Annotated in this window: 44 protein-coding genes and 3 pseudogenes (1 of these 47 only partly in view); 20 read left to right on the forward strand and 27 right to left on the reverse strand. The window is 72.9% G+C overall.

Annotation, left to right across the window (positions count from 1 at the left end):
• Both AB0K60_RS18355 and AB0K60_RS18360 read right to left on the reverse strand, forming a co-directional pair.
• Positions 1–840, reverse strand: the 5' portion of a protein-coding gene (locus AB0K60_RS18355; RefSeq protein ID WP_364055880.1) for an SDR family oxidoreductase. The gene continues 3 nt to the left of window position 1, outside the view; only the first 840 of its 843 coding nucleotides appear in the window; the start codon lies at positions 838–840; the stop codon falls past the left edge of the window.
• Positions 841–988: 148 nt separating this feature from the next.
• Positions 989–1,537, reverse strand: coding sequence for a MarR family transcriptional regulator (locus AB0K60_RS18360; protein ID WP_364055695.1), 549 nt, complete (start codon positions 1,535–1,537; stop codon positions 989–991).
• A 192-nt stretch (positions 1,538–1,729) separates the two neighbouring features.
• Here AB0K60_RS18360 and AB0K60_RS18365 point away from each other — a divergent pair, with 192 nt between their 5' ends.
• From AB0K60_RS18365 to AB0K60_RS18380, 4 genes and pseudogenes are all read left to right on the forward strand, one after another.
• Positions 1,730–4,960 carry an efflux RND transporter permease subunit gene (locus AB0K60_RS18365; protein ID WP_364055698.1) on the forward strand — a complete coding sequence of 1,077 codons (3,231 nt, stop codon included), beginning with the start codon at positions 1,730–1,732 and terminating at the stop codon, positions 4,958–4,960.
• A gap of 598 nt (positions 4,961–5,558) precedes the next feature.
• On the forward strand, positions 5,559–6,992 hold the full coding sequence (gene purB / locus AB0K60_RS18370; RefSeq protein ID WP_364055701.1) for an adenylosuccinate lyase: 1,434 nt from the start codon (positions 5,559–5,561) through the stop codon (positions 6,990–6,992).
• Positions 6,993–7,100: 108 nt separating this feature from the next.
• The gene (locus AB0K60_RS18375; RefSeq protein WP_364055704.1) at positions 7,101–8,126 is read left to right on the forward strand and encodes a DUF4037 domain-containing protein; all 1,026 of its coding nucleotides are present in this window, start codon (positions 7,101–7,103) and stop codon (positions 8,124–8,126) included.
• A 22-nt stretch (positions 8,127–8,148) separates the two neighbouring features.
• Positions 8,149–8,340: pseudogene (locus AB0K60_RS18380) on the forward strand (FAD-dependent monooxygenase); the annotation flags it as partial.
• A 217-nt stretch (positions 8,341–8,557) separates the two neighbouring features.
• On the opposite strand, the gene AB0K60_RS18385 reads toward AB0K60_RS18380, so the two are convergent.
• The 3 genes from AB0K60_RS18385 to map all read right to left on the reverse strand — a co-directional run bounded on the left by AB0K60_RS18385 (position 8,558) and on the right by map (position 11,352).
• The gene (locus AB0K60_RS18385; protein ID WP_364055707.1) at positions 8,558–9,328 is read right to left on the reverse strand and encodes a MerR family transcriptional regulator; all 771 of its coding nucleotides are present in this window, start codon (positions 9,326–9,328) and stop codon (positions 8,558–8,560) included.
• Positions 9,329–9,480: 152 nt separating this feature from the next.
• Positions 9,481–10,458, reverse strand: coding sequence for an aldo/keto reductase (locus tag AB0K60_RS18390; RefSeq protein WP_364055710.1), 978 nt, complete (start codon positions 10,456–10,458; stop codon positions 9,481–9,483).
• 126 nt (positions 10,459–10,584) lie between these two features.
• Positions 10,585–11,352: a type I methionyl aminopeptidase gene (map, locus tag AB0K60_RS18395; protein ID WP_364055713.1), complete on the reverse strand. Its 768-nt coding sequence runs from the start codon at positions 11,350–11,352 to the stop codon at positions 10,585–10,587.
• Between the two features lie 51 nt (positions 11,353–11,403).
• Here map and AB0K60_RS18400 point away from each other — a divergent pair, with 51 nt between their 5' ends.
• On the forward strand, positions 11,404–11,709 hold the full coding sequence (locus AB0K60_RS18400; protein WP_364055716.1) for a helix-turn-helix transcriptional regulator: 306 nt from the start codon (positions 11,404–11,406) through the stop codon (positions 11,707–11,709).
• A 442-nt stretch (positions 11,710–12,151) separates the two neighbouring features.
• Here the strand turns inward: AB0K60_RS18400 and AB0K60_RS18405 are convergent, their stop codons facing one another.
• From AB0K60_RS18405 to AB0K60_RS18415, 3 genes are all read right to left on the reverse strand, one after another.
• Positions 12,152–13,414, reverse strand: coding sequence for a tyrosine-type recombinase/integrase (locus tag AB0K60_RS18405; RefSeq protein ID WP_364055719.1), 1,263 nt, complete (start codon positions 13,412–13,414; stop codon positions 12,152–12,154).
• A 291-nt stretch (positions 13,415–13,705) separates the two neighbouring features.
• Positions 13,706–14,650 (reverse strand): DUF5753 domain-containing protein, encoded by a 945-nt coding sequence (locus tag AB0K60_RS18410; RefSeq protein WP_364055722.1) that lies wholly within the window; start codon positions 14,648–14,650, stop codon positions 13,706–13,708.
• 889 nt (positions 14,651–15,539) lie between these two features.
• On the reverse strand, positions 15,540–16,139 hold the full coding sequence (locus tag AB0K60_RS18415; protein ID WP_364055725.1) for a class I SAM-dependent methyltransferase: 600 nt from the start codon (positions 16,137–16,139) through the stop codon (positions 15,540–15,542).
• A 496-nt stretch (positions 16,140–16,635) separates the two neighbouring features.
• Between AB0K60_RS18415 and AB0K60_RS18420 the strand changes: the two are divergent.
• The 3 genes and pseudogenes from AB0K60_RS18420 to AB0K60_RS18430 all read left to right on the forward strand — a co-directional run.
• Positions 16,636–16,860 (forward strand): annotated as a pseudogene (locus AB0K60_RS18420) (HIT domain-containing protein); the annotation flags it as partial.
• A 191-nt stretch (positions 16,861–17,051) separates the two neighbouring features.
• Positions 17,052–17,180 carry a hypothetical protein gene (locus tag AB0K60_RS18425; RefSeq protein WP_364055728.1) on the forward strand — a complete coding sequence of 43 codons (129 nt, stop codon included), beginning with the start codon at positions 17,052–17,054 and terminating at the stop codon, positions 17,178–17,180.
• Between the two features lie 205 nt (positions 17,181–17,385).
• Entirely contained in the window at positions 17,386–18,378 is a 993-nt protein-coding gene (locus tag AB0K60_RS18430) for a tyrosine-type recombinase/integrase (protein WP_364055731.1), read from the forward strand.
• A gap of 470 nt (positions 18,379–18,848) precedes the next feature.
• Here AB0K60_RS18430 and AB0K60_RS18435 read toward each other — a convergent pair whose 3' ends face one another.
• The 3 genes from AB0K60_RS18435 to AB0K60_RS18445 all read right to left on the reverse strand — a co-directional run bounded on the left by AB0K60_RS18435 (position 18,849) and on the right by AB0K60_RS18445 (position 21,158).
• A complete protein-coding gene (locus tag AB0K60_RS18435; RefSeq protein WP_364055734.1) occupies positions 18,849–19,325 on the reverse strand; it encodes a DUF952 domain-containing protein in 477 nt (158 codons plus the stop codon).
• Positions 19,322–20,347, reverse strand: coding sequence for an aminotransferase class V-fold PLP-dependent enzyme (locus AB0K60_RS18440; protein WP_364055737.1), 1,026 nt, complete (start codon positions 20,345–20,347; stop codon positions 19,322–19,324). The genes AB0K60_RS18435 and AB0K60_RS18440 overlap by 4 nt, the downstream gene beginning before the upstream one ends.
• Before the next feature lie 214 nt (positions 20,348–20,561).
• A complete protein-coding gene (locus AB0K60_RS18445) occupies positions 20,562–21,158 on the reverse strand; it encodes a GNAT family protein (protein ID WP_364055740.1) in 597 nt (198 codons plus the stop codon).
• Positions 21,159–21,412: 254 nt separating this feature from the next.
• Here AB0K60_RS18445 and AB0K60_RS18450 point away from each other — a divergent pair, with 254 nt between their 5' ends.
• Entirely contained in the window at positions 21,413–22,426 is a 1,014-nt protein-coding gene (locus AB0K60_RS18450; RefSeq protein ID WP_364055743.1) for a radical SAM protein, read from the forward strand.
• Positions 22,427–22,479: 53 nt separating this feature from the next.
• Here AB0K60_RS18450 and AB0K60_RS18455 read toward each other — a convergent pair whose 3' ends face one another.
• The 3 genes from AB0K60_RS18455 to AB0K60_RS18465 all read right to left on the reverse strand — a co-directional run bounded on the left by AB0K60_RS18455 (position 22,480) and on the right by AB0K60_RS18465 (position 27,498).
• The gene (locus AB0K60_RS18455) at positions 22,480–23,316 is read right to left on the reverse strand and encodes a MerR family transcriptional regulator (RefSeq protein WP_364055746.1); all 837 of its coding nucleotides are present in this window, start codon (positions 23,314–23,316) and stop codon (positions 22,480–22,482) included.
• Positions 23,317–23,645: 329 nt separating this feature from the next.
• Positions 23,646–24,854, reverse strand: coding sequence for an Ig-like domain-containing protein (locus AB0K60_RS18460; RefSeq protein ID WP_364055749.1), 1,209 nt, complete (start codon positions 24,852–24,854; stop codon positions 23,646–23,648).
• Between the two features lie 382 nt (positions 24,855–25,236).
• Positions 25,237–27,498, reverse strand: coding sequence for an ATP-dependent RecD-like DNA helicase (locus AB0K60_RS18465; RefSeq protein WP_364055752.1), 2,262 nt, complete (start codon positions 27,496–27,498; stop codon positions 25,237–25,239).
• 808 nt (positions 27,499–28,306) lie between these two features.
• Here AB0K60_RS18465 and AB0K60_RS18470 point away from each other — a divergent pair.
• Complete coding sequence (locus AB0K60_RS18470; RefSeq protein WP_364055755.1) at positions 28,307–29,878, forward strand: hypothetical protein; 1,572 nt, start codon at positions 28,307–28,309, stop codon at positions 29,876–29,878.
• Between the two features lie 170 nt (positions 29,879–30,048).
• Here the strand turns inward: AB0K60_RS18470 and AB0K60_RS18475 are convergent, their stop codons facing one another.
• Entirely contained in the window at positions 30,049–30,456 is a 408-nt protein-coding gene (locus AB0K60_RS18475; RefSeq protein WP_364055758.1) for a VOC family protein, read from the reverse strand.
• A 91-nt stretch (positions 30,457–30,547) separates the two neighbouring features.
• Between AB0K60_RS18475 and AB0K60_RS18480 the strand changes: the two genes are divergently transcribed.
• A complete protein-coding gene (locus AB0K60_RS18480) occupies positions 30,548–31,480 on the forward strand; it encodes a YafY family protein (protein WP_364055761.1) in 933 nt (310 codons plus the stop codon).
• Positions 31,481–31,855: 375 nt separating this feature from the next.
• On the opposite strand, the gene AB0K60_RS18485 is transcribed toward AB0K60_RS18480, so the two are convergent.
• Together AB0K60_RS18485 and argG are read right to left on the reverse strand one after the other, a co-directional pair.
• Complete coding sequence (locus tag AB0K60_RS18485) at positions 31,856–31,984, reverse strand: hypothetical protein (RefSeq protein WP_364055764.1); 129 nt, start codon at positions 31,982–31,984, stop codon at positions 31,856–31,858.
• A gap of 175 nt (positions 31,985–32,159) precedes the next feature.
• Entirely contained in the window at positions 32,160–33,611 is a 1,452-nt protein-coding gene (gene argG / locus AB0K60_RS18490) for an argininosuccinate synthase (protein WP_364055767.1), read from the reverse strand.
• Positions 33,612–33,668: 57 nt separating this feature from the next.
• On the opposite strand from argG, the gene AB0K60_RS18495 reads away from it, so the two are divergent.
• Positions 33,669–33,836, forward strand: a complete 168-nt coding sequence (locus AB0K60_RS18495; RefSeq protein WP_364055770.1) for a hypothetical protein — start codon at positions 33,669–33,671, stop codon at positions 33,834–33,836.
• Positions 33,837–33,989: 153 nt separating this feature from the next.
• Positions 33,990–35,339: a serine hydrolase domain-containing protein gene (locus AB0K60_RS18500; protein WP_364055773.1), complete on the forward strand. Its 1,350-nt coding sequence runs from the start codon at positions 33,990–33,992 to the stop codon at positions 35,337–35,339.
• 73 nt (positions 35,340–35,412) lie between these two features.
• Here AB0K60_RS18500 and AB0K60_RS18505 read toward each other — a convergent pair whose 3' ends face one another.
• The 4 genes from AB0K60_RS18505 to AB0K60_RS18520 all read right to left on the reverse strand — a co-directional run bounded on the left by AB0K60_RS18505 (position 35,413) and on the right by AB0K60_RS18520 (position 40,128).
• A complete protein-coding gene (locus AB0K60_RS18505) occupies positions 35,413–36,618 on the reverse strand; it encodes a cysteine desulfurase-like protein (RefSeq protein WP_364055776.1) in 1,206 nt (401 codons plus the stop codon).
• 247 nt (positions 36,619–36,865) lie between these two features.
• The gene (locus AB0K60_RS18510; RefSeq protein ID WP_364055779.1) at positions 36,866–38,113 is read right to left on the reverse strand and encodes a serine hydrolase domain-containing protein; all 1,248 of its coding nucleotides are present in this window, start codon (positions 38,111–38,113) and stop codon (positions 36,866–36,868) included.
• Positions 38,114–38,334: 221 nt separating this feature from the next.
• Complete coding sequence (locus AB0K60_RS18515) at positions 38,335–39,051, reverse strand: FAD-dependent monooxygenase (protein WP_364055782.1); 717 nt, start codon at positions 39,049–39,051, stop codon at positions 38,335–38,337.
• 189 nt (positions 39,052–39,240) lie between these two features.
• Positions 39,241–40,128 (reverse strand): LysR family transcriptional regulator, encoded by an 888-nt coding sequence (locus AB0K60_RS18520; protein WP_364055785.1) that lies wholly within the window; start codon positions 40,126–40,128, stop codon positions 39,241–39,243.
• Between the two features lie 146 nt (positions 40,129–40,274).
• Between AB0K60_RS18520 and AB0K60_RS18525 the strand changes: the two genes are divergently transcribed.
• Positions 40,275–41,150, forward strand: a complete 876-nt coding sequence (locus AB0K60_RS18525) for a gamma-glutamyl-gamma-aminobutyrate hydrolase family protein (RefSeq protein ID WP_364055788.1) — start codon at positions 40,275–40,277, stop codon at positions 41,148–41,150.
• Between the two features lie 132 nt (positions 41,151–41,282).
• Here the strand turns inward: AB0K60_RS18525 and AB0K60_RS18530 are convergent, their stop codons facing one another.
• From AB0K60_RS18530 to AB0K60_RS18540, 3 genes are read right to left on the reverse strand one after another with little or no spacing between them, the layout of a single operon-like run.
• Positions 41,283–43,586 (reverse strand): xanthine dehydrogenase family protein molybdopterin-binding subunit, encoded by a 2,304-nt coding sequence (locus AB0K60_RS18530; protein ID WP_364055791.1) that lies wholly within the window; start codon positions 43,584–43,586, stop codon positions 41,283–41,285.
• Positions 43,583–44,572, reverse strand: a complete 990-nt coding sequence (locus AB0K60_RS18535; RefSeq protein WP_364055794.1) for a xanthine dehydrogenase family protein subunit M — start codon at positions 44,570–44,572, stop codon at positions 43,583–43,585. Before AB0K60_RS18535 ends, AB0K60_RS18530 begins: the two co-directional genes overlap by 4 nt.
• On the reverse strand, positions 44,569–45,081 hold the full coding sequence (locus AB0K60_RS18540; RefSeq protein ID WP_364055883.1) for a 2Fe-2S iron-sulfur cluster-binding protein: 513 nt from the start codon (positions 45,079–45,081) through the stop codon (positions 44,569–44,571). Before AB0K60_RS18540 ends, AB0K60_RS18535 begins: the two co-directional genes overlap by 4 nt.
• 166 nt (positions 45,082–45,247) lie before the next feature.
• Here AB0K60_RS18540 and AB0K60_RS18545 point away from each other — a divergent pair, with 166 nt between their 5' ends.
• Positions 45,248–46,048, forward strand: a complete 801-nt coding sequence (locus AB0K60_RS18545) for a TetR/AcrR family transcriptional regulator (protein ID WP_364055797.1) — start codon at positions 45,248–45,250, stop codon at positions 46,046–46,048.
• Between the two features lie 222 nt (positions 46,049–46,270).
• Here AB0K60_RS18545 and AB0K60_RS18550 read toward each other — a convergent pair whose 3' ends face one another.
• Positions 46,271–47,500 carry an FAD-dependent monooxygenase gene (locus AB0K60_RS18550; protein WP_364055800.1) on the reverse strand — a complete coding sequence of 410 codons (1,230 nt, stop codon included), beginning with the start codon at positions 47,498–47,500 and terminating at the stop codon, positions 46,271–46,273.
• A 268-nt stretch (positions 47,501–47,768) separates the two neighbouring features.
• Between AB0K60_RS18550 and AB0K60_RS18555 the strand changes: the two genes are divergently transcribed.
• From AB0K60_RS18555 to AB0K60_RS18575, 5 genes and pseudogenes are all read left to right on the forward strand, one after another.
• A complete protein-coding gene (locus AB0K60_RS18555) occupies positions 47,769–48,356 on the forward strand; it encodes an OsmC family protein (RefSeq protein ID WP_364055803.1) in 588 nt (195 codons plus the stop codon).
• A 22-nt stretch (positions 48,357–48,378) separates the two neighbouring features.
• A pseudogene (locus AB0K60_RS18560) lies at positions 48,379–48,912 on the forward strand (FAD-dependent oxidoreductase); the annotation flags it as partial.
• Between the two features lie 23 nt (positions 48,913–48,935).
• Positions 48,936–51,476, forward strand: coding sequence for an AAA family ATPase (locus AB0K60_RS18565; protein WP_364055806.1), 2,541 nt, complete (start codon positions 48,936–48,938; stop codon positions 51,474–51,476).
• 274 nt (positions 51,477–51,750) lie between these two features.
• Positions 51,751–52,284, forward strand: coding sequence for a hypothetical protein (locus AB0K60_RS18570; protein WP_364055809.1), 534 nt, complete (start codon positions 51,751–51,753; stop codon positions 52,282–52,284).
• 512 nt (positions 52,285–52,796) lie between these two features.
• On the forward strand, positions 52,797–53,291 hold the full coding sequence (locus AB0K60_RS18575) for a carbonic anhydrase (protein WP_364055812.1): 495 nt from the start codon (positions 52,797–52,799) through the stop codon (positions 53,289–53,291).
• Positions 53,292–53,746: 455 nt separating this feature from the next.
• Here the strand turns inward: AB0K60_RS18575 and AB0K60_RS18580 are convergent, their stop codons facing one another.
• Both AB0K60_RS18580 and AB0K60_RS18585 read right to left on the reverse strand, forming a co-directional pair.
• Positions 53,747–55,162: an Nramp family divalent metal transporter gene (locus AB0K60_RS18580; RefSeq protein WP_364055815.1), complete on the reverse strand. Its 1,416-nt coding sequence runs from the start codon at positions 55,160–55,162 to the stop codon at positions 53,747–53,749.
• 466 nt (positions 55,163–55,628) lie between these two features.
• Positions 55,629–56,711 (reverse strand): acyl-CoA dehydrogenase family protein, encoded by a 1,083-nt coding sequence (locus AB0K60_RS18585; protein ID WP_364055818.1) that lies wholly within the window; start codon positions 56,709–56,711, stop codon positions 55,629–55,631.
• Positions 56,712–56,803: the final 92 nt, after the last annotated feature.

A 56,803-nucleotide genomic window follows, 5' to 3' on the forward strand; every position in this document is an offset into this window, starting at 1 on the left:
GTGCACGGAGAAGCCGCCGTCCACGAAGATCATCTGGCCGGTCATGAACAGGCAGGCGTCGCCGGCGAGCAGCACGGCGGCCCCGGCGAAGTCGGCGGGCAGGCCGTTGCGGCCGATCATGGTCCGGGCGGCGAACTGCTCCACCCGCCCCGGAACCGCCAGGTGCGGCGCGGTGAGCGGGGTCACCACGAAACCGGGCATGATCGTGTTCACCATGACGCCGTGCCGGGACCAGGCCTCGGCCTGCGAGCGCGTCAGCCCGGTGATCGCGGCCTTGGACACGCCGTAGGCGCCGCTCTCGCCGAACGCGCTGATCGCCTGCTGGGAGCCGACGTTGATGATCCGCCCCCAGCCGCGCTCGGCCATGCGCGGCCCGAAGTGCTGGCCCAGCAGGTACGGCGCGGTGATGTTGACGGCCATGGTCAGGTCGTAGTCGGCGGCCGTGAGCTCGGCCATCGGCGGGCGGATGTTGACCCCGGCCGCGTTGACCAGGATGTCGATCTCCCCGTACGGCCGGGCCGCCTCGTCGCACACCCGCGCGACGGCCGCGCGGTCGGCCAGATCGGCGCTGATCGCCGCCGCCTCGACGCCGTGCCCGGCCAGGCGCGCGACGGCCTTGTCCAGCCGCTCGGCGTCCCGCGCGACCAGGACCAGCCGCGCGCCGGCGCGACCGATCGCCTCGGCCATGCCGTACCCGATGCCGGAGCTGCCGCCGGTGACCAGGGCGACCTTGCCGGACAGGCCGAACAGCCCGTTGAGATAGCCGGCGGGGCCGCCGCCGGCGCCGTCGGGACGCGGGCCGCCGCTCGCCGCGGGGTCCAAGGGACCGGGATGCTGCATCGAAGCCACGCCGCGACGTTAGCAGCACGGCCGGTCGGCGACCATGAACTCGCCCATCGGCGGGGGACGCCGACCCCGGCCGCGTTGACCACGCGGCGGCTCGGGCCCGACGCAACGTGGTCAGCGCAGCCCGGTTAGCGCAACGTGGTCAGCGCACCGGGTCGGGCGCGGGGTCGCTGTGTCGTGCGGTCTGATCGGATCGGGCGGGGGCGGGCGGTGGCGTCTGGCCGGCGTCGCGGACGCGGTCGGCCAGGTACTGGGCGGCGGCCTGCTGGATCTTGCGCATGACGGTCTCGAGGGCCCGCAGTGTGTCGAGGTCCAGGTAGTCCAGCAGGGCGCGGTGGTGGCCGAGTCCCGTGTCCAGGAGGTCGTCGGCGAGGCGGCGGCCGGTGTCGGTGAGGCTGACGCGGCGTACCCGCCGGTCGGCGGGGTCCTCGTGGCGTTCGACCAGGTGCTGGGCGACGAGCCGGTCGATGATCCCGGTGACGGTGGCGAGGCCGACGCCGAGGCGGCGGGAGAGGTCCTGGCCGGACTGGGCGTCGTGGAAGGCCAGGATCATGATGACCTTGAGCTGGCGCATGGTGAGGTTGGAGTCGAACATCGGCAGGGAGCGGGGGTCGGCGAACAGCCGTGCGAGGTCGCGCTGGACCTCGCCGATCCGGCCGACCAGCCTGCTGCGTTCGTCGCCGTCGTTCACGTCCGCCTTCCTGTCGGTGGGGCCAGGTTACCAGGTATTCACAGGAAGGCTAAATATTCGTGTTTGGCGAAGTGTTAGGCTGGGACGGAGATTTTGCCCGTTCCCTTATGTCACCGCAGAAGGAGACCCCGTGACCGAGCAGCGCGAGGTGCCGGAGACCGGCGTCGCCGCCCACCTGGCGGGGGCCCGCTCATGATCGCCCTGGCCCGGCTGAGCCTGGCCAACCGGACGCTCATCATCATGATCGCGTTCCTGGTCGGCGGCTTCGGCCTGTACGCGATCCCCTCGCTCAAGCAGCAGTTGCTGCCCTCGCTGTCGTTCCCGGCCGCGTTCGTGGTCGCCCAGTACCGGGGGGCCTCCCCGGAGATCGTCGAGGAGCAGGTCACTGAGCCCCTGGAGGACGGCGTCAAGGGCATCGCCGGCATCACCGAGGTCACCTCCACCTCCCGCGAGGGCTCCGCCCAGGTCCAGGTCTCCTTCGAGTACGGCACCGACATCGACGACGCGGTCGCCAAGCTCCAGCAGGCCGTCGGCCGCGTCGAGCCCCGCCTGCCCGACGGCGTCGACCCGCAGGTGCTCGCGGGCAGCACCGACGACCTGCCGGTGATGGTCCTGGCCGTCGGCGAGGCCGGCGACCCGCGCCGCATGCTCGACAAGATCGAACGCGTCATGGTGCCCGAGCTGCGCGGCATCGAGGGCGTGCGCGACGTCACCGTGACCGGCGCCCAAGAGGAGACCGTCGTCATCACCCCCGACCAGGGCGAGCTGTTCAAGCTCGGCATCCCGGTCACCGCCATCCCCGAACTGCTGCGCGCCAACGGCACCCCGGTGCCCGCCGGCAGCCTCTCCGACGACGGCCGCACCCTCACCGTCGAGGTCGGCACCCGCGTCGACACCATCGAGCAGCTCAAGAACCTCTACCTCAGCCGGCCCGCGCAGGCGGCCGCCGCCCAGCCCCAGGCCGGCCGGCAGGGCGCAGCCGGTCAAGCGGGACAGGCGGGGCAGGGCCGTACCCCCGCGGCGGCGGCCCCGGCCCGGCCCAAGCCGGTCAAGCTCGGCGACGTCGCCCTGATCGAGCGCAAGCCGGCCGAGGCCACCACGCTCACCCGCACCGACGGCGAAAGCACCCTCGGCGTGTCCATCACCATGGCCCCCGACGGCAACGCCGTCACCATCTCCCACGAGGTCAACGCCAAGCTCGGGGACCTGGTCAAGGCCCTGGGCGACGCCGCGCCCATCACCGTCGTGTTCGACCAGGCCCCCTACATCGAGCGGTCCATCGAGAGCCTGACCACCGAGGGCCTGCTCGGCCTCGCCTTCGCCGTCGTGGTCATCCTCGTCTTCCTGCTGTCGCTGCGCTCCACCCTGGTCACCGCGGTGTCGATCCCGCTGTCGGTGGTCGTCGCCCTGCTCGCCCTGTGGATCGGCGACTACTCGCTGAACCTGCTCACCCTGGGCGCTCTCACCATCGCCATCGGCCGCGTCGTCGACGACTCGATCGTGGTGCTGGAGAACATCAAACGCCACCTGTCGTACGGCGAGGCGAAACGCCATGCCGTGCTCACCGGTGTGCGCGAGGTCAGCGGCGCGGTCACCGCCTCCACGCTGACGACCGTGGCGGTGTTCGCCCCGATCGCGTTCGTCGGCGGCATGGTCGGCGAGCTGTTCGCCCCGTTCGCGATCACGGTGACGGTGGCGCTGCTGGCCTCCCTGGTGGTGGCGCTCACCGTCATCCCCGTGCTCGCCTACTGGTTCCTGTCGGCGCCCAAGGCCGAGAGCCCCGAGCGGGCCCGCGAGGTGCGCGAGGAGGCCGAGCGCAAGGAGCTGCGCAGCCCGCTGCAGCGCGCCTACCTGCCGGTGCTGCGCTTCGCCACCCGCCGCAGGCTGCCCACGCTGGCGATCGGGCTGGCGGTGTTCATCGGCACGATGGCGCTGCTGCCCGGCATCAAGACGAACTTCATCGACTCCGCCGGGCAGGACACCATCCAGCTCAGCCAGCGCATGCCCGCCGGCACCGACCTGGAGACCACCGACGCCGCCGCCAAGAAGATCGAGGCGATCCTCGCCGACACCGACGGCGTCGACTCCTACCAGGTGAGCGTCGGCTCCGGCGGCACGTTCTCCTTCGGCTCGGGCGGGAGCCCCGACCGGGCCACGTTCTCGGTCCGGGTGAAACAGGACGCCGACACCTCCGCCCTGGAGCAGACCCTGCGCGACCGCATCGCCGGACTGTCCGGCGTCGGCACCGTCACCGTCGGCGGCCAGGGCGGCGGGGGTTTCAACGCCAACCAGCTGCAGGTCATCGTGCAGGGGCCCGACCTGAAGTCGCTGCGCGCCGGCGCGGAGGCCGTGACCAAGGCGATGAGCGGCATCGACGGCGTGCGCGACGTGTCGTCCAACCTGGAGGACAGCGCCCCGCGCGTGCAGGTGCGGGTGGACCGCCGCGAGGCCGCCGAACGCGGCCTCACCGAGGTGCAGATCGGCGAGGCGATCGCCCAGCGCTTCCGCGGCGCCACCATCGGGCAGATCGACCTGGACGGCCGTCCCGGCGACATCATCATGCGTACCGGCGACGCCCCCGAGACCCTCGAGGCGATCCGCGACCTGGAGCTGCCCACCCCGACCGGCGGGGTGAAGGTGTCGGCCGTCGCCGACGTCGAACGCGTCGACGGCCCGCAGCAGATCTCCCGCACCGACGGCGAGCGCACCGCGAGCATCACCGGCGCCGCCGAGGCCGCCGACCTGGGCCGGGTCACCGCCGCGCTCAACGAGAGGCTGCAGGACCTCACCCTGCCGGCCGGCGTCCGGTACGAGATCGGCGGCGTCAGCGCCGATCAGGACGAGGCCTTCGCGCAGCTCGGCGTCGCCATGCTCGCCGCGATCGCGATCGTCTTCATGATCATGGTGGCGACGTTCCGCAGCTTCGTGCAGCCGCTCATCCTGCTGGTGTCGATCCCGTTCGCCGCCACCGGCGCGATCGGCCTGCTGCGGATCACCGACACCGCGCTCGGCGTCCCCGCCCTCATCGGCATGCTCATGCTGATCGGCATCGTGGTCACCAACGCCATCGTGCTCATCGACCTGATCAACCAGTACCGGGAGCAGGGCCTGGGCGTGGTCGAGGCGGTCATGGAGGGCGGACGGCGCCGCCTGCGGCCCATTCTGATGACGGCGGTGGCGACCATCTGCGCGCTGGTGCCGATGGCGCTCGGCCTGACGGGGGAGGGCGGCTTCATCTCCCAGCCGCTGGCGATCGTGGTCATCGGCGGGCTCGTGTCCTCCACCCTGCTCACCCTGGTGCTGGTTCCGACGTTGTATTCGCTGGTCGAGCGGGCCAAGGAGCGGATGCGCCGCCGCGGCGACGCGCCGCCCGCGCCGGACACGACGGTCAAGCAGGAGCAGGCGCTGGCCTCCGCCCCCTGACGGCGCGGCCACATATCGGGACATCGGGATATCGGGCACCCGGCGGGCACGCGCCGGGCCGCATGGGGGATCGCGCTCATGCGGGCGTGTCCCGCGCGGGCCGGGTCAGGGGGAGCGGTCCCCTGGCCCGGCCCGCCGTCACGTCCACAGCGTTTCCCTTGCGTTCCCCGTCGGCCGGTCGTCGCGTGCCGTACCGGACAGCCTGCTGCCATGCGGTGGCGCGGGGCGGGGTCGGCGGCGAGTCGCTCGACCGTCCGGGCGATGGCTTCGGCGTCGTGGCGGGCGGCGGCGCGACGTGAGCGCCCCAGGCCGCGTGCAGTCCTGACGCGTGCCGCCGCCGAGGCGTCCGAGGGATGTCGCGGGGATTTCGTTCGTCCCTGACCTGCAGCACCCGGCCCTTAACGGTCGGAGATGTCCGAAATAATCTACTTTGTAAAGACGGGTGGCTGGATGCCGACCAACCACCCAGATCACAACACCCAAAGCCTCACCCACCATCAACGATCCGCCGCCGCTCGGAGCCGCCCGTCCGGCGCGCCAGCGGGAACGAACGCCCCGATGCCCCCGCACGGTCGCGACCGCCATAGACTGACGCGACGTGAGCACCGCCAAGCCGCGCATTCCCAATGTCCTGGCCACCCGCTACGCCTCGCCGCCGCTGGCCCGCCTGTGGTCGGCCGAGCACAAGGTGGTGCTGGAGCGCCGCCTGTGGCTGGCCGTGCTCAAGGCCCAGGCCGACCTCGGCGTCCCCGTCTCCGAGGGCGCCTACGCCGACTACGACAGGGTGGCCGAGCAGGTGGACCTGGCCTCGATCGCCGAACGGGAACGCGTCACCCGCCACGACGTCAAGGCCCGCATCGAGGAGTTCAACGCCCTGGCCGGCCACCAGGACGTGCACAAGGGCATGACGTCCCGCGACCTGACCGAGAACGTCGAGCAGCTCCAGGTCAGGGACAGCCTGCTGCTGGTACGCGACCGCTGCGTGGCCATGCTCGCCCGCCTGGGCCGCCTGGCCGCCGAGCACGCCGGCCTGGTCATGGCGGGCCGCTCCCACAACGTCGCCGCCCAGGCCACCACGCTCGGCAAGCGCTTCGCCACCGCCGCCGAGGAGCTCCTGCTCGCCTACGCCCGGCTGGAGGAGCTCATCGAGCGCATGCCGCTGCGCGGCATCAAGGGCCCGGTCGGCACCGCGCAGGACATGCTCGACCTGCTCGGCGGCGACCGCGCCCGCCTGGCCGAGCTGGAGGACCGCGTCGCCGCCCACCTGGGCTTCGCCCGCCGCCTGACCAGCGTCGGCCAGGTGTATCCGCGGTCGCTCGACTACGAGGTGCTCACCACGCTGGTGCAGCTGGCCGCCGCGCCGTCCAGCCTGGCCAAGACGATTCGGCTGATGGCCGGGCACGAGCTGGTCACCGAGGGCTTCACCCCCGGCCAGGTCGGCTCCTCGGCCATGCCGCACAAGATGAACACCCGCTCGTGCGAGCGCGTCAACGGCCTGACGGTCGTGCTGCGCGGCTACGCGTCCATGGCCGCCGAGCTCGCCGGGGACCAGTGGAACGAGGGCGACGTCTCCTGCTCGGTGGTGCGCCGCGTGGCCCTGCCCGACGCGTTCTTCGCCTTCGACGGCCTGGCCGAGACCATGCTCACCGTCCTGGACGAGTTCGGCGTCTTCCCCGCCGTCGTCGCCGCCGAACTGGAGCGCTACCTGCCGTTCCTGGCCACCACCAAGATGCTCATGGCCGCGGTACGGCACGGCGCCGGCCGTGAGACCGCCCACGAGATCATCAAGGAGCACGCGGTCGCCGCCGCGCTGCACATGCGCGACTCCGGCGGCGCCAACCCCCTGCTGGACCGCCTGGCCGCCGACGACCGCTTCCCCCTGGACCGGCCCGCGCTCGACGCCCTGCTGAAGGACCGCGAGATCTTCACCGGCGCCGCCGCCGAGCAGATCGCCGCCGTAACCGGCCGGATCGCCGAGATCACCGCCCGCCATCCCGACGCCGCCGCGTACACGCCCCAGCCGATCCTCTGATCGCCGGGGGCGTCCTGCTCGCCCCGCCATCCCGCGCCGAGCAGGAGGCCGCCGGAAAATAGGCTGCGCAAAGCGGGCTTTGAGAGCACAGTGGACGAAATGATGCCAATGTTCGTCCCTGGTCTGGAGCTGTCGCGCGCCTACTACACCGAGGTCGTGCGCCCGCTCGCCGGCCGCGTCCCGCACAGCGCCGCCCTCATCGGGCCCGGCTCGGACGTCCTGGACTTCGACACCGTGCGGTCCACCGACCACGACTGGGGGCCGCGTGTGCTGTTGTTCGCCCGGCCCGCCGACGTCCCCGCGCTCCGCGATCGCGTCACCGCCGCCCTGCCCGACACCTTCGCCGGCTATCGCACCGTCTTCGGCTCCGACCGCGCCCCCGCACGGCCCGGCGTCGTCGTCACCGACGCCGCCAGCTGGTTCACCGGCCACCTCGGGTTCGACCCCGGCGGCCCCATCACCATCCTGGACTGGCTCGCCACCCCCTGGCAGCGCCTGGCCGAGGTCACCGGCGGGGCCGTCCACCACGACGGCCTGGGTGTGCTCGGGCCGGCCCGCGAACGGCTCCGCTGGTACCCGCCCGACCTGTGGCGCTACGTCCTGTCCTGCCAATGGCACCGCATCGCCCAGGCCGAGGGCTTCCCCGGCCGCTGCGGCGAGGTCGGCGACGAGACCGGCTCGGCCGTTGAGACCGCCAGACTCGCCCGCGACCTGATGCGCCTGTGCCTGCTCATGCGCAGACGCTACCCGCCGTACGCCAAATGGCTCGGCAGCGCCTTCGCCCGCCTGACCGGCACCGCCGAGCTCGGCGACGACCTCGCCCGCGCCATCGCCGCCCGCACCTGGCGCGACGGCGAGGAACACCTGTGCCGCGCCTACCGCCGGGCCGCCGCCTTGCACAACCGCCTCGCCCTCACCGCCCCCCTCGACGAGGCCGTCCGCACCTACTTCGACCGCCCCTTCCGCGTCATCGGGGCCGACCGCTTCGCCCGGGCACTGAGGGATCGCGTCACCGATCCCGCCGTCCGCGCGCTGCCCCCCTACGGCGCCGTCGACCAGTTCGCCGACGGCGCCGACCTGCTCACCCGGCCCGCCGCCTGCCGCGCCGCCGCGGCCGCCGTACTCGGGCTGTGACGACCGGACTCCGCGCGGCTGCTCCCCGCGCCGGCCGTCCTGCTTCGGGGGCGCCACCCGGCCGGCCGGACGCCACCGGGTTGGGCGGATCCCGCCGGTCGGCGACGCCGCGCACATCCATCCGCCCATCGGCGGTCAGGGCCTCGGCCTGGGCGTGCATGACGCCTTCGACCTCGGCTGGAAACCCGCCGCGCAGGTCCGCGGCCGGGCGCCATAGACGCCCGAGGCGCCGGAGACACCGGAGACACTGCGCCCTGCGCGGCTTGTGCTGTGACCGCATCGCCTTGCCGGGTCCGGCCCTTCCCCGCCGCCGCGACGGCGCGCCGATGTACGGCGCTGACCGGCGTCGGCGGACGATGCCCGACCGGTTCACGCTCGCGGATTTCGCATCAGGCAGGGCGTGAGCGGGCAGGACGGCCGTGGTCAGCGGGTCACGCGCCCGCGCGGGCGGCGTTGGCGTGGATCGCGTCGCGCACGTACGCGGTCAGGCCCTGCGCGACCCGCTCGAAGTTGACGGCGAAACGCTCGTCGGCCACGTACATGTCCGCCAGACCCTTGTGGATCTCGTAGGTGCACTCGTAGAACCACTTGCTGATGTGCTCGCGGTGCCGCTCGGCCAGCTCCATCGCCCGCCGGCCGTCCGCGGGCTCACCGTCCGCGAACGCCGCCGCGAAGCCGTTCAGCACCTCCTCGGACTCGGCTTTGATGCGCTGCCAGTCCTGCTTGCGGTAGGCGGCGGTACGCCTGCGGCTCTCGGCGAACGCCTCGCCGCCGCCCCAGCGCTGCTCGGCCTCCTCGGCGTACTCCTCGGGCTTGAAGTCGCCGAACACCTCGAAACGCTCCTCCGGCGTGAGCGAAACCCCCATTTTGTGTGCCTCCATGGCCTTGTCGACGGCGGCGACCATCGTCTGCAGGCGCCCCACCTTCCGGGACAGCAGTTCGCGCTGGCGGCGCAGGTGCGTGAGGGTGTCCACGCCCGGCTCGTCCAGGATGGCCGCGATCTCCTCCAGGGGGAATCCCAGCTCCCGGTAGAACAGCACCTGCTGCAACCGGTCCAGGTCCGCCTCGGTGTAGCGGCGGTAGCCGCCGCCGGTGCGCTCACCCGGGCTCAGCAGGCCGATCTCGTCGTAGTGGTGCAGCGTACGCACCGTCACCCCGGCCAGCCGGGCCACCTGGCCCACCGAATAACCACCGGTACCCATGGGATTCCCCCCTCCTTTCCTTACGCGACTCAGCCTGGGGCCTCACGTCACGTGAGGGTCAAATGCGATTTCCACCCGCCTTCCACCTGTTTCGCGCCGCTTTCCACCCATCCGCTTTCCGGCCATGCCGTCTCCGGCCGTACGCGAACCTGCTACCAGCGGTGATGCACCTGCGGCCGGATCAGCTCGTCGTAGACCGCCCGCACCCGCTCGTGAACTTCCTCCTGCAGCGGGTCCAGCCCCGCCGCGGCCGCGTTCCCCGACGCCTGCCCCGGGTTGCGCGCCCCCGGGATCACCACGCTGACGCCCGGCTGATCCAGGATCCAGCGCAGCGCGAACTGCGCCATCGTCGCCCCTTCGGGCACCAGCGGCGCCAGCCGCCGCACCGCCTCCAGGCCGGTCTCGTAGTCCACGCCCGAGAACGTCTCGCCCACGTCGAACGCCTCGCCCCGCCGGTTGAAGGTGCGGTGGTCGTCCGCGGCGAACACGGTGTCGCGGCCGTACCGGCCCGACAGCAGGCCGCTGGCGAGCGGCACCCGCGCGATGATCCCCACCCCGGCCTCCCGCGCGGCCGGCAGCACCTCCTCCAGCGGCTTGAGCCGGAAGGCGTTCAGGATGATCTGCACGGTCGCCACGCCCGGGCGCGCGATCGCCGTCAGCGCCTCCGCGCACGTCTCCACGCTCACGCCGTACGCGGCGATCCTGCCCTTGGCCACCAGCGTGTCGAGCGCGTCGAACACCGCGTCGGAGGAGTAGACCGGGGTGGGCGGGCAGTGCAGCTGCACCAGGTCGATGGTGTCCAGGCCCAGGTTGGCGCGCGACCGGTCGTTCCAGGCCAGGAAGTTCTCCAGCGTGTACGCCGAAGGCTCCTGCGGCACCCGCCGCCCCATCTTGGTGGCCACCGTCAGACCGGGATGGTCCTTCAGCAGCGCGCCGACCAGCCGCTCGCTGCGGCCGTCCCCGTACACGTCGGCGGTGTCGATGAAGTTCACCCCCGACTCGACGGCCGCCTCCAGCGTCCTGCGGGCCTCGCCCTCGTCCACCTCGCCCCAGTCGGCGCCGAGCTGCCACGCGCCCAGCCCGACGACGCCCACCTGCCTGCCGGTCCTGCCCAGCGTTCGCCGTTCCATGGTCGAATCGTAGGGGAGCGGCCGGAGGGCGTGCGCCACGCGCCGTGCCGTCCGTTCCGGGGCCGGCGGCCGTCGTTCAACGATTGGCACGGGTCCACGGCGCTGGGCTCACCGGCCGGGCGAGGGTCACAGGGCGGTCAGGATGCGCGGGCCGTCGTCGGTGATCGCGACGGTGTGCTCGACGTGGGCGGCGCGGCTGCCGTCGATGGTGTGCAGCGACCAGCCGTCCCGGGCCGTGCGGTAGCGGTCGCGGCCGCCGGCCATGAACATCGGCTCGATGGCCAGGACCAGGCCGTGCCGCAGCGGCATGCCCCGGCCGGGGCGCGCCTCGTTGGGCACGCTGGGGTCCTCGTGCATCCTGCGGCCGATGCCGTGGCCGCCGAAGTCGGTCACCAGCCCGTACCCGGCCCCTCGGCCGATGGTGGAGATCGCGTGCCCGATGTCGCCCAGCCTGCCGCCCACCACGGCCGCGGCGATGCCCGCCTCCAGGGCGCGCCGCGTCGTCTCGATCAGCTCGACGTCGGCCGGGCGGGGGGTGCCGACGGTGAAGCTGATCGCCGAGTCCCCGGTCCAGCCGTGCAGGACCGCGCCGCAGTCGATGCTCACCAGGTCGCCGTCACGCAGCCGGTACTTGCCCGGGATGCCGTGCACGATCACGTCGTTCACCGAGGCGCAGATCACCGCGGGGTACGGCGTCGGCGCGAACGCGGGCTTGTAGTGCAGGAAGGCGGGCTTGGCCCCGTGGTCGCGGATCACGTCGGCGGCGATCGCGTCGAGCTCGCGCAGCGACACCCCCACCTCGGCGTGCGCGCGCACCGCCTCCAGCGCCTTGGCCACCACCCGGCCGGCCTCGCGCATCGCCTCGATCTCCGCGTCGGTCTTCAGCTCCACCATCGTCGGCCCCCTCCGTTGCCCAATACTTATAACGGTATTACTATCACGGATATGGTGCGACCTCCGCTGACGAGCCTCGAACGCGAGCGCGGCGAACGCCTCGGCCTGCTGCTGCGCCAGGCCCGCGGCGAGCGCAGCATGGCCCAGGTCGCCGCCGCCGCAGGTTTGTCGGCCGAGACCCTGCGCAAGATCGAGGCCGGGCGCATCCCGACCCCCGCCCTGTTCACGGTCGCGGCGCTCGCCGACGCTCTCGGCATTTCCCTGGACGCCCTGGTCTCCGCCTGCTCCCGCCCGGCCGCCGAACCGCTGCCGCGCCTCAGCGCCGACCCGCCTCCGCCGCTGTCCAACGTCTCCTGATCGCCTGGGCCGCTCGTCTGCGGGAGGGTCTGCCGGGCGCGTGGTCGGCTCGCCCGAGGGGAGGCGAGGTCACGGTGCGCTGCAGTGGCGCACCGTGGGGATCCGGCTTCGTTGAGGGCCGATTCGTCGCGCTGGGCGTACGTGACGGGTCGGTGGGGGAGCGGCCGAGGTGGGGGAGCGGTGCGAGGGACGGCGCACCCGACAGTGAGTACCACCTGGGAAGGGTCAGCGCGGCCTGCGGCAGGCTCTCGGCAGAGGACCCGGTCCGTCACGGAGCCTGCGGGGCGACATTCGCCGGTGACAGGAACAAGGCGCTTAATGTCCGATTTGGTCTACTTTGTAAAGGTGTCGAGGTGGATGATCAAACCATTCCGACACCAAACAAATATCAACGACCCAAAAGCACACGCCTAGCGCATGAGAGCTCCTCGAATGGCCGCCCTCAACCCGCGCGATCCTGCGCGTCGGCCGAGCCGTCACCGCCCTTGAGCAGGGGATGGGAACGCATCGCCACCTCCAGCTCACCCGGCAGCTCATCCCGGTAGCGGCCCAGCGTCGACAGGTCGCTGTGGCCCAGCACCCGCCGTACCGCGTCCATGTCCACGGCGTCGGCGAGCAGATGCGTCGCCGTCGTGTGACGCAGCCCGTGCGGCGTCACCGAACGCCGCCGCGCGGCGTCCACCCCGCGCTGCACCCGGTCGATGACCGCCTGCACGTCCCCGCGCGCCAGCCGCCTGCCCCGCCACGACAGCAGCAACGCCTTCTCCTCGCTGGGCGGACGCGCCCCCTCGAGGTAGGCGTCCAGCACCCGCGCCACGTCGTGGGGGAGAGGGACATCCCGAGTACGGCCTCCCTTGCCGAAGATCCGCCAGTAGCGCACCCCGTCGTTGACGTAGAAGTCCTCCACGTTCGCCCGCACCAGCTCCGACACCCTCGGCCCAAGGGTCGTCAGCAACAGCACGATCAAGGCGTCGCGGACCTCCACGCGCTGGTCACGGCGCTTGCGCCGCCCCGGCGGGGAGCCGGTCGCGGAGGCCGGTGGGGGAGCGGCACGCCGATCGCCCACCCCCTCACTCGCGGCCCTCGGCCCGGGAACCTCGGACTCGCCCCCACCTGTGGGTCCGGCGTCAGGTCCCGCGTCGCCTGCGCGGACGGCGGGACGCGTATCCCGCCCGGCCCCGGATACGCCGGCATCGGCGGCGGCACCACGCGAACGATCACCCGCGCGATCGCCCAGGTGATCTTTTGCCAGCGCCTTGGCCGCCCCGATCAGCCCCCGCGCCTGCTCGCGGGTCAACGCGCGCCGCTCGGCCCGCAGGCCGCCGCGTTCCTTCGCGGTCACGGTGGCCGCCGTCATCGGGTTGATCTGCACCCATCCCGTCAGCACCGCGTGCTTGAACAACGCCGACACCGACCGGCGAAACCGCGCCTGCGACGAGGCACTCTGCACCCCGGGCACCGGCTCGGCCCGCCTGCCGTCCGGCTGACGGGCGAACGCCAGCAGCACCGCGTCCACGTCCTCACCCGTCAGATCGTCGAGAATGCGCTCGCCGCCCGCCAGCCGCGCGAACGTGTGCACGTCGCGCACGTACACCTGGGCGGTCGCGGGGGACAGGCCTCCCGTGACCGTCCTGGCCCTGACCAACTCCACGTAACGATCAACGGCCTCCTGCACGGTGAGGCGCTGCAACTCCGCGGGACGCATGATCCCCAACGCTACAGCGCCACTCCGACACTTTCGCCGCCCCGGCCCCCTCGCCTCACGGGACGGCTGTGGGACCAGCTCGCGGCCGGGGCACAACACCTGGATGTCGTCGGGATCGACGCCGCGCCGGCGTCCCGCACCCGCCCACGCCGCCGGGCGAGCGCCCCGGCGGACGGATGCGGGACGCCACCCGCACACGTGCGGTGCCGCCGTGGAGGGCCGCCCTGCGGGGCCGTGCACGACAACGGGGGAGCGGCGACGCTCCGGCCACACCCCGGCCTACATCCCGGCCTACATCTCGGCGAGGATCCGGTGAACGATCTCCTCGGTACGGTCGACCGGAGCGGCGGCCACCACCAGCCTGTCCATCACCTGCTGATAGCGCTCGACCTCGGCCGGTTTCGCCGGATAGGCGGCGCTGGTGAGGTGTTCGATGTAGACCACGTCGGGGAGCAGCCCGCCGGGCAGGCGCAGCAGGCACACGCTGCCGCCCTCCGCGACGTGAGCGCCACGCTCGAACGGCATCACCTGCACGGTGACGTTGGACAACTCGCTCATCGTCAGCAAATGGCGCAATTGCTCGCGCATGGTCCCCCGGCCGCCCATCGGACGCCGCAACGCCGCCTCGTCGATCACCACCCACAACCGCACCGGCTGCGGCGGCCTCAGCACGCTCTGCCGCCGCAGCCGCAGTTCCAGCCGCCGGTCGATCTCGGACGGCAGCGCGTGCGGATGCCCCAGCGCGATCACCGCCCTGGCGTACGCCGCCGTCTGCAGCAGCCCCGGCACCAGCTGCGCCTCGTAGGCCCGGATCACCTCCGCCGCCTGCTCCAAGCCCAGATACGGCGCGAACCATGAGGGAATCACATCCGCGTACGGCTGCCACCAGCCCGGGACGTTCGCCTGCCGAGCCAGCGCCATCAGCGTGGCCCGCTCGGCCTCGCTCGTCAGGCCGTACAAGGTGAGCAGATCGCGCAGGTCACGGAGCTTGAATCCCGAGCGGCCCAGCTCCATCCTCCTGATCTTGGCAAGGGATGCCTGGATGGCCGCGGCCGCCTCGCCCTGGCCGATGCCCCTGGCCTCACGCAGCCGCCGCAGCCTGGCGCCCACCAGCAACCGGGGCATGGTCGGCCCGGTCGCCCGTACGGCCTGGCCTGCGGCCGGTGTCGGCGTCGCACGGTCGGTGGCACAGCCGGTCGTGCCCCCGCCCGTGCCCGCGGCATCGGGCCCCTGCATATGGTCATCATCGTCCTGGTCCCGGGCCATGTCCCCTCATCCCCTCCTCATCGCTTCACCACGCGCATGTGTCCGGCGACGACCCCACGCCGACCACCGGTCGTTCACCGCTCACGGCCGCGCCCCCGAGGCCCCCGTAGCGGTCCCCGCGGAGGTCCGCGGTCCACACGGCGAGCACCCGGCCGCGAAGCCTCCACCGCATCGTCGCGGGCCCACCCGGTTCCGGGATCAGGCGGTGGTGCGGGCCGAGCCCCCGGGAAGCGTTCACAGAACCCGGTCATCTGCCGGCCCGCGCCGCCGATCGGCAGATGACCGAGGACGCCTGCGAGGCGCGACGCGGCGCATGCCGGAGCATGCCTCCTGCGCGGGGGTGAGCGGGTCCTGTCCCACGGCGTGTATCTCCCACCAGGAGTCGGCCTGCCGGATGACACGCGCCGCAGGCGGGGATGCCACCACATCTGGGAGGGGGAAGCCGGATCCGGTCGGATCCGGGTGCGGAGAACAGTTGCCTGCGGCCGCGCCAGAGATTGCTATCGCGATTACTCTGACACGATAGACGCTTGCGCGGAAATCAGCTTGGTAGGCCACAAAAGGATCCCCTCCTCGCATCCGTACGCGCCAAGCCGTGGCGCGGCCGTACATTGCGGGGGAGAGAGGTCGACTGACCAGCCCTGATGCGCTTTCCGCCGCATCGGCGGCGAAACATTGCGGGCGATTGGGGCGCATGAGAGGCGGGTATCCCGGCCGTCCGAAATATCTCCTGCGAGAGTGAGATCGCCGCAATGGGTGTAAGGAAATCCACTCTCCCCGGCGTTTACGCGTCTTCCCGTGGTAAACGCCGCTCGGGGGCGTTTACCCGCCCGCCGACGGGTCTGCCGGACCGGCCCCTTCAGCTCTGCGGCTTGGTCCAGACGATGCTGTAACGCATCAGAAGGTGGCGGCGGAACCGTGAGCCGGGCAGCGTCTCGGCGGCCGGCGCCCGCGTCTGCGCGTACGTCACCGGGGGAGGCCACACGATGGGAGAGGGATGCTCCCAGTGCCCTTTTACGGCGCGATGGAGCGCGTTGGCGATGACCCCCGCGACGTCGAGCGGCAGGTCGCGGATCGTGCTGCGGGCCAGGCCGACGATGGCCGGCATCCCGCCGGGGCGCAGCAGTTCGCGCATGCGTGTCAGCCCTGCGGCGGCGTCCATGTGATGCGGGGTGGCGACGGACGTGATGACGTCGAACGAGGCGGGCTCGAACGTGTGGGTGAGGAAGTCGCCGAGGATGTAGTCGACGTCGTCCGCGTACCCGCGTGCCAGGTCGATGCCGGCGGTGTCGAGGTCGATGCCGGTGACGTGCGGCACGGCGCGGCGGAGTGCACGGGCGAGCGTGCCCTCGCCGCAGCCGACGTCCAGGGCGCGGCGGGTGCCGTCGGGGATCGCGCCCAGGATGCGGGGGTGGTAGTGGATGTTGTGGTTCCACCGCCTGCCGTTCGTCGCGGTCATGTGATCATCCTGGCGGGTATGCCCCTGCCGGGGTGGAGCTTTCGCGCTTTTGCGACTTTTTGCGACATTGTCCGCAGTCTGTATGGCCCTGCAGGAGAGTGGGTCGGGGAAGGCGGTCCCGGCCGGCGGTGTCGCCTTCCTCCCAAGGGGTGACGGGCCGCCGGCGAATCGGCGAGGCCCGTTTCCCCGGTTCTCGCGGCGTTCGGGTTTGGCCCGGATTCGGTGGAGGGCTGCGCGTACGCCTTATTCGCATGAGCGTTACAGGACAGATGCCACCGCACAGCCTTATACCAGACAGAATTCAGCTTCTGTCTGGTATAAGACTCTTTGGCCCCATCAAAGGACAATACGCCACCGGAACGGTCGCGCATGCGCCGGCAGGCCGAGCCCGGGCGCTCCCGGACGGCCGGTGCGATCACCGGATGCGTGGGAGAGTGCACGTTCTGCGCCGTTGTCGCCGACCGCCTACACGTCACCTGGTGCTTCCGGATGAACACTGTGCGGCGTTTCTCGACGCCGCGCGGACGTCTCCGGTCACACGCCGGTCGTCCCGCGTGAGCATGCCCGGGACCTGCGGGCGATGTCCGGGGCCGCGCACGGGCACGTCGCCGGGATGGCGCGTCGGGTCGCCGTCTCGCCGAGGGCGACCCTTGCTCCTGAGGGCCTGAACGTCGTGCATTCCACCGGAGAGGCCGCCGGGCAGGAGGTCTTCCGCACCCACGCGATCCCGCGCCGGCGTGGCGACGGCCTGCGTCCGGCGCGGAGACAGCGACTGGCCCACTTGGAGGAGGCCGAACGGCTCTACGAGAAGGTGCGTGACGAGGTCGGCTGCACCACGTCCGCGGCGAGATCGCCCGCTGGGAGGGCGACCTGGACAAGGCCCGGCGTGAGTACGCCACCGCGGCCACGGCGATGCCCCACACCCGGCGCGTCGCGCCCCAGCAGGTGTCGCTGGTGCTGCTCGGCCATGCCTTCCTGGCCATGGAGGCCACGCCGACCGAACCGGCGGAAATCCCGGGGCCGACGACCGCCGGACCATGACGCGCCCCGCCGTCGGCGCGGGACGACGGGCATGTGTACGCCGGGGCATGCATACGGGGGCATGCACAACGGGGGGCGTGCGTACGTGCGGGAGGCCGCGCGACGCGCCGAGACCCCTTCCCTCCGGCCCCTCCCGCCATGTTTGATGCATAATCTTTATTATGCATCAAACATGGGTGGCCCCTCCTCCGCGCGGAGCGGCGCGATGACGGCTCCGGAGCCGCCGGCGCAGGCGCGGGTGCCGGAGGCGGCGGACGAGTTCCTGCTGTCGCTGCGGGCCAGGAAGATGTCGCCGCACACGATCGCCGGCTATGAGCGTGATCTTCGCGCGGTGGCGGCGCTGGCGGCCGGCGAGGCCGGTGTCGCCGTGGCGGACCTCGAGGTGCGTGCGCTCGGCGGCCGCCTGATGCGTGCGGCGTTCGCGCGGTTCTCCGGCCCGCGGTCGGCGGCGAGCGTGAACCGGGCGTGGAGCGCCTGGAACCGCTTCCTGACGTTCTGCGTGGCCGAGGGCCTGCTGGAGGGCAACCCGATGGCGGCGGTCCCCCGGCCCCGCCAGCCCGCGAAGGCGCCCAAGCCGCTGCTCGGCGACGGCACGGCGTCGGCGACGCTGCTGGAGCGGATCGCGGCGGGCGCCCGCGAGGCCAGGGATCCGTGGGTGGAGCGGGACCTGGTGGTGCTGGCGCTGGCGCTGGTGACCGGGATGCGCTCGGCCGAGCTGCTGGGCCTGACCCTGGGGTCGATCGGCGGCTCCCCCGGCGACCAGCGCGTGCAGGTGGTGGGCAAGGGCGGCAAGACCCGCTCGCTGCCGATCGAGCCGGGACTGGAGCGCCTGATCGACGCCTACCTGGACAGCAGGATGCGGCGCTTCGGCCTGGCCGCGCTCCCCCGCACCGCGGCGCTGCTCGTCGACACCCGTAACCGTCCGTTGCGGCGCGGTGGCCTTCAGTATCTGGTGCGGCAGTGTTACCGGTACGCGGGGATCAACGACCGTGTGCAGAAGGGCACGCTGGTGCACGCGCTGCGGCACGAGTTCGCCACCCGGCTGGCCGAGCGCGGCGCGAGCGCACACGAGCTGATGGAGCTGCTGGGCCACTCCTCCATCGTCACGGGCCAGAACTACGTGGCGTCCACGGCTCGCGAGGTACGGCGGGCGGCGCGGGCGAATCCGGTGTACGGCGTGCTCGACCGCCTGCCGTAGGGGCGGCCCGGCCTGGCGGCTCGTGCCGCCCGCGCCTCTCCCCCGCTGCCGATGCGGGGCCGGCGGGATTTCGATCTGCCGGGCGTGGCGCATACGGCGCTGTTCTTTTTCCCGGGGACCTTCTCCCCCGTGCGGCCGGTGGTGGAGGTGACGGTCGCGGTGACGCCGCTGTATCACGCGGTGGAGCCGGTCCGGGGGCCGGGGACCGGGCGGCCGGAGTGGGGTTGCCGGTGTCGGCGGCCTCTCTGGTGGTGCTGGGGGCCGGGGTCGTCCTCACCGACCCGCCGCGGGCCGAGGGCTGGCGGTGGGGTCGATGGCTGACGGCGATCCGCACATCGCGCGGGCTGTGCGGGACGGGTGCCCGAGCACGGCGTGGCCGGGGTCGCTGGGACACCGGCGACGGTGCCGGCACGATCACACCCCGAACCGGACACGCCGGACGGCCAGAGCCGGCGCCTGTGGCGGGCGGGTCAGGCGGGGCGGCGGTAGGGGTCTGTGCGGATCACGGCGGTGATGGGGATCGGCCCGTAGATGTGCGGGAACGCCTCGGCGGCGCCGTCGGGGACCTCGAGGCGTACGGGGGCGGGCAGCAGGCCGGTGTCGATGGTGAGGACGAGCAGCGGCTCGGCGATGTCGGCGTAGTAGCGTGCGGCGACGCCGTGGAGTTGGGCGGTGTCGGCCGAGGCGTGGATGAAGCCTTCCTGGTCGAGGGTGCGGCCGATGGTGGAGACGCGGTATTCGCCGTGGGCGAGGGCTTTGTGCCAGTCGGTGGCGAGGGCCAGGTGGAGGATGGTGCGCGAGGTCCGGTCGCCGCCGGTTCGGCCCGGGGTCTCGGGGAGGGCTTGGGCGGCGGGTGTCCCGGACGGGGCCCCGGGGTCGGCGCCAGGGTCGGTGCCGGGGGGTGTCGCGGGGAAGGGCTGCGTACGGGGGCGGGCGGGTTCGGTCATGCGGTGAGGGCTTTCACGGCTCGGTCGACGTCGGCTTCGGTGGTGTAGAGGTGGAAGGACAGGCGGGTCTTCCCGCCTCGGGCGGCGGCGCGGATGCCGGCTTCGGTGAGCCGTCGTTCCGCTTGGGGTGTTTCGACGGCGACGATGGCGCTGCCCTGGGGCGGCAGGCCGAGCCCGGCGAGGAGGCGGTCGGCGAGGGCGACGTCGTGGCGGTGGATCTGTTCGACGCCGATGCGGCCGAGGAGTTCGAGTGCGGGGGCGGCGCCGACGTAGCTGAACCAGGCCGGGGACACGTCGAAGGCGCGGGCGTCGTCGGCCAGGTGCATGGGCAGGCCGTAGTAGGAGGCGTCGGGGTCGGCGCCGGCGTACCAGCCCGCGGCGTAGGGGCGCAGGCGGGGGCGGATGTGGGGGGCGAGGTAGGCGAAGGCGGTGCCTCGGGGGCACATCAGCCATTTGTAGGCGGCGCAGACGAGGATGTCGAAGCGGGTGGCGTCGACGGGGAGCCAGCCGCAGGCCTGGCTGGCGTCGGCGACGATGAGGGCGTCGTGGTCGCGTGCGGCGGTGATGATGTCGTCGACGGGGGCGATGTGGCCGGTGGCGGATTGGACGATGCTGAAGGCGACCACGTCGGTGTGGGGGCCGATGGCGTCGGCGAGGCGCTCGGGTGGGGCGGTGTCGACGCGGGCGGCGACCTGCCAGGGGTAGACGTTGGAGGTGAACTCGATGTCGGGGGTGAGGACGCGGCTGCCGGGCGGGAGGGAGGCGGCGGCGGTCGAGAGCATCTGGGAGACGGTGGAGCCGATGGCGATGTCGGCGGGGTCGGCGCCGACGAGGTGGGCGAAGGCGGTGCGGGCGCGGTGGGTGGCGGCGTCCCAGGTCTTCCAGCCGGTACGGCCGTGCCGCCACTGGTCGATGGCGTGGTGGAGGGCGTCGGCGGCGGGTGCGGGGGGTAGGCCGTAGCTGGCGGTGTTGAGCCAGCCGGGCTCCGGTTCCCACAGATGGAGGGCTTCGGCCAGATTCATGCGGTTAGCCTAGCTTTCACGCATCGTGGAGGTTTGTCCTGTTGGTGGGGGTGGCCGCCCTGAGGCTCAGTGGCGGTGGTGGCGGCCGGGTGACCGGCGGCCCTTGGCCGGGGCGAGGCGGAGCGCGCGGCGCCGGGGCGGATGCCCGGGTCGGCGGTCGGCGGCGTCGCCGGCTCGGGGTTGACCGGCCCGGGTGGGGTGACGTGGTGCCGTGTCAGCGGCCGCGGTTGTCTCGCGTTGCGGCGCCTTGCGGGGGCGTGTGCCGCCATTCGCGGTCGAGTATGGCGTAGACGTACTCGTCCGACCATTCGCCTTTGAAGAGTTCGTTTTCGATCAGGTGGGCCTCGCGGCGCATGCCGAGGCGTTCCATGAGGCGGTAGGAGGGGGTGTTGCGGGCGTCGCAGCGGGCGGTGACGCGGTGCAGGCCGAGTTCGTCGAAGGCGAGGCGCAGCAGTTCGCGGGCGGCTTCGGTGGCGAGGCCCTGGCCGTGGTAGGCGGGGTTGAAGACGTAGCCGATCTCGCCTTGGCGGTGCCGGGCGCTGTGCCAGAAGAGGCTGAGGTCGCCGATGAGGGCGCCGTTGTGGGTGAGTTCGGCGGCCAGGCAGAGGACCTGGCCCTCGTCGTAGAGGGCCGATCGGAGGATTTTGTCGCCGAGGGCCTCGCGTACCTGGTCGAGGTCGCGGGCGTCCCAGTAGAGGTAGCGGGCGACTTCGGGCAGGGAGTGGAAGGCGTGTAGTTCGTGCAGGTCGTCCGGGGTGAAGGGGCGCAGGGTCAGCCGTTCGGTGCGGAGTGGGTAGTCGGGTTTGAGCACTGGTTCAGCGTAGGTTCGTTTCGTTGCGGTGCCGTGGGTTTCCGCTGTTGGCGTGACGGCCGGGGGACGGCCGGGGGTGGTGGCCGTCCGATGCCGGTGTCCGATGCCGGGCGTGGGTGCGGGCCGGGTGCGCCGCTCCCCCGCCGGGTGGTGATCGTCGTACGATGCGATGGCCGGTCGGCCGTGCGCCGGGCCGCCCGGCGTCCGGATCGCGCAGGGGCGGGCACGGTGGGAACACTTGGCAGCCGCGTCGAATGCGTGTTCTACTGATCCGCATGCGGTGGGACACACCTTCGCTCGTCGACGTCTTCCCCTCCCGGCCGCGGATCGAACGCCATGCCGTACGGCGGTCCCGGGGCGCGACCACGTTCTACGAGGTTCAGGCCCGCTCGATCATCGAGGCGGTGCCGCAGGGCACCGGGCTGCCCTACCGCTGGGGGGTGAGCCCCTACCGGGGCTGTGCCTCGGCGTGCCTGTACTGCCCGGGGAGGCGGGGGCATCGCCGACTGGGGCTGGACGAGGGCCCGGGGTACGGCACGGCGATCGTGGCCAGGACGAACGCGGCGCGGCGGCTGCGCGCGGAGCTGGCCAGGCCGTCGTGGGCGGGCGAGCCGGTGGCGGTGGGGGTCGGCGGTGACTGTTACCAGGAGGCCGAGGAGGTCTACCGGCTGATGCCGTCGGTGGTGGCGGCGCTGCGGGACGCGGGCAACGCGTTCACGGTGCTGACCAAGAGTCCGCTGGTGCTGCGGGACGCGGAGCAGCTGCGGGAGGCGGGCCGGTACGCCGAGGCGCGGGTGATGGTGTCGGTGGGGTTCGTCGACGACCGGTTGCGGCGGATGGTGGAGCCGGGGGCGGTCTCGCCGCAGAAGCGGCTGGAGGTGTGCGCGGCGCTGAACGAGGCGGGGGTGCCGTGCGGGGTGCTGCTGGCGCCGGTGCTGCCGTGCCTGACCGATTCGACCGATCAGTTGCGCGCGGCGGTGCGGCGGGCGGCCGAGGCGGGGGCGGTGGAGGTGACGCCGGTGGTGCTGGCGCTGCCGCCGGGGGCGCGTGAGTGGTATCTGCGGTGGTTGTCGGCCGAGCATCCGGGTCTGCTCCCCCGCTATGCCGAGCTGTACGGGTCGGGCCCGCTGGCCGCCGCGGCGTATCGGGAGCGCATTGTGGCCGAGGTCGCCGCGCTTTGCGCCCTGTACGGGGTGGGTCGTTCGGCTCGCGGGTGGCGGCCGAGTCGCTCTCCCGCTCGTCAGCTGGCCCTGTTCGAGGGCGGGTGAGGCCCGGGCGTTCCGGTGCTCGCCGGCGTTTCGGGTGCGGTCCGGCGCGGGTGTTACTCGGCCGCCGATCGTTTCCCGTGATCGCCGTCGCCGGGATGCGCCGACTCGATGTAGTGGTGCAGGCGGGCGGCGGCTTCGAGCATGGTGGCGGCGCGGCGGTTGAGTTCGGTGTGGCGCTGGGCGATGGCCTGCTGGAGTGCCTGGCTGCTGCCGGTGCGGCGCAGGCCGTCCAGGATGGTCTGGATCTGGGGGAACAGGTAGCGTCCGCGGCGGAGCATGTTGATCATTTGTGCGTCGCGGATTTCGGCGGGGCCGTATCTGCGGTAGCCGGTGTGGGGTTCGCGGCGGGGGGTGAGGAGGCCGGCGGCCTCCCAGACGCGCAGGGCCGAGGTGCGTACGCCGAGGTGGGCGGCGAGTTCGCCGATGCGCATGCCGCCGCGCGGGGGCGTGGTGGTGCCGGTGGCGTCCGTGGTGGTTTCGGGGGTGGTTTCGAGGGTGGTTTCGAGGGTGGTTGTGGGGGCGGTTGTGGGGGCGGTTTCGGGGGTTTGGCGGGCGACGGCGTGCAGGGCTTGGCCGGTGGCGTTCAAGGAGAGGCGTTGCTCGTGGAGGGCGGCGTGACCGGCGTCGACGAGGGCGAGCGCGGCGGGCAGGTCGTCGTCGTGTACGGCCCGCATGATGGCGCGGGCGGCGTCCCATCCGTATCCGGCGGCGAGGGCCCGGTAGGTGAGCAGGGCCTGGGCGTGCCGTGTGTCGAAGCGGCGGTATCCGGCGGGGCTGCGGGGTGCGGGGGGCAGGATGCCGTCGTCGAGGTAGTTGCGGACCTGCTGGGTGGAGATGCCCGCCATGCGGGCCAGGTCGACGGGCCGCAGGTGGGTTGCGGCGCGGCTCAACGGGGTGCCCCGTGGCGGGTTCGCGGGGATGGGTGGTGGTTCACGGGGACAACAGCCTAGAGGGCGTGCGCGGTGTCTTGTGACAGCGGCGCAGGGTCGTAGGGGCCGGGGTGGCGCGGGTGGCGGCCGCCCGGTGAACGTGTGCGGGCATCGCGGCCGGTGTCCGCCGGTCTGTGACCGGCGGACGGATGCGTTTCCGGCCCGGCGGGGCGGAGGTGGTGGCGCTCCGGCCCGCCGCTCATGCCGTCGTGGTGGGGTGTGGGGCGTCGCCGCGCGGGGCTCGGGTGGGGCTCGGGTGGGGTTCGCCGCGGCGGTGCGCCTCCGGGGCGTCAGGTGGTCAGGGCGCTGCCTTTCTTCCACTGCTTGAAGGACAGCTGCCAGAAGCCCCAGCCGTTGTTCCATTCCAGTTCGCGGTCGGTGCCGGTGATGTTGACGACGTCGCCGCGGTGGAAGTTGTCGTAGAACCACTTGGCCTGGCTGGGGCTGGCGTTGATGCAGCCGTGGCTGACGTTGGCGCGGCCTTGGGAGCCGACCGACCAGGGTGCGCTGTGGACGTATTCGCCGCTGTTGGAGATGCGGACGGCGTGCTCGACGACCTCGCGGTAGTAGCCGGGGTCGCCCTTCTTGCGGCCGGGTGAGGTCATGACGACCGGGCTGCCGCGTTCCATGGTGAGGTGGGTGCCGTTGGTGGTGGTGTATTCGCGGGTGGTGGCCTTGCCGGCGCTGATGGGCATGCGCTGGACGATCTTGCCGTCCTTGCGGACGATCATGGTGTGGGTCTTGACGTTGACGGTGCTGATCCAGGCGGCGCCGATCTTGAGGGTGGTGGTGCGGTCCGTGGCGCCCCAGGTGCCGGGGCCGGAGTGGACGCCGGTGAGGCGGGCGGTGAAGGTGACCTTCTGGTGGGCGGGCCAGAACTTGGCGGTGCGGTAGATGACCTGGTTGTCGCTGATCCAGCGCCAGGCGCCGGGGACGGGCTTTTCCGCCTCGACCTTCAGGGCCCGCTCGACGGCGGCCTTGTCCTGGACGGGCTGGTTGAAGGTCACGATGATGGGGGCGCCGACGCCGAGGGTCTCGCCCTTGATCGCGGGGGTGACGTCGGCGATGGCGAGGGTGCTCTTGGGCTTGAGCGTGGTGAAGGTGCTGGTGACCTGGGCGGGGCCGCCCTGCCCGGTGGCCTTGGCCTGGACGGTGTAGGTGGTGCCGGGGCGCAGGGGCTCCTTGGAGCGCCAGCGGGATCGGGCGGTGTCGAAGTCGCCTTCGACGGTCTTGCCGCGGGCGCTGACGGTCACGCTTTCCAGTTCGCCGCCGGAGGCTGCCACGACGACGGTCTTGTCGGGGCGGACCTTGGTGGTGCCCTTGGCCGGGGCGATCTTGATGGTGGGCGGGGCGGCCTTGGGCTGTTCCTGGCCGCCCGCTTCCGTGGACCCTGCTCCGGTGGTGGACCCGCCGCCGGAGCAGGAGGCGGTCAGCAGCAGGGCCATGGCGGTGGCGATCGCCGCTATCGGCGTCCTTCGACGGAGGGAAACGGACGACACGACTCTTCTCCCGACCAAGATGTACAGCTCACGAAACACTAATACGCGTAACGATCCAACCGTACGTATTTAGTCCGGTTCAGGTCACGGTTTAGTACCTTTTGCCCGGTCAGGGCGTGTGTCAACGATCGGTGAGGCGGCGAGCAAGGCCCTGACCTGCTGAGATTTCACGGTCCCGCCGGTCGGCGTTATGACCGTTTTGTTCCTATCTAGACCTAAATCGACGGAGAGGGCGATTCCATTCGTCGGTCACTCTGGGTGACCATGGCCCGGGTGCTCCGGCCCCTCCCCCGTACCCGCCGTAAGCCGCACCCCGGCGGGCACGGCAGTGCACATAGGGGCACTGGGGGGCACTGGGGGGCACAGGGGGCACGGAGGGCCGTCAGTCCATGCGCAGGCGGTGGGTGAGGCCGGTGTGGCGGCGGCCCGCGCCCCGCGTGCGTACGGCGTGCGCCAGGGCGCGGCGGGAGCCGACGATCACCACCAGGCGCTTGGCGCGGGTGATGGCGGTGTAGAGCAGGTTGCGCTGCAGCATCATCCACGCGCTGGTGGCCAGCGGGATGACCACGGCCGGGTACTCGCTGCCCTGGGAGCGGTGGATGCTGACGGCGTAGGCGTGGGCGAGCTCGTCGAGCTCGTCGAAGGAGTAGTCGACGCTCTCGTCCTCGTCGGTCAGGACGGTGAGGCTGTGGTCGTCGGGGTTGATGGCGGTGACGACGCCGACGGTGCCGTTGAACACCCCGTTGGCGCCCTTGTCGTAGTTGTTGCGCAGCTGGGTGACCTTGTCGCCGACGCGGAAGACGCGCCCGCCGTAGCGGCGTTCGGGCATGCCCTCGCGGGCGGGGGTGAGGGCCTCCTGCAGCGCGATGTTGAGGGCGGCGGCCCCGGCGGCGCCGCGGTGCATGGGGGCCAGGACCTGCACGTCGCGGCGGGGGTCGAGGCCGAAGCGGCGCGGGATGCGGCGGGCGGCCACGTCCACGGCGAGTTCGGCGATCCTCTCGGGTTCCTCGCAGGGGAACAGGAAGAAGTCGGGGTAGCCGGTGGTGTGCGGGGCCAGGCCGGTGTTGACGCGGTGGGCGTTGACGACGACGCCGGACTGCTGGGCCTGGCGGAAGATCTGCGTCAGCCGTACGCGGGGGATGTCGGGGGCGGCGAGCAGGTCGCGCAGGACCTCGCCGGCGCCGACGGAGGGAAGCTGGTCGACGTCGCCGACGAACAGCAGGTGGGTGCCGGGGGCGATCGCCTTGACGAGCTTGTTGGCCAGCAGCAGGTCGAGCATGGAGGCCTCGTCGACGACGACCAGGTCGGCGTCGAGGGGGTTGTCGCGGTCGTAGGTGGCCTCGCCGCCGGGGCGCAGCTGCAGCAGGCGGTGCACGGTGGTGGCCTCGTGGCCGGTGAGCTCGGCCAGGCGCTTGGCGGCGCGGCCGGTGGGGGCGGCGAGGATGACCTTGGCCTTCTTGGCGCGGGCGAGGGTGACGATGGAGCGGACGGTGAAGCTCTTGCCGCAGCCGGGGCCGCCGGTGAGGACGGCGACCTTGCCGGTGAGCGCCAGCCGTACGGCCTGGGCCTGCTCGGGGGCGAGCTGCGCGCCGGTCTTGCCGGCGACCCAGGCCAGGGCGGCGTCCCAGTCGACGTCGGCGAAGGCGGCCAGGCGGTCGCGGCCGGTGGCGAGCAGGCCGCGCAGGGAGCCGGCCAGGGCGACCTCGGCGCGGTGGAAGGGGGTCAGGTAGACGGCGGGGATCCTGGCCTCGCCGTCGTCGGGGCCGGGCGTGGCGGCGGCGGGCGCGGGGATGTCCTCGCAGACGACCCCGGGGTCGCCGCCGGGGACGTTGCCCTGGTCGGCCATCTCGCGCAGGCAGGCGGCGACCAGGTCGGAGGGCACCTGCAGGATCTTGACGGCGTCGGCGACGAGGTTGGGGGCGGGCAGGAAGCAGTGGCCGTCGTCGGCGGCCTGGGAGAGGGTGTGGCGCAGGCCGGCCTTGACGCGCTCGGGGCTGTCGTGCGGGATGCCGACGGCCTGGGCGATGGTGTCGGCGGTCTTGAAGCCGATGCCCCACACGTCCTCGGCCAGGCGGTAGGGCTGGGTGCGGACGACCGAGATGGAGGCCTCGCCGTACTGCTTGAAGATGCGCACGGCGATGGAGGTGGAGACGCCGACTCCCTGGAGGAAGACCATCACCTCTTTGATGATCTTCTGTTCCTCCCAGGCGACGGCGATCATCTTGGTGCGTTTGGGGCCGAGTCCGGGGACCTCGACGAGGCGTTCGGGGGTGTTCTCGATGACCTCGAGGGTGTCGGTGCCGAAGTGGGCGACGATGCGCTCGGCCATCTTGGGGCCGATGCCCTTGATCAGGCCCGAGCCGAGGTAGCGCTGGATGCCCTGGATGGTGGCCGGCAGCACGGTGGCGTAGGACCAGACCTCGAACTGGCGGCCGTAGCGGGGGTGGGAGGTCCACCGGCCGGTCAGGCGCAGGCTCTCCCCCACCTGTGCGCCCAGCAGCGGGCCGACGACGGTGAGCAGCTCGGTGCCGCTGCGTTCGGTGGCCACGCGCGCGATCGTGTAGCCGGTCTCCTCATTCGCGTACGTGACCCGTTCAAGCACGGCCCGGAGCTCGACCCCGTGACCGCGCTCGGCCGCCGTCACCGCCGCCTCGTCACGTGCCCACCGGCCCGCCCGGAGCCGCCGCCCGGCCCTGGGCGCGGCGGCGCGGGACGCCCGGTGGCCGAGCGGTCGCGTCCACCGGTTCGCTCGCTGCGCTCACCCACGTCCCGCATTGTGCCGCATCGGACCGACGGTCCGGGCCTCACCGGTGTGCGGGACCCGCCCGGCACCAGGGGCGTGGCGGCGCCGTTCACGCTGGACGCGGTTCGGCCGCGCGTCCGTCTTCGGCGCGATCGGGCGCCGATCGGCGCGGCGGAGCAGGCGCAGCGGCCACCCGCGAGGTGTCCCGAGGTGATCATGAGGTGATCGTGGTGTCGCCCACACGCGCCGCGCATGGGGTTGCGCGCCGGTTACGCCGGCATGGGGCCGTTTCCTCCGTACGACGGCCCGGCGATGCCGGCCTGCCGCCTCGACGCCGCCGTGATGCTCGCCTTGGTCTTCCTCTCCGAGGCGCCCGATCCGCTGCTGGCCCGGCCGTCGCCGGCCACGCCCGCGATTTCGGCGAACGGTTGTCCGCTTCCCTCTCCCTGTGGGGAACCTCGTGGCGCAGGCGCCCCGTCGCATCGGTGCGGACCGCATGCCCGCCTCCGACGACGAGAGGTCGCCCGGTGGCTCGCGTAAATGCCCTCTTATCGGACGCCGTCGGTACGGCGGGTGCGGGCCGATGCGAACTGTGGGGTGGAGTTCGCGGGAACCGGCGGCCGCGCAGGCGTATTTCCGATAGAACCTGATCGTTCACGGGTGACGGGGGAACAGTGACCCGCCCCTCCGCCGACAAGCAGGAGGCCGGATGTCGCAGGACGTGGAAGTCATCATCGAGCCGGTGGAGTTGCCCGGCGCATCCGCCGAGCGGCTGCGGCAGGTCGCCGCGGCCAATCCGGCGGTCGCAGCCCACCTGACCGGGGACGGGGACCCCGGGGCGCTGGACGCCGGGCGTCTGGTGGTCGGAGCCGCCGAGGTGCTCGGCCATGAGCCCGCGGCCGACTCGCCGTTCCGGGCCACGGTGTTCGACCCGGCCGCCAACCTCGCCGTCGAGCTGCGCGGCCGGCTGGACGCGCCCGGCGACGCCGAGGTGGTGCCGAGCACGCTGCGGCCCCTCCCCTCGCCCGCCGAGCTGCGCGCCGCCGCCGAGATCCTGCGGGCCGACCCGGGTTTCCCGGCCGGCGACGACGTGGTGATCTACCGGCCGATGCCGCCGCTGGCCGACCGGGAGCTGCCCGACGGCACCCGGGTGCGCCGCCCGGTGCTGGGCGTGTACAACCCCTCCGGTCGCCCCACGCACCGGTTCGCCGCCGTCGACGTCGCCGCGCGGCAGGTGGACTGGGAGCCGCCGGGCGTGCATCCGGCCAGCGACAACGACTGCGAGAGCCGGCTGCCGATCGGCATCGACGCGCTGGAGGACCGGGGCGGGCCGGCCGCCGTGCGGGTCCGGGTGGTGCAGGCCGGGCTGGACGAGCTGTGGAACCTGGTGGTGGTGCGGCCCCGCGACTCCACGCCGCGGTCCAACGGCAAGGGCTCGGGCGTGGAGCTGCGCGAGGTGCGCTACCGGGGGCGGCTGGTACTGCGCCAGGCGCACGTGCCGATCCTCAACGTGCTGTACGAGGACGGGCTGTCGTTCCGGGACTGGCAGAACTCCGAGACCGTGTTCCGCGCGAACGGGCGGGACCCGGTCGGCGAGGGGTGGCGGCTGTGCGACGCGCCGCCGAAGACGATCCTGGAGGCCGGGGACGACAAGGGGAACTTCCAGGGGGTGGCGCTGTACCACGACGGGCAGGAGCTGCGCATCGTGTCGGAGCTGGAGGCGGGCTGGTACCGGTACGTCTCGGACTGGCGGCTGGCCGACGACGGTGTGATCAAGCCCCGGTTCGGTTTCGCGGGCACCCGCAATCCGCGTACCTGCATGCGGCACCGCCATCACGCGTACTGGCGGCTCGACTTCGACATCGCCGGGGCGTCCTCGGACGTGGTCGAGCAGCTGGGCGCCGGCGGCTGGACGAGGATCGTGCGCGAGACCTCCCGCAAGCGCGGGCCGGGGGTGCGCGAGTGGCGGGTGCGGGACAAGAACACCGGCGCCGGGTACCGGATCGTGCCCGGGCACCACGACGGCAGCGCGGACGCCTTCGGGGTGGCCGACGCGTGGTTCCTGCGCTACCACTCGCGGGAGCTGGCCGACGGCGTCGACATCGTCGAGGGGCCGGCGTCGGAGACGCGCATCCGCATCGACCCGTTCGTCAACGGCGAGAACATCGACGGCGTCAATCTGGTGGTCTGGTACGCGGGTCACTTCCTGCACGACGAGCAGAACCCGGCCGCCCACGCCGGGGCCGGGCACATCGTCGGCCCCGACCTCATCCCGCTGTAGGGGCGTCCCGCTGGAAGGCGCGGCCCCGACCGGCCCCGAGCCGGCCGGGGCCGCGCCGGTGACAGGCATCGGCGGCCCGCTCGTGCCCCCGCCACTCAGTCAGGCCGCGCCCGCGTCCCGGTGGTGGGCCGCGAGCCAGGGCTCCCACGCCGAGGCGTCGGCGAAGTGCATCAGCGCGGGAGCATCTCCAGGTAGTGCCGGTTGTACATGACGCCGAGCACGTTGCCGAACGGGTCGACCACCGAGGCGGTGACGAACCCCTCGCCGTATTCGGTGAGCGGCTGGTACGGCGTGGCGCCCATCGCCAGCAGCCGTTCCAGGGCGGCGTGGACGTCGTCGACGTGCCAGTGCAGGATGGCGCCGCCGGGGGTGCCGGCGGCGGTGGGCGGGGCGTGGCGGCGGTCGATGATGCCGAGTTCGGTCTGGTGGTCGCCGATGCGGAACTCGTAGTAGGCGGCGGGCAGTCCGCCGCCGGGTCGTTCGAAGTACGGCTCGGCGTCCAGCAGTTCGGCGTACCAGGCGCGGGCGGCCTCGATGTCGTCGGCCCAGATGTTGACGGTGGCCGGTCCTCGCAACATGTGCTGCTCCTTTCGTTTGCCGTCCACCGTAGGAGGCATTGCGGAACGTGCGGTTCCTCGATGCGGGTGGTTGTGCGGCAGGCTGGGGGTCATGCTGGAGACTTCGGCCCGGCTGCTGCGGTTGCTGGCGCTTTTGCAGTCGCGCCCCTTCTGGCCGGGGCGCGAACTGGCCGCGCGGCTGGAGGTGACGGCCAGGACGGTGCGCAACGACGTCGAGCGGTTGCGCGCCCTGGGGTATCAGGTCGACTCGGTCACCGGCCCGGCGGGCGGGTACCGGCTTGGGGCGGGTGCGGCGCTGCCGCCGCTGCTGCTGGACGACGAGGAGGCGGTGGCGGTCGCGGTGAGCCTGCACGCGGCGGCGGCGGGCACGGTGTCGGGCATCGAGGAGACGTCGCTGCGGGCCCTGGCCAAGCTGCAGCAGATGCTGCCGGGGAGGCTGCGGCGGCGGATCGAGGCGGTGCGGGCGGCGACGGTGTCGGTGGCGGGGCGGGGGCCGACGGTGGACGCGGGGACGTTGTCGGCGGTGGCCGCCGCGGTGCGCGATCACGAGGTGCTGCGGTTCGACTATCTGGACCACGAGGGGGCGGCCTCGGCGCGGGCGGCCGAGCCGTACCGGCTGGTGTACACCGGGCGCCGCTGGTATCTGCTGGCCTGGGACACCGGGCGCGGCGACTGGCGCACCTTCCGTGCCGACCGGATCCGGCCGCGCACGCCCAACGGGCCGCGGTTCAGGCCGCGTCCGCTTCCCGGGGACGCGGCCACGCACGTGCTGCGGGGGGTCGGGTCGGCGGCGTGGCGGCATCCGGCCCGGGTGCGGCTGCATGCGCCGCCGGAGCGCCTGGCCGAGATCCTGCCGCCGAGCACCGGGGTGCTGCACGCGGACGGCGTCCTGGAGACCGGCGGCGACTCCCTGCGCAATCTGGCGGCGTTCCTCGGCACGCTCGGCGTGCCGTTCACCGTCCTGGACCCGCCCGAGCTGCGCGCGTTGCTGCACGAGCTGGCCGCCCGGTTCGCGCAGGCCTGACGGCGCCGTATGGACGCCACGCCCGCCCGCGGTCCGGAATCGACCGGCGGATGGCCCTGGCGCCCGTTAGGGCTCTTTGACTGCCTGTGGGCCGAAGTACAACTGCCGATCTCGCTGTTGAGCGCGATCCCCCCGTAGACGGGGTCCGCCGGGTCCTCCTAGGGCCTCCCCTCCCGGCGGACGCGGCGGGAGCCGCCGAACCGGATGGGCCTGGACCGGTGGCCGCGCGTCGCCATGCGGCGCGATCTCGCCTGATGCGTCGCCCGCCGAAGATTGCGTACACCTCGACGGGCTTGTTCGACAGCGCCACGCCGGGGCCGTAGCGGCGCCCGTGTAGGGGGCGAAGCGGCGCACCGCCTCCTCGTACAGGGGGACTTAGGGGGAATTGGCGTAGTTGTTGTTGGTGGGGTCGATGGCGAACAGGGCGTAGAAGTAGCGCGGGATGCTCTGCAGGGTCTCGCACGCCTGGCAGATGTTGCGGATCAGCGTGGCGTTCCGCGGCATGTGGGTACGCCAGGCGACGTCGAGGGCGTACGCGGACTTGGGCTGGTTGTGACGTGCCGGCCGGAGGCACCGGCCCGAGGCGCTGAAGGGCGCTGAAGGGCGCTGAAGGGCACGGCGATCGGTGGACGCGGATCGCCGTACCCCCCGCGGCGGTGGCGTGAGAACGCCGGGGTTGTCAGTCGGTGCCGGACTCGAGGGCGGCGTGGTCGAGGAGTTCGTCGTCCTCCTCGGGGGCCTGGCCGCGGGCGGCGATCGCCTCGGCGCCGCCCTGGGGCATGGCGCCGATGAGGCCGGTGGAGGCGGCCTGGGCGGCGCCGATCAGGGGCGGGTGGCCGCTGCCGACCATGCCGAGCGCGGCGTACTGCTCCAGCTTGGCGCGGGAGTCGGCGATGTCGAGGTTGCGCATGGTGAGCTGGCCGATGCGGTCGACCGGGCCGAAGGCGGCGTCCTCGGTGCGCTCCATGGAGAGCTTGTCGGGGTGGTAGCTGAACGCCGGGCCGGAGGTGTCGAGGATGGAGTAGTCCTCGCCGCGGCGCAGCCGCAGGGTGACCTGGCCGGTGATCGCGGCGCCGACCCAGCGCTGCAGCGACTCGCGCAGCATGAGCGCCTGCGGGTCCAGCCAGCGGCCCTCGTACAGCAGGCGGCCCAGTTTGCGGCCCTCGTTGTGGTAGGCGGCGACGGTGTCCTCGTTGTGGATGGCGTTGACGAGCCGCTCGTAGGCGGCGTGCAGCAGGGCCATGCCGGGCGCCTCGTAGATGCCGCGGCTCTTGGCCTCGATGATGCGGTTCTCGATCTGGTCGGACATGCCCAGGCCGTGGCGGCCGCCGATGGCGTTGGCCTCCAGCACCAGGTCGACGGCGGTGGCGAACTCCTTGCCGTTGATCGTCACCGGGCGGCCCTGCTCGAAGCCGATGGTGACGTCCTCGGGGGCGATGTCGACCTCCGGGTCCCAGAACCGCACGCCCATGATCGGCTCGACGATCTCGACGCCGGTGTCGAGGTGCTCCAGGGCCTTGGCCTCGTGGGTGGCGCCCCAGATGTTGGCGTCGGTGGAGTAGGCCTTCTCCACGCTGTCGCGGTAGGGCAGGCCGCGCTCGGCCAGCCACTCCGACATCTCCTTGCGCCCGCCGAGCTCGCCCACGAAGTCGGCGTCCAGCCAGGGCTTGTAGATGCGCAGGGAGGGGTTGGCGAGCAGGCCGTAGCGGTAGAACCGCTCGATGTCGTTGCCCTTGAAGGTGGAGCCGTCGCCCCAGATCTGCACGTCGTCCTCGAGCATGGCGCGCACCAGCAGGGTGCCGGTGACGGCGCGGCCGAGCGGGGTGGTGTTGAAGTAGGCGCGTCCGCCTGAGCGGATGTGGAACGCCCCGCAGGCCAGGGCCGCGAGCCCTTCCTCCACGAGGGCGGCGCGGCAGTCGACCAGGCGGGCGACCTGCGCGCCGTAGGCGGTGGCGCGGCCGGGCACCGAGGCGATGTCGGGCTCGTCGTACTGGCCGACGTCGGCGGTGTAGGTGCAGGGCACCGCGCCCTTCTCGCGCATCCACGCGACCGCTACGGACGTGTCGAGGCCGCCGGAGAAGGCGATGCCGACACGTTCACCGACAGGCAGGGAGGTGAGGACCTTGGACACGAGCAAGATTATATGCACAACACTGCATGACCATGCAAGTCTGGCTGTGACCTGGGCGTGTGTGACGCAACCGGCGGCGACCGGGGATCACCCGGCGGCTTCGATCCCCACCTGGTGGCCATGGGCCGGGCGGTGATCGCGTCCGCCGTCGCCGGGGTGTGGCCGCGATACGGCGGGCACGTCCGCGCCGGGGCCGGGACATCGACGCAAGAGGAGCCGACGTAAACACTCCAGGCCGTACGCTTGCCTGATCGCGGCCCTGGCCCGCTCCCCCATGACCGGCGGCCCCGCGAGCGCACGGCGGGCACGTCCGCGCCGGGGGGCGGGACATCGACGCAAGAGGAGCAAGAGGAACCGACGCAAGAGAAAGGAGCCGGTATGCCGGTATTGGAGGGCACGGCCCGCGCCCTGCTGCGCAAGGTCGCCGTGGCGCAGGCCGAGGGGCGGATACCGTCGCTGGCGGCGGCGGTGGTGCGCGACGGCGAGACGGTCTGGTTCGGCGCGCGCGGAGCCGTGGACGGCCGCCCGCCGTCGCAGGACACCCAGTACCGGCTGGGCTCCATCACCAAGAGCCTGGTGGCGGTGATGGTGATGCGCCTGCGCGACGAGGGCCGGATCCGGCTGCTCGACCCGATCGGCGAGCACGTGCCCGGCACCCCGGTCGGCCAGGTGACGATCGCCCAGTTGCTGTCGCACACTGCGGGCCTGACCGCCGAGCCGCCCGGCGCGTGGTGGGAGCGCACCCCGGGGGCGCCGGCCGATGACCTGATCGCCGGGCTCGGGCCGGAGACGGCCCGGCATCGCCCGGGCCGGCTGTACCACTACTCCAACCTGGGCTTCGGCCTGCTCGGCGAGCTGGTCGCGGTACGGCGCGGCATGGACTGGGCCGACGCGGTGCGCAAGGAGATCCTGCAGCCGCTGGGCATGTCGGCCACCACGACCCGGCCGCGTCCGCCGCACGCCACCGGGTACGCGGTGCACCCGTGGGCGGACGTGCTGCTGCCCGAGCCGGAGCACGACGCCGGGGGGATGGCGGCGGCCGGGCAGATGTGGTCGACCCCGGCCGACCTGGCGCGCTGGGCGGCGTTCCTGTGCGGCGACACCGCCGGGGTGCTCGACCCGGACACCCTGGCCGAGATGCGCGAGCCGGCGGCCGTCGAGGACGGCGACTCCTGGGTCCGCGGCTACGGCCTGGGCCTGCAGCTGATGCGCCACGGCGGCAGGAGGCTGGCCGGGCACACCGGGTCGATGCCGGGTTTCCTGGCCGCGGTGTGGGCCGACCCCGCCGACCGGACCGCCGCGCTGTTTGTGGCCAACACCACCTCCGGGATGCGGCCCGGGCTGCTGACCGACCTGCTGGACGTGATGGCCGAGCACGAGCCGCGGCTGCCGCAGGAGTGGACGCCCGGCCCGGCCGATCCGCGGCTGCTCGAGCTGACCGGCCTGTGGTACTGGGGCCCGGCGCCGCACGTCCTGCGGCTGCTGCCCGGCGGGTGGCTGTCGCTGTCGCCGGCCGGCGGCACCGGTCGGGCCTCGCGGTTCCGGCCGTGCGACGACGGGACCTGGCAGGGGCTGGACGGCTACTACGCCGGGGAGACGCTGCGGGTGCACCGGCTGCCGGACGGCTCGCCGGGCCATCTGGACCTCAACACGTTCGTGTTCACCCGCCGGCCGTACGACCCGGACGCCCCGGTGCCGGGCGGCGTCGACCCGGCCGGGTGGCGCTGAGCGGCGGCCGGGCCGAGGGCTCAGGGGGTCTGGGGTCTGGGGTCAGGGGCCGGGGGTCCAGAGGGGCCGGGGGTCAGGGGGCCAGCTCCGCCAGGGCGGCCAGCAGCCGTTCGACGTCGGAGCGGTCGTTGTAGTGGACCAGTCCCGCCCGTACGGCCGAGCCGTGATCGCGGATGCCGAAGGCGCCGGTGACCTCCCAGGCGTAGCAGTGGCCGTCCCACACGTTGATCTTCCGGGCGGCGAGGTGCTCGGCGACGCGGCGCGGGGTGTGGCCGGCGACGGTGAAGTAGGCGGTGGCGGTGCGGCGGGCCGGTGAGCCGATGGTGCGCACGTGCGGCAGCGCGGACAGGCCCTTGAGCAGGTGGGCGAGTTCGGCCTGCTCGTGGGCCTCGACGGCGGCCATCGAGGCGAGCAGCCGGCGGCGGCGCGGGCCGGCGGCGTGCGGGTCGAGGCCGGCCAGGTGGTCGACGGCGGCGGTGACCCCGGCGAGGTCGGCGAAGGGCAGGGTCCCGGTCTCGAAGCGGTCGGGGACGTCGTCGGGCGCGGAGGCGAGCTTGTCGGGGCGCAGCCGTTCCAGCAGCGTCGGCGCGGCGACGACCGCGCCGACGTGGGGGCCGCACCACTTGTAGGCGCTGGTGGCGTAGAAGTCGGCGTGCAGGGCGCCGACGTCGATGGGGGTGTGCGGGGTGGCGTGGACGCCGTCGACGTACACCAGGGCGCCGGCGTCGTGGGCCATGCGGGCGATGCGCGGCACGTCGGGCATGGTGCCAAGGACGTTGCTGGCGGCGGTGACGGCGACCAGGCGGGTGCGCTCGGTGAGCAGGTCCGCGTACTGGGCGGCGGGCAGTTCGCCGGTGGGGACCTCGACCTGTGCCCAGCGCACCACGGCCCCGGCCGCCTGGGCGGCCTGCACCCAGGGGCGGACGTTGGCGTCGTGGTCGAGGCGGGAGACGACGATCTCGTCGCCGGGCCGCCAGGTGCGGGCCATGGTGGCGGCGAAGCGGTAGGTGAGGGTGGTCATGTTGGGGCCGAGGACGACGCCGGCGGCGTCGCCGCCGACCAGGTCGGCCACGGCGCGGCGGGCCTCGGCGACGATGGCGTCGGAGCGGGCGCTGGCGGCGAACGCGCCGTGGGCGTTGCCGATGCCGGCGGTGTAGGCGGCGGCGATCGCGTCGATGACCGGCCGCGGCGTCTGTGTTCCGGCCGCGGCGTCCAGCCACGCGGAGCCGTCGGACAGTGCGGGATAGAGGGCGCGGACCCGGGCGACGTCAAAGCTCATGCCCCATGATTCGCACCCCACGCCCGGCCCGGCAAGTACCGGTATGTCTGTTTCAGCGGTACGGGGACGCTCCGCGTTGACCGGCGGCCGTCAGTGGAAGCGGGGATCACCCGTGGGATCACCTGTCGGATCACCCGTCGGATCACCGCGGCGGCGGGACCGCGCGGGCGCGGGCGGAGGAGCCCCGGCCACGCCCGGTCCCGCCGCCGGATCAACGCCGAGTCGACGCCGGATCGAACGCCGGAACCTACGAGGGGTTCGCGGCCGGGGCGTCTTCGCCGCCGCACAGCGCTTTGCGCTTGAAGGCCGACAGCGCGTCGTCGATGGGGTGGTGCTGCGGCCGGCCCGAAGAGTCGATCTTGTTCCACCTCACGAGGTTCATCGCGACGGAGACCTGGCGCTTGCCGTCGGCGCGGATCCACGACTCGGTCTGGGCGCCCCAGACCGTCCCGTCGTTGCCCCAGAAGGTGCCGCAGCCCGGGATCGTGAGCTCGTGCAGGCCGAGACCGTAGGAGATCTTCTGCCCGGTCTGGCTGATGACCGGGCCGGTGCGCCGCATCTCGGCCAGCGACGACGGCTTGACGATCTTCCCGTCGAGCAGCCTGCCGTAGAAGCGGTTGAGATCCTCCATGGTCGATACCAGCGAGGCCCCTATCCCCGTCCAGGACATGTCGTAGACGCTGTAGTCGCGCGGCGGGTCGATCAGGCCGAAGAACGCCTCGTACATCCGTGGGTGCGGTCCCTTGATACGCGGCCCGTCCGGGAACGTGGTGTGCTTGAGCCCGGCGCGTTGGATGACGTTGCGGGTGATGTACTTCTCGGCGGTGGTGCCGGTCACCTTCTCCAGGAGTTCGCCGAGGATCAGGTAATTGGTGTTGGCGTACACGCCCGGCGAGCCTCCGGGCTCGCCGACGGCGGGCGCCTTGAGTCCCATCTCGATCAGCTCAGCCGGGGTGAACCGCCTGAACCGGTTGTCGTCCAGGCTCTTGGGCGACGTATCCGGTAGGGAAGGGAACTTCTGGAGGGACGGGAACGCGTAGCCGAGGTACTCGGAGATGCCGCTGGTGTGGTTGAGCAGCATCCGAACCGTGATCTTCTTGCCCCGTTCGCCCGGCACCACCAGCGGCAGGTAGCGGCCGATCGGCGCGTCGAGCTCGATGCGCCCCTTCTCGACCTGCTGCAGGACCGCGGCGGCGACGAAGGTCTTGGCGAGGCTGCCGACGCGTTGCACCATGCGGGGCGTGACGGGACGGCCCGTTGCGAGATCGGCCACCCCGGAGGCACCGCGCCAGACCCGCCCGTCGGACCGCACCTCGGCGAACACGCCAGGCATCCCCGCGCGGTGGACCTCGTCCATGGCCGACTGCAGCCCCGCGGGGTCGAGGCCGGTCAGCGAGTTCGTGGCGCCGGCCGGTACGACCGCCGTCTCCCCGGACGCGGGCGCCGCCGCCATGCCCGCGCTGACCCCGAGCACGGTCACGCCTGCACATGCCATCAGTCGCATTCTCACGCCATTTGTCCTCTCGTGATCGATCCACGCGACGGGGACCGTCCCCGTACCCTTCACGGGCCTCGCCGTTGACGCGGATCGTGTGTGTGCCTGCCGGACATCGTGGCCTTCGGTCAGGCCAGCGGTCGTCCTGCCCGGGGAGACACTGCCGCCTGGCACCGGGGAGGTAGGCCCCGGCCGGCTACGTCGCGGGAAGTAACGGCCCACTACGACAGGCTGCGACCGCTGGGGATCGTCGCCTCGTAGGCGCGGACGGCGTCGGCGACCGTGGCGGACCGGGCCAGGGCGAGGGCCAGCTCGCAGGCGTCCAGCAGGGCGAGGTTGACGCCGAGGCCGAGCGGGGGCATGAGGTGGGCGGCGTCGCCGAGCAGGGTGACGGTCGGGTTGTGCTCCCAGGTGTGCGGGACGGGCAGGGCGAAGATGGGGCGGTCGACGTAGCGGCCGTCGTTGTCGGCGATCAGGCGGCGCAGGGACGGTGACCAGGCGGCGTACTCGGCCAGGAGGAGGGCGCGGATGGCGGCGGTGTCGTCGATGGTGAGGCCGTTGCGCTCGATCCAGTCGGCGGGGGCGCGCCGGATGATGTAGACGCGGATGTGGCCGCCGCTGTTGCGCTGGGCGAACAGTCCCCGCTCGCCGTCGGCCGCGGCGGCGCTGCCCTGGCCGACCAGTTCGGCGATCTCGGGGTGGCGGTTGTCGACGTCGGAGAACCACGCCTCCAGGAAGCTCACCCCGCTGTATTGCGGGACGGCGGGCGAGACGGCCGGGCGGACCCGGGAGAAGGCGCCGTCGGCGCCGATGACCAGGTCGGTCTCGGCGGTGGTGCCGTCGGCGAAGTGCAGCAGGCGCGGCCCGTCGGCGGGCCCGCTGATCGAGGTGAGGGCGCGGCCCCATCGCCACGGCCCGCCGAGGCGACCGGCGTTCATCCAGGGGTGTGTTCATCCAGGGCATCGCCCACGCCGAAGCCTGAACCCATGCGGCGCGTCCAGCGGGATTGCGAACCATCACCGCGGTGGCCCGCACGCCGCGGCCTCGGCGATGACGACCAGGCTACCGGCCGCCGCGCTCCCGGCGGCCCTTCGGCGTGTGCGGGAGTACCCGCCGGGCCCGCGCGGTCACCGGCGCGGAACGGGGCGGCCTCCTGCCGTGGCCTGGCGGGTGAGGCAGGCGGCGAGGTCACGGGCCGTTCCGGGCGGCAGGTGGGCGTGGACGAGTTCGATCCGGTGCACCAGGCGTGGCCTGGTCAGCGGCACCGTGGCCAGACCGGCGGCCGGGCGGATCGAGGCCGGCAGCAGGGTCAGCCCGAGCCCGGCCGCGGCCAGCGTCATCAGGGTGTGCACGTCGCCGCCGTGGTAGGCGACGCCGGGGCGCAGGCCGTCGATTCTGGCGACGGCGCGGAGGTGGGCGAGCGCGGCGACGCCGGTGGCGTCGAGCCACAGCGCGTCGGCGAGGTCGTCCAGGCGCAGCCCGGTACGGCCGGCCAGTGGGTGCCCGGCGGGCAGCGCGACGACCAGGTCCTCCTCGGCGAGCCGTACGGTGGTGAGCGGGCCCACGTCGGGCAGGTCGAGGGGGTCGGAGGGGGCGGCCGGGCCGTCGACGAGCCCGAGGTCGGCGCGGCCGGTGGCGACCTCGGCGACCACGCCGTCCCGGTCTGCGGTGTTAATCGACCCGACGCCGTCGAGCAGCCCGGCCAGGCGCGGGGTGAGCGCCAGAGGGGTGGTCGCCAGTACGGCGGGGCGGTGCGGCGGGCGGGCCGCGCGCAGCACGTCGGCGCGGGCGGCGTCCAGGCGCAGCAGCAGTGGCTCGGCGTGCTCCAGCAGCCGGCGGCCCGCCTCGGTCGGGACGACCGGGCGGCGGCGCAGCAGGGACGTGCCGAGGTCGCCTTCGAGCGCGGCGATCTGCTGCGACACCGCCGACTGCGTGTAGCCCAGATCCGCCGCGGCGGCCGAGAACGATTGGGTGCGCACCACGCGCACGAAGGTGCGGAGCAGATGGGTGTCCACCTTGGCATCGGTATCACTGATGAGGCGAATAGTCACATCAGTGCTGCTAATGCGGGCTGCGTCCGCGCCCCCGCATCAACGGCCCTTATCGGAGCGTCAGACTTCGTCGTTGGCCCTCGGGCGCGTCCTGCGGGCAGGATGCGGGCATGGCCACGCCTCGCACCTCCCCCGCCCGGGCGCTGCCGTACGAGACGCCGGGTGCCCTCCCCGCAGGCGCCGGCCGGCGGCCCGGCGAGCGCGAACACGATGAGGGAAGCACGATGACCGGAAACACGGCGACCGGAAACACGGCGACCGGGGCCGGGGGACGCCGCGGGGCGCCGCCCCGGGTGGCGCTGGTGGGTGACCGCTCCCCCAGCGTCCGCGCTCACGTGCGCATCCCGAAGATCCTGGACGCGCTCCGCGACCGGCACGGCCTCACCGTGGACGCCTACTGGATCCCGACCCCCGAGGCCCGCGACCTGGAGGGTTTCGACGGCGTCTGGCTGCTGCCCGGAAGCCCGTACGAAAGCGAGGCCGGGGCGGTGAACGCGGCCCGCACCGCCCGCGAGCACCGCATTCCGCTGCTGGGCACCTGCGGCGGATTCCAGCACATCCTGCTGGAGTACGCCCGCGACGTGTGCGAACTGCCCGGCGTGGCGCACGGCGAGAACACCCCCGGCGCCGCCGAGCAGCTCATCGAGCAACTGGCCTGCTCCCTCGCCGGCCACCAGGGCACGGTACGGCTGTCGCCGCATTCGCTGGCCGAGCGCCTGATCGGCGCGGAGAAGACCGTCGAGGCCTACCACTGCTCCTTCGGCCTCAACCCGGCCTACGCCGACGCGCTGACGGCCGCCGGCCTGCGTTTCACCGGTCACGACGAGGACGGCGCCGTCCGGGTGGCCGAACTGCCCGGCCATCCCTTCTTCCTGGCCACCCTGTTCCAGCCCGAGCTGGCCGAACGCCCGCCCCACCCGATCATCCGCGGCTTCGCCGCCGCCGTGCTGGAGCACGCCCGCGCCAAGGACGCGACCGCGCCCTGAACCCCGCCCGCCGGCGATGGGCCCAGCGCCATCCCGACGCCGCCGCGGGCGGCGTCCGCCGGGCGCTCGCCGCCGGCGGGGCCGTGGTGACACAGGGGTGGGCGGGTTCCCGGCCCGGCCGCCCGCGCGGGCTCACAGCAGTTTGTCGAGGGTGATGGGCAGGTCGAGGACGCGTTTGCCGGTGGCGTGGCGTACGGCGTTGGCCACGGCCGCGGCGGCGCCGGTGATGCCGACCTCGCCGACGCCGAGCAGGCCGAGCGGTGTGGTGGGGTCGGGCTCGTTCAGGTAGTGCACGTCGATGCGGGGGATGTCGGCGTGTACGGGGACGTGGTAATCGGTCAGGCTCGGGTTGACGATCCGGCCGTCGCGGCCGTCGATGAGGGTCTGCTCCGACAGGGCCATGCCGATGCCCATCACGATGCCGCCGCGTAGCTGGCTGGTCGCCGTCTTGGCGTTGATCACGGTGCCGACGTCGAAGACGCCGAGCCAGCGCGAGACGCGTACCTCCATGGTGTCGGGGTCCACCCGGACCTCGCAGAACTGCGCGCCGGTGGCCGCGCGCACCGTTCGCCGGCGCTCCAGCACGGTGCGGGCGACGAAGCCGAGCATGCCCGCCTTGGACTCGGCCTCCAGGTGGCGCCTGCCGGCCGCGGTGAGGATCTCGGCGTAGGTCTGGCCGCCGCGGGCGTGGAACAGGCCGCCGTCGCGGGCCTGCAGGTCCTGCAGCCTGTGTCCGCGCAGGGGTGAGCCGGGGGCGCGGCGGGCCAGGGCGAGGACGGACTTCTTCAGCTTGGCGCAGGCGTCGATGACGCCGGCCGCGGCGCTGGCGGTCTGCACCGAGCCGATCGCGCCGGGGCCGGGGGGCAGGTCGGAGTCGCCGTACTCCACGCGGACCGACTCCAGCGGCAGGCCCATCTCGTCGGCGGCGATCTGGGCCTGGGCGGTCGCGGTGCCCATGCCCATCTCGTGCATGCCGCTGCGCACCACGAGCGTGCCGTCGGCGTCCAGCCGGACGGTGACGTGCGCGGGCATGCGCATCGAGGGGTGGAAGGCGGTGGCCACGCCCATGCCGACCAGCCAGCGGCCGTCGCGCATGGCGCCGGGCCTGGGGTCGCGTTCGCGCCAGCCGAACCGTTCGGCGCCCAGCGCGTAGGCCTCCTTGAGCATGCGGTGGGTGAACCGTTGGCCGCCGACCGGGCCGCGCCCGGGTTCGTTGCGCAGGCGCAGTTCGATCGGGTCCATGCCGATCCGCCAGGCCAGCTCGTCGATGGCCGATTCCAGCGCGAAGGTGCCGATGGACTCGCCGGGGGCGCGCATGAAGGTGTTGGCCAGCAGGTCGAGCCGGACGACCTTCTGGGCCAGGTGGATGTTCGGGGCGGCGTACAGATGGTGGGAGGCCGCGGTGATCGGCTCGGGCATGCCGCCCACGTGGGCGGTCCTGGAGACGCTGGTGTGGATGAGCGCGGTCAGCCGGCCGGCCGCGTCGGCGCCGAGCGCGACCCGCTGCGTGCTGGGCGTGCGGCCGCCGACGGTGTGGTACACGCCCGCGCGGGTGAGCGCCAGCCGCACCGGGCGGCCGGTCGCCCGGGCGGCCAGCGCGGCCAGCAGCGTGCCCGCCCAGGCGCGTGACTTGCCGCCGAAGGCGCCTCCGACGAACGGCGACAGGATCCGGATCGACGTCTCCGGCACCCCGAACCGCTGGGCCAGGTGTTTGCGCAGCCAGGGGATGTTCTGCGCGCCCTCGTGCAGGGTCAGCCGGTCGCCGTCCCACACGGCGGTGGTGGCGTGCGGCTCGATCGCGTTGTGGTGGTACGGCGGCGTGGTGAAGCGCAGGTCCACCGAGTACGGCGCGGCGGCCAGCGCGGCGGGCGCGTCTCCCTTGTCGGCGCCGCCCTCCATCATCGGGATGCCTTTTTCGGGGACGGCGTTCGGCTCTTGCGCCGCGAAGTCCACCGTGGCGGGCAGCCGTTGGTAGACGGGCCGCACGAGCGAGGCGGCGTACCGGGCGGTCTCGGGGGTCTCGGCGACCACGACGGCGATCGGCTGGCCGTTCCAGTGCACCTCGTCGGTGGCCAGGTAGTTGACCGAGGTGCCCGAGGCGATCGTGCTGAGGTCGAGGAGGCTCGCCTTGGGCGCCGGGTTCATGGCCGGGGCGTTGTGGTGGGTGAGGACGTCGATCACGCCGCGCACGGCCAGCGCCTCGGCCGTGTCGAGGGCGGTGATGCGGCCGCGCGGGATCGTGGCGTGCACGAGCGCGGCGTGGGCCAGGTCCGGGTAGGGGAACTCGGCGGCGAAGCGGGCCTGACCGGTCGTCTTGGCCGGGCCGTCGCGCCGGTCGATGCCCTGGCCCACATACTTGCCCACACACTTGCCCACACACTTGGTGGTTCTGGTGGCTTTCGTCGCGGTCTCGGTGTCGGCGTACTTGATGCTCATCGGGCCGCTCCCTCGTTCAGGTCGCGCAGCGTGGCGGTGATCGTCGCGACGGCGAGTCCGGTCTTGAACGCGTTGCCTTCCCGGACGGTCGCCGCCGCCAGTTCGGCCTCGGCCGCCCGGCGGAAGGCGGCCTCGTGGGCGGGGCCGCCGAGCAGGACGCGCTCGGCCTCGCGGGCCCGCCAGGGCTTGGGCGCGACGCCGCCCAGCGCCAGCCGTACGCCGGTCACCGTGCCGTCGCGCACCTCCAGCGCCGCCGCCACCGAGACCAGGGCGAAGGCATAGGACGCGCGGTCGCGGACCTTGCGGTAGCGGGAGTTGGCCGCGATCGGCGCGGGCGGCAGCTCGACCGCCGTGATCAGGTCGGCGGCGGCCAGCGTGGTCTCGACCTGCGGGGTGTCGCCGGGCAGCCGGTACAGGTCCGCCAGCGGGACGCGGCGGGTGCCGTCCGGGCCGCGTACCTCGACGACGGCGTCCAGGGCGGCCAGCGCCACGCACATGTCGGACGGATGTGCGGCGATGCAGCTTCCGCTCACGCCCAGGATCGCGCAACCGCGGTTGAACCCCTCCAGCGCGTCGCAGCCGCTGCCCGGCTCGCGCTTGTTACAGGCCGAGGCGTGGTCGTAGAAGTACGGGCAGCGGGTGCGCTGCAGCAGGTTGCCGCCCACGGTGGCCATGTTCCGCAGCTGGCCGGAGGCGCCCGACAGCAGCGCCTGCGACACCACCGGATAGCGGGCGCGCACCAGCCGGTCGGCCGCCAGGGCGCTGTTGCGCACCAGCGCGCCGATCCGCAGCCCGCCGCCGGGCGAGGTCTCCACGCCGTCGAGGGGCAGCCCGGTCACGTCCACGACGGTGTCCGGCCGCTCGATGCCCTCGCGCATCAGGTCGACCAGGTTGGTGCCGCCGCCGAGATACTTCGCGCCCGGCTCGCCGGCGGCGCGCACGGCGGCTTCGACGTCGGCGGGCTTGACGTACGCGAACGGCCTCATCGCGCGGCCCCCGCCACGTCCATGATCGCGTCCACGATGCCGTTGTAGGCGCCGCAGCGGCACAGGTTGCCGCTCATCCGCTCCCTGACCTCCGCCTCGGTGAGCACCGGGGAACCGGCCATCGAGGAACCGGCCCCAGAAGAATCGGTCATCGAAGAATCGGTCACCGCGCTGGGCATGCCGGCGGCGTGCTCGGCCAGCATCGCGATCGCCGAGCAGATCTGCCCCGGGGTGCAGTACCCGCACTGGAACCCGTCATGACGGACGAACGCCTCCTGCAACGGATGCCGCACCCCCTCGATCGTGGTGATCTCGCAGCCGTCGTACTGCACCGCCAGGGCCAGGCAGGAATTGATCCGCACGCCGTCGCACAGCACCGTGCACGCGCCACACCCTCCCTGGTCGCACCCCTTCTTCGGGCCCGTCACCCCGAGCCGCTCGCGGAGCGCGTCAAGCAGGCTGACCCACGGCTCGATATCGAGCGAGACGAGGGATCCGTTCACCTTCATCTGTATCTCGGCCACGCGTTTTCTCCTGACGGTCCTGCTGGATGCGACCGGCTCGGCCCTGTGGCGGCGGGTCCGGCTCTCAAACTCACCAAGATGTGAGACTTCATTTGATGTTATGATTACCCGCGTGTCAAGCCGGGGCGGTGAGAGATCAGGGGAGGCGCGGATGCGGGACGCCGACGGCCGCATTCCCGTCGAGGTGGTGGATGCCGCTCTGCGCGCCGCCGAACGGCTCGGCAAGGACGTCGCCGACGTGCCCGTGCTGGAGATCGCCCGGGAGGCGGGCGTCTCCCGCAGCACCCTGCTGCGCCGCATCGGCGGCTCCCGCCAGGCCCTGGACGCCGCCGTACGCGCGGCCGGCGTGGACCCCGGCGGGCAGCGCCCGGTGCGCGAACGCGCGATCGAGGCCGGCGCGCGCCTGATCGGCGAGCACGGCCTGGCCGCGCTCACCCTGGAGGCGGTCGCCATCGCCGCCCGGTGCTCGGTGCCCAGCCTCTACGTCACCTTCGGCGGCCGGGACGAACTGCTGCGCGCCATCTTCGAACGCCACCTGCCGCTGCTGAACGTGGAGGTGGCGATCACCGACCCGCACGCCGACCTGGGCGAGATCGTGAACGGGATCTACCGGCTGCTGGCCGAAGCCCTCACCCGCGAGCCCCGGGTGCTGCCGGCCATGCTCGCCGAGGCGCTGGCCCGCCCGGGCGAGCCCGACCTGCGGCGCCTGATGCAGCACTTCACCCCCCGCAAGCTCGCCGGCCTCGGCGGATGGCTGGCCGACGAGATGGCCGCCGGGCGCATCCGCACCCAGCCGATACCCCTGCTGATCCAGCAGCTCATCGCCCCGGCGCTGATGCACTTCGTGCTGCGCCCGGCCATCGAACAGGTCCCCGGCCTCGACCTGCCCGGCGTGGAGGAGACCTGCGCGATGTTCACCGAGACGTTCCTGCGCGGCGCCGCCATGCCCTAGCGCCCTGCCCGGGCATGCATCCCGCGGGGCCGAGCACGGTGACCGTCGGGGTCGGCGAAGAACTCCCACCGGGCCGGCTCGGAGAGGTACGTGGCGACGAGCTCCTTACCGGACCGGCCACGCACGTTCCGGTGATCCAGGCCGTGGGGGGCGGTCCCGCCCCGGCGAGGCGAGGAACCGGGGACGAGAACCGGGACGAGGAACCGGGGCACGGCCTCGGCGTCATCGGTTGCCTTCCCGGGTCGAATGAAACGCCGGTGTCAGGCGGCCGTGGTGCGGCGGTCGCCGGGGACGGGAGCGGCGGCGATGTCGGCCGCCTCGACGTCGATGGCGACGCTGAGCCGCTTCTGCAGGGCGACGAACTCGGGGACGGGCGGGTAAGGCGGCCAGGGCGCAGGTCAGCTCGAAGATGTCGCGTACGGCCTCGTCGCGCCGCCGCTGGTAGCCCGCCAGGGCGGCGTCCTCCTCCAGGTCGCCGCGCAGCGCCTGGTCGAGCGCGGCCGCGAGCAGTTCGGCGTCGCGGTAGGCGTCGCTCAGGCCGTGACCGGTGATCGGGTCGCGGTGATAGCCGGCGTCCCCGACCAGCGCCCAGCCGGGTCCGTGGGCGCGGCGCAGGTGCTTCGGGGCGCGCAGCATGCCGGTGACCGGTGCCGTACGCCGTCCGGCGGTCAGCCGTTCGGCCAGCTCCGGAGCCGTCCGGCGCAGGGTGGCGGTGAAGGCCTCCGTGCGGGAGGCGGCCCGGCGGCGGGCCTGCCGGGCGTCCGCGCCGGGGGTGCAGATCCACACGCAGGCCTGGCCGGCGTGGGTGGGGAAGACTCCGGTGAAGGCGCGCTCGGCGACGATCAGCTCGATGGCGTCCCAGGGCAGGCCGTCGTAGTAGGTGTACTGGGCCGCGCCGTCGCCGCCGCGGTCCTCGATCAGCTCGGCGCCGGCCTCGCGGGCCACGCGGGAGCGCAGGCCGTCGGCGCCGACGACGAACCGCGCGTGGATCTCCAGCGGCGAGCCGCCGGCGTCGTGGCCGTGCACGCCGGTGACGCGGCCGGCGCCGTCGCGGAGCAGCCCGGTGACGGTGGTTCCGAGCCGCAGGTCGGCGCCCGCCCCGGCGGCCGCCTCCGCGACGATGGTGTCGAGGATGTGGCGGCGCGGCGCGACCAGCAGGTCCACCCCCGCCTTGTCCTTGATCGTACGGGTCTGCGACTCGCCCGCGGCGGCGAGCGTGACCCGGCGGATGGCCGGGGCTCCGCTGGCGAGCACGGGATCGAGCAGTCCCCAGCGGCGCAGCAGCACCACGCCGGTGCGGGCGAGCTGGTGGGTCGAGAGGGTGTCGGACGGGAAGCCGGCCCGGTCGAGCAGCACCACGTCGTGCCCGAGGCGGGCCAGAAGCAGCGCGGTGGCCGCGCCGGCGGCGCGTGCGCCCACGACGACGACGTCGTGGCGATGGTGAATGGGCATGGTGACGCGACTCCAGACTCGCCTGAGAGGGATCAAGGGCGGAAGGTGTGCGGCCCGGCCGGCCCGCGCCGCGGGCGGTCAGGCTTCGGGAACACCGTCGGCGGGCGCGCTTCCCCGCCGCTTCCCTCGGGTCCCGCGCGCGTCCGGGCGGGGGAAGGCGGCGGGAAGGGCGGGGGAAGGGGCCGTTCCTAGCGTTCCTGGCGTCACTCCGCACCGGCCTTGCGCGGCGCCGCCGCGCCGGAGCGGGGCGACAGAAAGGACAAGCACGATGAGTACCGACCTCGCACCCGGCAAGGCGCTCCGCGGCCCGATGAACGGCGTGGACACTCCGGCCCTGTTCGCCACGATCGACGCGGTGCGCGGCAACCCCGAGATCGCCAAGTTCCGGTTCCGTGCCAAGAACCGCTGGGTGTCCGGCACGCACAACCGCAGCGTCATCCGCGGCTTCTACGGCGCGGGCCAGGAGGACGCCAGCCGTACCGAGGACTTCGTGTACGACGCCGACCACCCGGCGATCCTGGTGGGCTCGGGCAACGGCCCCACGCCGGTCGAATTCCTGCTGCACGCGCTGGCCGCCTGCCTCACCTCCGGTCTGGCGAACATCGCCGCGGCCCGCGGCGTGCGGCTCACCGAGGTCGAGTCCACCGTCGAGGGCGACATCGACCTGCTGGGCATCCTCGGCCTGTCCGACCAGGTGCGCAACGGCTACCAGGGCATCCGCGTGAGTTTCTCGATCTCCGGGGACGCGCCCGAGGAGGTGCTGCGCGGCCTGGTCGAGCAGTCCAGGGCCCGGTCGGCCGTCTACGACGTGCTCGTCAACGGCGTGCCCGTCGAGATCGACGTCGCCACACGCTGAGGCGGGAAAGCGGACGGAAAGCATGCCTGCCACGACGGCTGTCGACACGGTGGTCATCGGCGCCGGTCACGCGGGCCTGGCGATGAGCCGGTGCCTGACCGGGCGCGGTGTGGAGCATCTGGTGCTGGAGCGCGGGCGCACGGCCGAGCGCTGGCGCACCGCGCGCTGGGACTCCTTCCGTCTGCTCACGCCGAACTGGATGACCCGGTTGCCCGGGTGGGCCTACTCGGGGCCCGACCCCGACGGGTACATGGCGGCCGGTGAACTGGTGGCCTACCTGGAGGACTACGCCCGCTCGTTCGCCGCCCCGGTCCTGGAGAACACCACGGTGCTGCGGGTACGGCGGGCGGGCGGCGGCTACCTGGTGCGTACGGACCGGGGCGCCTGGACGGCGGCCAACGTCGTCGTCGCGACCGGCTACCACGCCCGGGCCGCCGTGCCGGCGTTCGCCGGCGGGCTTCCCCCGGGCCTGGTCCAGGTCACCCCCGATCGCTACCGGCGACCCGGCGACCTGCCGGACGGGCCCGTGCTCGTGGTCGGGGCGTCCTCCTCGGGCGTGCAGAGCGCATGGACCGGGCGATGCGCCAGGAACTGGGCGTGGGGCCGAGCGAGGAGGCCGTGCGGCTGCGCAACTCCCTGCTCGGCGCCCGGCAGGGGCGGCCGTCGCCGAGCCCGCTGGTGGGCAGGAGGTCCCAGGCCGCCACGCTGGAGAAGACGCTGGCCGAGGCGGCGCGCGGGCGCGGCCGCACGGTGTTCCTGTCCGGCTCGCCCGGCATGGGCAAGTCCCGTTTCCTGGAATGGGCGCGCGCCCTGGCCGCGGCCGGCGGCTGGCGCGGCGGGCACGGGGCGGCCTCGCGCATCGAGGGCGCCTGGCCGTACGCGCCGGTGCTGGAGGCCCTGGCCGACCTGTGCCGCAGGCACCCGACCCTGCTCGACGGCCTGGACGACCGATGCCGCAAGGACATCGACCAGGCGCTGGCGGGACGCGCGCTCGACCGGAGCGGCGGCGGCGGGCACCAGCGGCTGTTCGTGGCCGTCGCCGAACTGGTTCGGCTGGCCGCGGCCGGGCCCGGCCTGCTGCTCACCGTCGACGACGTGCACGAGGCCGACGAGGCGAGCCTGCGGCTGCTGCACTACCTGTCCCGCTGCTGCCTGAACGAGCGCTTCGTCATGGTGCTCGCGCACCGCCGCCAGCCCGTCTCCGACACCTTCGAGCAGGTGCGCACCAGCCTGCTGAGCCGGGCCGGCACGCTGGAGGTCGCGCTGAGCGCGCTGGAGCGGGCCGAGACCGAGGAGCTCGCGCGGGCCATCCGGCCCGGCCTCGCCCCGGACGAGGTCGAGCGGATCTGGGAGCTGTCGGGCGGCACGCCGTTCACGGCCGTCGAGCTGGCCCGCGCGGGCGCGACCTCGCAGGCGGACGGGCGCGGCGCGGGCGCGGCCGTGCTCGCGGTGCTGGCGCCGCCGGTACGCGCGGTGCTCGAACACGTCGCGACCGCCGGGGCCGCCTTCGACACCGACACCTTCCTGGCGCTGGCCGGCGTGGAGGAACAGGAGGCGTTCGACTGCCTGGACGCGGCGCTCGCCGCGCTGATCGTGGAACGCACCATGGACGGATACCGGTTCAGGCATCCGCTGATCCGCGACGCGCTGCTCGGCGACATCCCGCCGCACCGCGCAAGGGCCCTGCATCGGGCCTGCGCCGAGCGGCTGGTCTCGGTGAACGCCTCGCCCGCCAGGATCGGCCACCACCTGCTGGCCGCGGGGGACGTCGAGGCCGCCGTGCCGTATGTGCTGCGGGCCGCGGAGACGCAGGCCGCGGTGGGTGCCTACCGGGACGCGCTGGCGCTGGTCGAGTCGGTCCGGCCCGTCACCGCCCGTGCCGGGCGGGCCGCCGAGCAGGCCCGCGTCCTGGCGTTGCGCGCCGATCTGCTCGCCGCGGTCGGCGACCCGTTGGCGATCACCGCGTACCGGGAGGCGATCCGGGCCACCGGCGGGGACGTCCACCGCGGCCTGCGCGCGAAGCTGGCCCGCATCGCCGTCTACTACGGCGACCTCGACACGGCCACGGCCGCGCTGCACGGGCTCGAGACCGACGGCGGCCCGGCCGACGCCGCCATCCTCCTGGCCAGGGGGACGATCGCGTACTTCACCGGCGACCTGGACGGCGCCTGGGAGGCCGCCTCCGCCGCGGGGCTGTCGGAGACGGCGGTGTGGGAGCAGCCCGACCTCACGGCATTGAAAAGCCTCATCACCCATAACCGGGGCGAGTGGAGCCAGATGCTCCGTTCGGAGCTGCTGCGCACCCGCGAGGACCCGGCCCTGGCGACGATGGTCTTCGACTCGCACCTGTGCGTGGCCGAGTACCTGCTGTACGGGCCCTCCCCGTACCCCGAGGTGATCGAGCTGGCCCGCGGCCTGCGCGTCACCGCGCGACGTGCCGGCGCGCTGCGCGCCGTGGCGTTCGCCGGAGCGCTGATCGGGGAGGCGGCGTTGCTCTGCGGCGACCTGGATCTGGCCGAGCGGGAGCTCGGCGAGGCCGCCGACCTGCACCGGGAGATCGGCGCGACCACAGGGGAGGCCCACTGCCTGCAGCGGCTGGCCGAGGTGCACCTGGCGCGCGGCGACCGCCCGGCCGCGGACCGGCTGCTGCGGCGCGCGCTGCCGCTGGCGCGCTGGTCGCTGCTCGCCCACCACCTTCTGCAACGCCTGTACGGGACGATGATCCTGGCCGCCCCCGATCCGGACGCGGCACGCGCCGTCGTGGACACCGCCGAGGCCGCGTTCGGGCAGTCCGACTTCTGCCACTTCTGCACCGTCATGTTCGAGGTGCCCGCGGTGATCGCGTGCGCGGCGGCCGGCGACCTGGCCGAGGCCCGCCGCCACCTGGAGATCGCCGAACGCTCCGCGGCCCTGTGGGACGGCACCGCGTGGCAGGCCGCGATGCTGGAGGCCCGCGCCCACCTGGCCCGCGCCGAAGGCGAACCGGCGGAGGCGGCCCGGCTGTTCACCCGCGCCTCGGACCTGTTCGCGCAGTCCTCGCATCCCCTCGACGCCGCGCGTTGCCGGACCGCCGCCCTGAGCGGTGTCGGGGGCGGGGAGACGCCCCTGTCCGGGCGGTGAGCGACGCCCCACGCCGGGCCCGGCCCCCGCCCAGCCCCCGCCCAGCCCCCGCCGGGACCATGCCGGACCACGCCGGGCCCGGCATGGTCGGCCCGTACCGGTCGCGCGCGGCGGCGCCGGGCCTGCGCGGGGAGCGGAGGATGCACCCGCTCCCATTCCGGCTTCCTCCGCTCTTCCCCCACGCGGGCACAGGGGGGGCACGGGGGGAAGGCGCGGGGAAGCCCGCAGGAAGCGGTGGCTCGCAAACTCGACGTGACGCAAGGCGGAGTGCGGCATGAGCACCCCGCGTCACGCATACGAGGAGACCGACGTGAACTCACGATGGACGGGAAGGGTCCGGCTCGCCGCGGCGTTGGCGGCCGTGGCGTCCCTGAATCTGATCGCGCCTGCGGCGGCGCAGGCGAGTACGGCCCGGGCCGACGGCCGCTGCGAGCTGACGTGGGCCAACACCAGGGAATCGGACACCCTGGAGTTGACTCTCCTGTGCCTGCCCGCGAACGGCGGCGACAGCATCTCGTCCGTGGACATCTGGGCGAGCGACACCTTCAGCGACGATCTCCTGCTCCACTATCCCGTCCAATGCCCTTCGACCAGCCAGTACCCGGTCACGAAGCGGATCAGATGGACCGTCTACTCCGAGTACCTGGACGAGGACCTTCTGGACAGCGACGAGATCTACGCCCGCGTGGCCGTCAAGAAGGCCGACGGCAAGACGTACGTGCTGCAATCGAACGTCGCGAAGGGCCGATGGGGCAAGACCATCGATCTCGGCTTCGGACCGCCGAAGCGCAAGACGCTGACCTGCTGAACCCGATGCCGGCGGCGACCCGGCCCCTCCGGGGCGGTCTGTCACGGCGCCGCCCCCGTTGTCGATCAGGCGGAGGGAGCGCCGGCGGGGCCGCTGAGGGCGGCTGCGATGGGGGTCGGGTCCGGGCGGCGCACGGCGACGGGGATACAGGGCGCGGATCCGTGCGAAGTCAAACCTCATGCCTCGTGATCAATTCACGATGCACGGGAATTTATACACTCTGCCTCTTTTTTATTCGCCGTTTTCCTCTGCCGGATTGGGCGGCGCGGGCGTAACGCGACGGCGCTCCGGCGGGCGGCCGGTCCCCCGCCGCGACCCCGCTCACCCGCGATGATCTCGGACGGTTATGTGAGGAAAATCACTCGGCCGGGTTCCGCACGGATTCGGAGCCCGGGCGGCATATCGGGACTGGGAGGATTCATCCGGGAGCGCAGGATTATGTCGGCAAAGCGTGAGGAGAACCACTCAAATATTCTTTGACACGGCTGTATCCGTGGGGTGTGCTACCTAGCGTGACCGACTTTGATGATCTGTTCAGTGCCAATGAGTTATTCGCCGCGAACTTCGAGTTCTCCGGGCTGACCGGCACGGCCGCCCGCGGGCTCGCGGTCGTCACCTGCATGGACTCCCGGATCGACCCGTTGGCCCTGCTCGGCCTGCGACCGGGGGACGCCAAGATCCTGCGCAACGCCGGCGCACGCGTCACCGACGACGTGCTGCGCACGCTGGTGCTGGCCGTATACCTGATGAGCGTCAAGCGGGTGCTGGTCATGCCGCACACCGACTGCGGCATGACCAAGGTGAGCGACGCCGACGTGCACGAGCTCACCTCCCGCCGGGGCGTGGACACCCGCAGCATCGACTTTCACACCATCCCCGCCCAGGACGAGGCGCTGCGGCACGACCTGGTCAAGATCCGTACCAGCCCGTTTCTTCCGCCGGCGATGCCGGTCGGCGGCGCCCTGTACGACGTGCGCTCGGGCAAGCTGCTCGCCGTCGACGTGTGAGACGTGTGGGCCGCGCGGCCTGGCGTCCGCGTGAGCCGCAGGCAGGTGGCCGATCCCGTGGAGGAGGCCCGTGGAGGAAGGAGGAAGAAGGAGGGCTCGTCCACGGATGGACGGTTTTCATCGGGTCGCCTGATTCCGTGAGCAGGCCGCGGAATATCGTCGCGGTCCGCCCGAGGGCCGTGTGCCGCGCCGCCTGCCCGCCGCGCGGCCGGTGTCGGCGTGCCCGCCGTACGGGCCGTCTTCAGGGGGCCGCTCGCCTCGTTCCCCGCCCGGTGCGCGGCTGCGGGAGGGGCCGGGGCGCCTTGCGCGCAGGGTGAGGCGCGTGCCGGTCTCGACCGTACCGTGATCCGGGGGCCGAGGTGAGCGTTTCGGCGGATTCCGGCGCCGGGCCTGTCGCCGGGCCCGGCGTCGGAATCCGCCCGGGGGATCCGCCGTCCTCCGCCGCGTGGCGGCCCCTAGAGCCGTCCGAGCTGGTCCAGCAGCGTGAGCACGGAGAAGTAGCCGAAGAACAGGAACGTCACAAGGACGATGACCAGCCGGTATCCGCGGATCTTGATCGCCTGGGGCAGCGTCCGCCGGTTCAGCCAGGCCAGCAGCGCCGAGTAGAAGAACATCATGATGCCGCCGACGCTCGCCGAGATGATCAGCAGGGTGATCGGCTGGTCGAACCCGGCGATCAGCACCAGGCTTCCGAACAGCACCATGAACCACACCACGATCCCGTACACGCGGCTCTCGGTCCAGAACCGGCTCTCCGGCAGGTAGACGGTCTTGATGACGTCGGCGACCATGCGTCCCACGTAGTCGCAGATGCCCATGCTCGCCGCGAACAGCGACACCGCGCCGACGGCCCAGAAGAAGGTGCCGAACCAGCTCAGCCGCTCGTTGAGCACCTCCCCCTCGGTACGCAGGAAGGTGACGTTGTTGGCGGTGTCGGCGCCGAACACGGTGGAGTAGGCGAGCATCGAGGTCACCGCGATGGTGAGGATGGTGATCGCGACGAACGAGACGAGCTGCTCGACGTTCGCCACCCGCCACCAGGCCCGCCAGCGCGCCAGGTTCGCCTCGTCGGGCCGGAAGAGGTACCCGGTGGAGGGCTTGGCCTGGTCCTCGCCGGTGAGCGGGGAGACCAGGCGCGGGATGCGGCTGCCCATGCCCAGGCCCTTGTCGCGGATCCAGTTGCTCTGCACCAGGTTCTGCCCGCCGCCCGCCCCGGCGAAGGCCATGGCGCCGAGCACGAGCGCCGCGCCGAGCTGGGAAGGCACCTGCCCGATGTGGGTGACCGCCTCGCCGAGCCCGCGGTAGGCCTCGCCGGTGACGGCGAGCACCAGGGCGACGAGCAGGAAGACGATCACGGCGGCGACCTTGAAGAACTGCGTCGCCTCCAGGGTGCGGTAGATGACCGGCGACAGGGTGAGCGCGAAGCCGATGATCAGCAGCATGGCGACCGCGAGCACGGTGACGTTGCCGCCGCCGACGGCGTAGGTGAGGACCGTGGCCGAGCTGGTCGCCCAGCCCGGCCAGATGTTGGCCAGCAGCGACATCAGGGCGAACAGCAGGCCCCAGTGCCGCCACAGCCGGCTGAACCCGGTGAGCGCGGTCTCGCCGGTGGCGAGCGTGTAGCGCTCGATCTCCATGTTGAGGAAGTACTGCGCGACGACGCCGACCACGGCCGCCCACAGGAAGACCAGGCCGACGTTCGCCGAGATGTAGGGCCAGATCACGAACTCGCCCGAGGCGAGGCCGACCCCGGCGGCGACCACTCCGGGGCCGAGCACCCGCCTTAGCGGCTGCGGGTCGGGCAGTTCGGCGATCGTGACAGGGGGGATTTTGCCGCGGGCTGTGGGGAAGTCACGCACCACCTCGGTCATACGTGAGTAAATGCCCTTAAGAAATCATTACAAATCCCTCAACTGACAACTACTTTACCAGTGATCTGACTGTCCTGTCATGGTGCGGCGCCGCCGACCGTGCTCGCCGTTCCCGCGGCGCCTGCCAGCGGTGTCCCCACCGGTGTTGCCCGGCCGCCCGGTGGGGACACCGGCCCCCGATGTCGGCCGCCGGCGGCGCGTCGGTGCCCGACATGGATCACAAAGGCTCCTCCCCTACGTCGCGGGCCTGTGTCGCGGGCCCGCCGCCGGATGCGATCCCGGCCCCCGCCGCCGACGCGCCTCCGCGTTCACGGCCACGCGCTCGCCCGGCCGTACGCCGGAAACGAGGACGTTGGGCACGAAGACGCCGGGCACGAAGACGCGGCCGACGGCGGCAAAGGACCTGATCCGCGACAGGCAGCGGCCATGCGCGACCGTGGGGAGTTGCCAAGGCGAGCCGCAGTCGTCACTGCTGTCCGATACGCCGGTCGGCCAGTGCCGAGCCGAGCCTCTCCGCCGCCAGGTAGTTGCGCAGATGCGGGTGGCGGCTGCCGACGGCGACGTCGCGCCAGTACCGCTGCAGCGGGCTCGCGGTGTCGAACCCGCTCGCGCCGTACAGGTCGAGCATGAGCTCGACGGCCGCCCGGCAGTCGCCGCCCGCCCCCGCCAGGTCCCTCTGCAGGCCGACGCCGTCGCCGTCGGACAGGTCGGGCGAGTCCGCCGCGCGGGCGACCGCCAGCATCGTGCGTTCGGCGCGGTCCACCAGGTGGGTCGCCTCCGCCAGCCAGTGCCTGGCGCCCGGCGACTCCCCCATGCGCGAGTAGGTGGTCATGTACGGCTTGCGGTCCGAGGCGAAAAGCTCGTCGATCACATCGAGCGCCCCCCGGGCGGCTCCCACCACGGGGCCGAGCACCGTGAGGGCGTACGCCAGCCGCTTGGCGAGCGGGGGCACGGACCAGTCTGCGATGCGCTCGGCCGGTACCAGGACGCCGTCGGCGGCGAGGCTGTGGCTGGCGGTCCCGCGCATGCCGGCCATGTGCCAGGTCCGCCTGACGGTCAGGTCGGCGACCGGGATCGCGGCGAGGTGGGGCCGTGCGTCGATCATCAGGGCGAGCGTCGCCCACGTCGCGTCCTCGCATCCGGAGACGTTCGGCCAGGCTCCCGTCACCCGTATTCCCCCGGCGACGGGCTCGCCCCGGCCGCAGGAGGGAAGGCCGGAGCCGCAGGCGAGGCCGTCAGGGTCGGCGAAGAATTCCCGCTGGACCGATTCGGGGAGGTATGTGGCGACGAGATCCTTGCTGACCATGCATGTTCCGGTGATCCAGGCCGTGGAGGGACAGGCCCGCCCCAGCGAGGCGAGGAACCGGGACACGGTCTCCGCGTCGGCCCCGGCCCCTCCGAACGCCGCGGGCGTACCCAGCGCGAAGCCCCCGCTCGCGCTGACCGCCTCCAGGCTCTCGGGGGCCACGCGACCGTTCCGGTCCGCCTCCTCGGCGTGGTCGCGCAGCACCTCGGCGGCTTTGTCGTGACTGGTGGATTGGTCACTCATGGACGCAGACTCAACCATCCGCCGCGCGGCCGCGGCCATACGCGAGCGGCCCCGCTTCATACGCCTGTGTGCCGCCGGGCCGGGGCGGCGGG

Origin of the sequence: Thermopolyspora sp. NPDC052614 (assembly GCF_040678635.1) — a bacterium.
GTDB lineage: Bacteria > Actinomycetota > Actinomycetes > Streptosporangiales > Streptosporangiaceae > Thermopolyspora.

Excerpts from the sequence above, each read along its gene's own strand:
- AB0K60_RS18505 (WP_364055776.1), bottom strand. The coding sequence starts at position 36,618 with ATGAGCTTTGACGTCGCCCGGGTCCGCGCCCTCTATCCCGCACTGTCC.
- AB0K60_RS18555 (WP_364055803.1), top strand. The coding sequence starts at position 47,769 with ATGAGTACCGACCTCGCACCCGGCAAGGCGCTCCGCGGCCCGATGAAC.
- AB0K60_RS18390 (WP_364055710.1), bottom strand. The coding sequence starts at position 10,458 with ATGGAACGGCGAACGCTGGGCAGGACCGGCAGGCAGGTGGGCGTCGTC.
- AB0K60_RS18480 (WP_364055761.1), top strand. The coding sequence starts at position 30,548 with ATGCTGGAGACTTCGGCCCGGCTGCTGCGGTTGCTGGCGCTTTTGCAG.
- AB0K60_RS18500 (WP_364055773.1), top strand. The coding sequence starts at position 33,990 with ATGCCGGTATTGGAGGGCACGGCCCGCGCCCTGCTGCGCAAGGTCGCC.
- AB0K60_RS18530 (WP_364055791.1), bottom strand. The coding sequence starts at position 43,586 with ATGAGCATCAAGTACGCCGACACCGAGACCGCGACGAAAGCCACCAGA.
- AB0K60_RS18375 (WP_364055704.1), top strand. The coding sequence starts at position 7,101 with ATGTTCGTCCCTGGTCTGGAGCTGTCGCGCGCCTACTACACCGAGGTC.
- AB0K60_RS18510 (WP_364055779.1), bottom strand. The coding sequence starts at position 38,113 with ATGGCATGTGCAGGCGTGACCGTGCTCGGGGTCAGCGCGGGCATGGCG.
- AB0K60_RS18415 (WP_364055725.1), bottom strand. The coding sequence starts at position 16,139 with ATGACCGCGACGAACGGCAGGCGGTGGAACCACAACATCCACTACCAC.
- AB0K60_RS18550 (WP_364055800.1), bottom strand. The coding sequence starts at position 47,500 with ATGCCCATTCACCATCGCCACGACGTCGTCGTCGTGGGCGCACGCGCC.
- AB0K60_RS18400 (WP_364055716.1), top strand. The coding sequence starts at position 11,404 with ATGGTGCGACCTCCGCTGACGAGCCTCGAACGCGAGCGCGGCGAACGC.
- AB0K60_RS18475 (WP_364055758.1), bottom strand. The coding sequence starts at position 30,456 with ATGTTGCGAGGACCGGCCACCGTCAACATCTGGGCCGACGACATCGAG.
- AB0K60_RS18580 (WP_364055815.1), bottom strand. The coding sequence starts at position 55,162 with ATGACCGAGGTGGTGCGTGACTTCCCCACAGCCCGCGGCAAAATCCCC.
- AB0K60_RS18430 (WP_364055731.1), top strand. The coding sequence starts at position 17,386 with ATGACGGCTCCGGAGCCGCCGGCGCAGGCGCGGGTGCCGGAGGCGGCG.
- AB0K60_RS18570 (WP_364055809.1), top strand. The coding sequence starts at position 51,751 with ATGAGCACCCCGCGTCACGCATACGAGGAGACCGACGTGAACTCACGA.
- AB0K60_RS18435 (WP_364055734.1), bottom strand. The coding sequence starts at position 19,325 with ATGACCGAACCCGCCCGCCCCCGTACGCAGCCCTTCCCCGCGACACCC.
- AB0K60_RS18470 (WP_364055755.1), top strand. The coding sequence starts at position 28,307 with ATGTCGCAGGACGTGGAAGTCATCATCGAGCCGGTGGAGTTGCCCGGC.
- AB0K60_RS18405 (WP_364055719.1), bottom strand. The coding sequence starts at position 13,414 with ATGCGTCCCGCGGAGTTGCAGCGCCTCACCGTGCAGGAGGCCGTTGAT.
- AB0K60_RS18565 (WP_364055806.1), top strand. The coding sequence starts at position 48,936 with ATGCGCCAGGAACTGGGCGTGGGGCCGAGCGAGGAGGCCGTGCGGCTG.
- AB0K60_RS18385 (WP_364055707.1), bottom strand. The coding sequence starts at position 9,328 with ATGGGTACCGGTGGTTATTCGGTGGGCCAGGTGGCCCGGCTGGCCGGG.
- AB0K60_RS18410 (WP_364055722.1), bottom strand. The coding sequence starts at position 14,650 with ATGCAGGGGCCCGATGCCGCGGGCACGGGCGGGGGCACGACCGGCTGT.
- AB0K60_RS18425 (WP_364055728.1), top strand. The coding sequence starts at position 17,052 with ATGCCCCACACCCGGCGCGTCGCGCCCCAGCAGGTGTCGCTGGTGCTG.
- AB0K60_RS18545 (WP_364055797.1), top strand. The coding sequence starts at position 45,248 with ATGCGGGACGCCGACGGCCGCATTCCCGTCGAGGTGGTGGATGCCGCT.
- AB0K60_RS18365 (WP_364055698.1), top strand. The coding sequence starts at position 1,730 with ATGATCGCCCTGGCCCGGCTGAGCCTGGCCAACCGGACGCTCATCATC.
- AB0K60_RS18440 (WP_364055737.1), bottom strand. The coding sequence starts at position 20,347 with ATGAATCTGGCCGAAGCCCTCCATCTGTGGGAACCGGAGCCCGGCTGG.
- AB0K60_RS18525 (WP_364055788.1), top strand. The coding sequence starts at position 40,275 with ATGGCCACGCCTCGCACCTCCCCCGCCCGGGCGCTGCCGTACGAGACG.
- AB0K60_RS18450 (WP_364055743.1), top strand. The coding sequence starts at position 21,413 with ATGCGTGTTCTACTGATCCGCATGCGGTGGGACACACCTTCGCTCGTC.
- AB0K60_RS18540 (WP_364055883.1), bottom strand. The coding sequence starts at position 45,081 with ATGAAGGTGAACGGATCCCTCGTCTCGCTCGATATCGAGCCGTGGGTC.
- AB0K60_RS18535 (WP_364055794.1), bottom strand. The coding sequence starts at position 44,572 with ATGAGGCCGTTCGCGTACGTCAAGCCCGCCGACGTCGAAGCCGCCGTG.
- AB0K60_RS18585 (WP_364055818.1), bottom strand. The coding sequence starts at position 56,711 with ATGAGTGACCAATCCACCAGTCACGACAAAGCCGCCGAGGTGCTGCGC.
- map (WP_364055713.1), bottom strand. The coding sequence starts at position 11,352 with ATGGTGGAGCTGAAGACCGACGCGGAGATCGAGGCGATGCGCGAGGCC.
- AB0K60_RS18515 (WP_364055782.1), bottom strand. The coding sequence starts at position 39,051 with ATGAACGCCGGTCGCCTCGGCGGGCCGTGGCGATGGGGCCGCGCCCTC.
- AB0K60_RS18485 (WP_364055764.1), bottom strand. The coding sequence starts at position 31,984 with ATGCCGCGGAACGCCACGCTGATCCGCAACATCTGCCAGGCGTGCGAG.